37 protein-coding genes and 1 tRNA gene (1 of these 38 running past the window's edge) are annotated in these 57,671 nt (G+C 36.1%); 23 read left to right on the top strand and 15 right to left on the bottom strand.

What is annotated here, in order from left to right; translation table 11 throughout:
• The 9 genes from Q1A60_RS19680 to Q1A60_RS19640 form a co-directional block, all read left to right on the top strand.
• A protein-coding gene (locus tag Q1A60_RS19680; RefSeq protein WP_299768706.1) for a DUF5686 family protein crosses the window boundary here: on the top strand, positions 1–571 show its 3' portion. 1,547 nt of this gene lie to the left of the window's left edge; 571 of the gene's 2,118 nt are visible here — the last part of the coding sequence; its start codon lies beyond the left edge, outside the window; it ends in the stop codon at positions 569–571.
• Positions 572–636: 65 nt separating this feature from the next.
• Positions 637–3,063 (top strand): efflux RND transporter permease subunit, encoded by a 2,427-nt coding sequence (locus tag Q1A60_RS19675; protein ID WP_299768703.1) that lies wholly within the window; start codon positions 637–639, stop codon positions 3,061–3,063.
• Positions 3,064–3,305: 242 nt separating this feature from the next.
• A complete protein-coding gene (gene asnS / locus Q1A60_RS19670) occupies positions 3,306–4,748 on the top strand; it encodes an asparagine--tRNA ligase (RefSeq protein ID WP_299768700.1) in 1,443 nt (480 codons plus the stop codon).
• A gap of 217 nt (positions 4,749–4,965) precedes the next feature.
• Positions 4,966–5,631, top strand: coding sequence for a hypothetical protein (locus Q1A60_RS19665; protein ID WP_299768697.1), 666 nt, complete (start codon positions 4,966–4,968; stop codon positions 5,629–5,631).
• Between the two features lie 41 nt (positions 5,632–5,672).
• On the top strand, positions 5,673–6,338 hold the full coding sequence (locus Q1A60_RS19660; protein ID WP_299768694.1) for a hypothetical protein: 666 nt from the start codon (positions 5,673–5,675) through the stop codon (positions 6,336–6,338).
• Positions 6,339–6,375: 37 nt separating this feature from the next.
• Positions 6,376–7,170 carry an ATP-binding protein gene (locus Q1A60_RS19655; protein WP_299768691.1) on the top strand — a complete coding sequence of 265 codons (795 nt, stop codon included), beginning with the start codon at positions 6,376–6,378 and terminating at the stop codon, positions 7,168–7,170.
• Positions 7,167–7,796 (top strand): response regulator transcription factor, encoded by a 630-nt coding sequence (locus Q1A60_RS19650; protein ID WP_299768688.1) that lies wholly within the window; start codon positions 7,167–7,169, stop codon positions 7,794–7,796. Before Q1A60_RS19655 ends, Q1A60_RS19650 begins: the two co-directional genes overlap by 4 nt.
• A gap of 100 nt (positions 7,797–7,896) precedes the next feature.
• Positions 7,897–9,348: an RNA polymerase factor sigma-54 gene (gene rpoN / locus Q1A60_RS19645; RefSeq protein WP_299768685.1), complete on the top strand. Its 1,452-nt coding sequence runs from the start codon at positions 7,897–7,899 to the stop codon at positions 9,346–9,348.
• The gene (locus Q1A60_RS19640) at positions 9,348–9,953 is read left to right on the top strand and encodes a hypothetical protein (protein WP_299768682.1); all 606 of its coding nucleotides are present in this window, start codon (positions 9,348–9,350) and stop codon (positions 9,951–9,953) included. Before rpoN ends, Q1A60_RS19640 begins: the two co-directional genes overlap by 1 nt.
• 24 nt (positions 9,954–9,977) lie before the next feature.
• Here Q1A60_RS19640 and Q1A60_RS19635 read toward each other — a convergent pair whose 3' ends face one another.
• The 11 genes from Q1A60_RS19635 to Q1A60_RS19585 form a co-directional block, all read right to left on the bottom strand.
• Positions 9,978–10,685 carry a porin family protein gene (locus Q1A60_RS19635; RefSeq protein ID WP_299768679.1) on the bottom strand — a complete coding sequence of 236 codons (708 nt, stop codon included), beginning with the start codon at positions 10,683–10,685 and terminating at the stop codon, positions 9,978–9,980.
• Positions 10,686–10,790: 105 nt separating this feature from the next.
• A complete protein-coding gene (locus Q1A60_RS19630) occupies positions 10,791–11,258 on the bottom strand; it encodes a biopolymer transporter ExbD (protein ID WP_299768675.1) in 468 nt (155 codons plus the stop codon).
• A 4-nt stretch (positions 11,259–11,262) separates the two neighbouring features.
• Positions 11,263–11,880 (bottom strand): biopolymer transporter ExbD, encoded by a 618-nt coding sequence (locus Q1A60_RS19625; RefSeq protein ID WP_299768672.1) that lies wholly within the window; start codon positions 11,878–11,880, stop codon positions 11,263–11,265.
• A 6-nt stretch (positions 11,881–11,886) separates the two neighbouring features.
• Positions 11,887–12,363: a hypothetical protein gene (locus Q1A60_RS19620; RefSeq protein WP_299768669.1), complete on the bottom strand. Its 477-nt coding sequence runs from the start codon at positions 12,361–12,363 to the stop codon at positions 11,887–11,889.
• 30 nt (positions 12,364–12,393) lie between these two features.
• Positions 12,394–13,188, bottom strand: a complete 795-nt coding sequence (locus Q1A60_RS19615) for a MotA/TolQ/ExbB proton channel family protein (protein WP_299768666.1) — start codon at positions 13,186–13,188, stop codon at positions 12,394–12,396.
• Positions 13,189–13,404: 216 nt separating this feature from the next.
• Positions 13,405–13,492 (bottom strand) — tRNA-Ser (locus Q1A60_RS19610).
• Positions 13,493–13,615: 123 nt separating this feature from the next.
• The gene (locus Q1A60_RS19605; protein ID WP_299768663.1) at positions 13,616–14,641 is read right to left on the bottom strand and encodes an asparaginase; all 1,026 of its coding nucleotides are present in this window, start codon (positions 14,639–14,641) and stop codon (positions 13,616–13,618) included.
• Positions 14,638–15,759 carry a 1-acyl-sn-glycerol-3-phosphate acyltransferase gene (locus Q1A60_RS19600; protein ID WP_299768741.1) on the bottom strand — a complete coding sequence of 374 codons (1,122 nt, stop codon included), beginning with the start codon at positions 15,757–15,759 and terminating at the stop codon, positions 14,638–14,640. The genes Q1A60_RS19605 and Q1A60_RS19600 overlap by 4 nt, the downstream gene beginning before the upstream one ends.
• Positions 15,760–15,833: 74 nt before the next feature.
• A complete protein-coding gene (locus tag Q1A60_RS19595; RefSeq protein ID WP_299768660.1) occupies positions 15,834–16,613 on the bottom strand; it encodes a TatD family hydrolase in 780 nt (259 codons plus the stop codon).
• A gap of 39 nt (positions 16,614–16,652) precedes the next feature.
• The gene (locus Q1A60_RS19590) at positions 16,653–17,387 is read right to left on the bottom strand and encodes a tetratricopeptide repeat protein (RefSeq protein ID WP_299768657.1); all 735 of its coding nucleotides are present in this window, start codon (positions 17,385–17,387) and stop codon (positions 16,653–16,655) included.
• A gap of 2 nt (positions 17,388–17,389) precedes the next feature.
• Entirely contained in the window at positions 17,390–17,974 is a 585-nt protein-coding gene (locus Q1A60_RS19585; protein ID WP_299768654.1) for a sigma-70 family RNA polymerase sigma factor, read from the bottom strand.
• A gap of 117 nt (positions 17,975–18,091) precedes the next feature.
• On the opposite strand from Q1A60_RS19585, the gene Q1A60_RS19580 reads away from it, so the two are divergent.
• The 10 genes from Q1A60_RS19580 to Q1A60_RS19535 all read left to right on the top strand — a co-directional run bounded on the left by Q1A60_RS19580 (position 18,092) and on the right by Q1A60_RS19535 (position 48,178).
• The gene (locus tag Q1A60_RS19580) at positions 18,092–19,138 is read left to right on the top strand and encodes a hypothetical protein (RefSeq protein WP_299768651.1); all 1,047 of its coding nucleotides are present in this window, start codon (positions 18,092–18,094) and stop codon (positions 19,136–19,138) included.
• Positions 19,139–19,275: 137 nt separating this feature from the next.
• A complete protein-coding gene (locus tag Q1A60_RS19575; protein ID WP_299768648.1) occupies positions 19,276–20,262 on the top strand; it encodes a hypothetical protein in 987 nt (328 codons plus the stop codon).
• A gap of 3 nt (positions 20,263–20,265) precedes the next feature.
• Positions 20,266–22,269: a PKD domain-containing protein gene (locus Q1A60_RS19570; RefSeq protein ID WP_299768645.1), complete on the top strand. Its 2,004-nt coding sequence runs from the start codon at positions 20,266–20,268 to the stop codon at positions 22,267–22,269.
• Positions 22,270–22,272: 3 nt separating this feature from the next.
• On the top strand, positions 22,273–24,888 hold the full coding sequence (locus tag Q1A60_RS19565; protein WP_299768643.1) for a CHAT domain-containing protein: 2,616 nt from the start codon (positions 22,273–22,275) through the stop codon (positions 24,886–24,888).
• Entirely contained in the window at positions 24,875–25,315 is a 441-nt protein-coding gene (locus tag Q1A60_RS19560; protein ID WP_299768640.1) for a retropepsin-like aspartic protease, read from the top strand. The genes Q1A60_RS19565 and Q1A60_RS19560 overlap by 14 nt, the downstream gene beginning before the upstream one ends.
• 47 nt (positions 25,316–25,362) lie before the next feature.
• Positions 25,363–28,401 (top strand): ATP-binding protein, encoded by a 3,039-nt coding sequence (locus tag Q1A60_RS19555; protein WP_299768638.1) that lies wholly within the window; start codon positions 25,363–25,365, stop codon positions 28,399–28,401.
• Complete coding sequence (locus tag Q1A60_RS19550; protein ID WP_299768635.1) at positions 28,388–29,035, top strand: response regulator transcription factor; 648 nt, start codon at positions 28,388–28,390, stop codon at positions 29,033–29,035. Before Q1A60_RS19555 ends, Q1A60_RS19550 begins: the two co-directional genes overlap by 14 nt.
• Positions 29,036–29,709: 674 nt before the next feature.
• Positions 29,710–35,358 (top strand): FG-GAP-like repeat-containing protein, encoded by a 5,649-nt coding sequence (locus tag Q1A60_RS19545; protein WP_299768632.1) that lies wholly within the window; start codon positions 29,710–29,712, stop codon positions 35,356–35,358.
• 690 nt (positions 35,359–36,048) lie between these two features.
• On the top strand, positions 36,049–42,882 hold the full coding sequence (locus Q1A60_RS19540) for a BspA family leucine-rich repeat surface protein (RefSeq protein WP_299768629.1): 6,834 nt from the start codon (positions 36,049–36,051) through the stop codon (positions 42,880–42,882).
• A 361-nt stretch (positions 42,883–43,243) separates the two neighbouring features.
• Entirely contained in the window at positions 43,244–48,178 is a 4,935-nt protein-coding gene (locus Q1A60_RS19535) for a leucine-rich repeat domain-containing protein (RefSeq protein WP_299768626.1), read from the top strand.
• Between the two features lie 135 nt (positions 48,179–48,313).
• On the opposite strand, the gene Q1A60_RS19530 is transcribed toward Q1A60_RS19535, so the two are convergent.
• The 3 genes from Q1A60_RS19530 to Q1A60_RS19520 form a co-directional block, all read right to left on the bottom strand.
• Positions 48,314–48,808, bottom strand: a complete 495-nt coding sequence (locus Q1A60_RS19530; protein ID WP_299768622.1) for a DinB family protein — start codon at positions 48,806–48,808, stop codon at positions 48,314–48,316.
• Between the two features lie 214 nt (positions 48,809–49,022).
• On the bottom strand, positions 49,023–50,234 hold the full coding sequence (gene odhB, locus Q1A60_RS19525) for a 2-oxoglutarate dehydrogenase complex dihydrolipoyllysine-residue succinyltransferase (protein ID WP_299768619.1): 1,212 nt from the start codon (positions 50,232–50,234) through the stop codon (positions 49,023–49,025).
• Between the two features lie 147 nt (positions 50,235–50,381).
• A complete protein-coding gene (locus tag Q1A60_RS19520; protein ID WP_299768616.1) occupies positions 50,382–53,141 on the bottom strand; it encodes a 2-oxoglutarate dehydrogenase E1 component in 2,760 nt (919 codons plus the stop codon).
• 111 nt (positions 53,142–53,252) lie between these two features.
• On the opposite strand from Q1A60_RS19520, the gene Q1A60_RS19515 reads away from it, so the two are divergent.
• Positions 53,253–53,789, top strand: coding sequence for a hypothetical protein (locus Q1A60_RS19515; protein WP_299768613.1), 537 nt, complete (start codon positions 53,253–53,255; stop codon positions 53,787–53,789).
• On the opposite strand, the gene Q1A60_RS19510 is transcribed toward Q1A60_RS19515, so the two are convergent.
• Positions 53,786–54,760: a polyprenyl synthetase family protein gene (locus tag Q1A60_RS19510; RefSeq protein WP_299768611.1), complete on the bottom strand. Its 975-nt coding sequence runs from the start codon at positions 54,758–54,760 to the stop codon at positions 53,786–53,788. The two genes, Q1A60_RS19515 and Q1A60_RS19510, sit on opposite strands and share 4 nt — an antisense overlap.
• Before the next feature lie 127 nt (positions 54,761–54,887).
• Here Q1A60_RS19510 and Q1A60_RS19505 point away from each other — a divergent pair, with 127 nt between their 5' ends.
• The 3 genes from Q1A60_RS19505 (at position 54,888) to Q1A60_RS19495 (ending at position 57,588) form a co-directional block, all read left to right on the top strand.
• Positions 54,888–55,427 carry a hypothetical protein gene (locus tag Q1A60_RS19505; RefSeq protein WP_299768608.1) on the top strand — a complete coding sequence of 180 codons (540 nt, stop codon included), beginning with the start codon at positions 54,888–54,890 and terminating at the stop codon, positions 55,425–55,427.
• Positions 55,428–55,639: 212 nt separating this feature from the next.
• The gene (locus tag Q1A60_RS19500) at positions 55,640–56,245 is read left to right on the top strand and encodes a TetR/AcrR family transcriptional regulator (protein WP_299768606.1); all 606 of its coding nucleotides are present in this window, start codon (positions 55,640–55,642) and stop codon (positions 56,243–56,245) included.
• On the top strand, positions 56,245–57,588 hold the full coding sequence (locus tag Q1A60_RS19495; RefSeq protein ID WP_299768603.1) for a TolC family protein: 1,344 nt from the start codon (positions 56,245–56,247) through the stop codon (positions 57,586–57,588). Before Q1A60_RS19500 ends, Q1A60_RS19495 begins: the two co-directional genes overlap by 1 nt.
• Positions 57,589–57,671 lie beyond the last annotated feature (83 nt).

The following is a 57,671-nucleotide window of genomic DNA, read 5'->3' as shown; positions in this document are numbered from 1 at the left end:
TAAAGTCACTGCTCAAATCTCTCAAAGTATAGATGGTTTAGAAGGAGATTTTAATTTTACCAAAATAGGTGCTAAAGTATTTTACAGATTAGATAGGCTTAATAAATCTGCTACAGAATTGCTAGTGGAAGGAAATGTTGGATTTGGAGATCTACCTATAACGCACTTATTCCAAGCATATCCTAATGCACCAACTAAAGAAACGATTCTTCAACGTTTTTCAGTAGCTGGTGTTAATAGTTTTGAAACCATGTTTTTTAGTGAGTTCTTCTCAGATAGACTTATCACTGCTCAACTTAAGCATAGGCTTGCCCCTTTCAATTTTGGCAAGTATTTCAAACCTGAAATGGTTTTTATCACTCGATTTGCTATAGGAGACATTAGCAACCCTGAAGATCATTTAGACATTCAATTTGGATCTTTAAAAGAAGGCTATACAGAAACTGGCTTTGAAATCAACAAACTACTTTTTGGTTTTGGAACTAGCTTCACCTACAGATATGGCGCCTATCATTTGCCTAATTTTGAAGACAATATTGCTTTTAAATTCACTTTTAATTTACAACTTTAGAAAAGTATCTTACCTCTCGGATTTTCTTTAATAAAAGAATACCTTTGCGACTGTAAAGAAAGGTAATGGCAAAATTTTTAAGTTCGGGATTTTGGGAGAGCATTGCAGGAGTTATCCTGCGTAATAGGCCTCTTATTCTTATCCTCATTTTGTCTACTACCATTTTTTTAGGCCTTCAGTGGCAACACATGCGATTTACCTACACAGAAGCAAATCTCCTTCCAGATGACCATGAAGTTAACTTAGAATACAACAAGTTTCTTGATAAGTTTGGAGAAGAGGGCAATCTTATTGTCATCGGTATTAAAAACGATAGCCTATTTACACCAAATATTTTAAATGCTTGGAACGACTTATCACAAAAGATTGATCAATACTCCGAAGTTACGCTATCCATATCACTCAAAGATCTTAAGTTATTAGACAAACAAGAGAATCCAGCTAGATTTGATTTAAAATCATTTATTCCAGACAGCGTCACTTCATCAAAGCAAGCATCTGATTACAAAAAACAACTTTTTAATGACCTCCCTTTTTACGAGAATTTAATCTACAATAAGGAAACAGGGACTGTACGATCTGCTATTTATCTAGATAAGGAAATCGTAAATACCCCTGTAAGAAGAGATTTTATTGTCAATGATCTAAAACCACTTATTGAAAAATTTGAAGCAGATTCTGGTCTTAAAGTTCGCACCAGTGGAATGCCATATATACGTACACTCAATTCACAAAACATTATTGATGAGATAGGCTGGTTTGTGGGTGGTGCATTGGTTGTAACTTCATTATTATTCTTTTTCTTTTTTAGATCTTATCGAGCAACATTTATATCTATGATTACAGTAATCGTAGGAGTTATGTGGGCTTTTGGATTCTTGGGATTATTAAAATATGAAATTACTGTGCTTACCGCACTGATTCCTCCACTCATCATTGTGATAGGAATTCCTAATTGTATTTTTCTAATCAATAAATACCAACAAGAGTATAAAACACATGGTAATAAAGTAAAGGCACTCCAACGGGTGATTACTAAAGTAGGAAACGCCACGTTGATGACAAACATTACCACTGCATCCGGATTTGCTACATTTATTTTAACGGAGAGTTCGTTGCTTAAAGAATTTGGAGTCGTAGCCAGTATTAATATTATAGGGATATTTTTACTCTCTTTATTGATTATTCCTATCATCTATAGTTATATGCCACCGCCTAAGGAGAAGCATTTAAAACATTTGGGTAAAAACTGGATTGAAGGCTTTGTTGACTGGATGGAGCGCATGGTAAGAACACAACGTATTGCTATTTTTATAGTTAGTATTATCCTGCTAACCGCTAGTATGATTGGCATTAATCAGATACGTGTTTCTGGTAGTCTCATAGAAGATATGCCAAAAAACACTTCCTTTTTTAAAGACATTAAGTTTTTTGAACAGGAGTTTGATGGCATTATGCCTTTAGAAATCTTAATAGATACTAAGCGCAAAAAAGGGGTAATGAAACTTGCCACTTTAAAACGCATGGAAGAATTAAGCATTGTGATAGAAGAACAACCCGAGTTGTCAAAACCTGTTTCTATTGTAAACTTGGTCAAATACGCAAAACAAGCGTATTACAATGGTTCTCCAAAATATTACCAACTCCCTAGTAGTAATGAGCGTAATTTTATTCTGCCCTACACGAGTAGTTTTTCTGATCAAACCAATCTTATGGGTGCCTATGTAGATAGCACAGGACAATATGCCCGTATTACTACCTTTATGAAAGATATAGGCACCGACAAAATGGAGCGTGCCGAAGAAAATTTAAGAACCAAAATAAAAACGCTATTCCCAGAAGATCGATATGAGGTCACTCTTACTGGAAAAGCATTGGTTTTCCAAAAAGGAACCAATTACCTGGTAAACAATCTTATTATTAGCTTATCCCTAGCCATCCTGCTTATTGCTCTATTTATGGCTTGGATGTTTCGATCTTTTAAGATGATTTTAGTTTCGCTGATTCCTAATATATTACCACTATTGATAACAGCAGGGATGATGGGTTTCATAGGCATTCCTATTAAACCCTCCACCATATTGGTTTTTAGTATTGCTTTTGGGATTTCTGTAGATGATACAATTCATTTCTTAGCTAAATACAGACAAGAACTACGCGCTAGCAAATGGAGAATTAAAAAATCGGTATATGCTTCGCTACGTGAGACGGGTGTGAGTATGTTTTATACCTCTATTGTCCTTTTCTTTGGATTTTCAGTATTTATGATTAGTAGTTTTGGAGGAACCGTGGCACTAGGAGGTCTTGTAAGTGCAACATTATTATTTGCCATGCTCGCCAATTTATTATTACTTCCTTCTTTATTACTTTCGCTAGAACGCAGTATTGCCAACAAGAAAACACTTAAAGAACCTGCGCTTCAAATTATCGCAGAATTACCCGAAGATCAGCAAGCTGAAAAAGACAAAACCGAAGGAGATTCTAAAGACTAATCTATCACAAACACCCGTGAATACTAGAGGATTCTTTTCTATATGCTTTCGCGAAAGCGTATAACCAAAAATTGCCCTCCAAAAATACGCTGTCAATTTCAAAACATCATTTATATTTGCGGTTCTCAATCCACCATACCTTAAACGGGACATAAGAAGGTGATTGAGAAAACATCATTTAAGTTTCAACTGTAAACGTTGAAGGAATCAAAACCCATGACGGGTTTAAAAATAGTATGAACATGACCTATATCTCTGTAATTGATCTTTTAGCAAGTGATGCTATACATCAGGAGTTCACTGTAAAAGGATGGGTACGCTCGTTTAGAGCTAATCAATTTATTGCACTTAACGATGGATCTACCATCAAAAACATACAATGCGTCGTAGACTATGAAAATATGGACGACGCGCTTTTAAATCGTGTCAATACGGGTGCGGCTATTGTGGTCACTGGAATTCTTGAAGAAAGTCAAGGAGCTGGACAGCGTGTAGAGATCAAAGTGAAATCTATAGAAATAGAAGGAGATGCAGATCCAGAAGAGGTAAAACTTACCATCTTATCACCTAAACGTCATACACTAGAAAAGCTACGAGAGCAAGCACACTTACGTGTTCGCACCAATACCTTTGGCGCGATTATGAGAATGCGTTCTAAGCTTTCTTTTGCTGTGCATCAATATTTTAATGAGCATGGTTTTTACCAAGCACATACACCTATGATTACAGGTAGTGATGCAGAAGGTGCCGGAGAAATGTTTCAGATAACGGGATTAGATTTAGAAAATCTTCCTAAAAAAGAAGATGGAAGCATCGATTATAGTCAGGACTTCTTTGGAAAAGAAACCAACCTTACGGTTTCTGGACAATTGGAGGCAGAGACGTATGCCCTAGGATTAGGTAAAGTATATACATTTGGACCTACCTTCAGAGCAGAAAATAGTAACACATCACGTCACCTTGCAGAATTCTGGATGATTGAGCCTGAAGTGGCTTTTAATGACTTAGATGCCAACATGGATCTTGCAGAAGATTTTATAAAGTACGTGATAAGCTATGTGTTAGAGCATTGTCAAGATGACTTAGAATTTCTAGAAAAACGTCTTCTAGAGGAAGACAAGAAAAAACCACAAGCTGAACGTTCAACCATGTTACTACGTGAAAAATTGGAATTTGTTATCAATAACAATTTTAAGCGCGTAAGCTATACCGAAGCAATTGCGATATTACGTAATAGTAAGCCTAACAAGAAAAAGAAATTCCAGTATCTGATAGATGAATGGGGAGCAGATTTACAGAGTGAGCATGAACGTTATCTTGTAGAAAAGCATTTTGAATGCCCTGTAATTCTTTTTGATTATCCTGCAAACATCAAAGCATTTTATATGCGTTTAAATGAAGATGGAAAAACAGTACGCGCTATGGATATTTTATTCCCTGGCATTGGAGAAATTGTAGGTGGATCGCAACGAGAAGAGCGTTTGGATGTTTTGAAAGAAAAAATGGCGGCTTTAGATATTCCTGAAGAAGAGTTATGGTGGTATCTAGACACACGTAAATTTGGCACCTGTGTTCACAGTGGCTTTGGGCTTGGTTTTGAGCGCCTAGTACTTTTTGCAACCGGTATGACCAACATACGAGACGTGATTCCTTATCCTAGGTTTCCAGGACATGCTGAGTTTTAATCGCAAGGCGATAGCTAAGGAATTAATTCTCTAAAACTTGTTTCGAAGGTTATTTATAAAAAAATAAATATCGCATCCTTGGATTGAGAAGGTTATTTATTCTAGGCAGTATACAACATCAAAAAGGGGCTTTCGCCCCTTTTTTTTTGTGATTACTACCCGTATCATTGTACCTTACAAAAAATCACATTCATAACCACTAAAACCAAAAACAATTATGAAACTTTTAAATCTTATGATTCCACTCACAATGATGGCACTCGTGCTTGTTGATTGTAAGGGAGATCACACTAATAATGAAGACGATGGTAATAATGGTCCACCAACTGTTGTTGTAGTAGAAAGACCAGATATGGCTATTGAACTTGATGAAGCTATTGCTTTATATCAAAACTACGGAGCAAATAGAGTTAAACTTATTGAAGACCATGAAAACGAAGAAGTAGGAGAAGTTGATAATTTTCAAGCTACACGTTCCCTCACGTTTAACTACAAAGAGTTAAGACAATACTTAGATTATGTAGAACAAGAAGCTAAAAAAGCTGACACTGAGATATTAGGACTTCGTGTATACTTAGGACAATATGATATAGAAGGTCGTCATCCTAATTCTGGGACTGTATTTTTTAACCCTACGATGAAAAAGGGTGATAATGAAGTTGCCTTTGCTATTCAAAACCAAAATGGAAATCCTACAGCAGTTCCTGTAGGGCAATTACAGGAATATTATCTTAAAATTGGTAAAATCAAAACTCCTGGAAAAGCAAACTTAGTATTAGTTCAAGATGATGATGACATTACTAGTTTAGCTGCAAATCGTGGAGGAAAGAGACCACCTCCGTCTACAGATGATGACGATTATGATGATGGAAACAATAATTAAAAGATATAGTAATTATTAGCATATAGGAATAGAAAGTATCTATGGAGTTTTTAGACAACCTACAATTTACGTCTCTCTTTATTACAGCTATAATAGCTACTTTCTATTTCTATAAATATAAACACACAGAATTAAAATTATTCTTATTCTTATTCTGGTATATTGCCATTAATGAAATAATAGCTGTTAAATATTGGGAGCATTACAACACAACAAATAAGTTTTTTTACAACATACTTGATATTACTCAATTTTCTATAATTATCTGGGTTTTAATGAAAAGTATTAATGATCCTAAAGGTCTTCGACAGAAAATTTTAAAAATCTTATTATATAGCCTTTGGTTATTTTATGCTATTAATATCTTATTTGAGAATCCCATAAACACTTCATTAGACTATGCGTTTATTTATGGTGCTATTATAACTGTAATTTCTATTATGTATTATCTAATAGATCTTATAAAAAGTACTCGAATTTCAAAAATCAAAAAAGACTTATTATTATGGATTAATATCGGTTTTCTAATATTTAATATCTCATATCCAATTATAATTGCGACTCAAAAATTTTATGACCCATCAGATATCGATAATAGATTACATGAAATACAATTACCCGCTGTTTTATATACAATTATCATAATTTCTAACCTAGTAATCATTTTTGGATTTATATGGTCTGAAAAAAGGTCTCAACTTAATTAGTTATATTTAATATCATTAACCAATTTATTAAAGAAATTTGCCATATTATGTAATCAAACCAGACAATAACACGCTGATACTAGCATTAGTATCAATAACTATTTTATTATTGTTATTAATTGTAGTAGGGGTATTATTTTCTGTTTTTATCAGACGTAAAAATGAACTTTTGATAGAACAACAAGACTCTCAAAAACGTTTTGAACGAGAGATTGCTGAGTCCCAAATAGAAATTAGAGAAGAAACCTTACGAAATATTAGTTGGGAATTGCATGATAATATAGGCCAGTTATTAACTCTGGCTAAAATACAAACACAAAATGCTGGCAGTGATCAAGCACAACTAGACGAAGCAGCACAAACCATAGGAAAAGGACTTACAGAAATACGAGCCTTGTCTAAGCTTATTAATCCAGAAGCGCTCAAAAACATGACGCTTGTTGAAGCATTAGAACTAGAGTTAGATCGTTTTACGCGTATGGAATATCTAACCACGAGTTTAAAAGTAACTGGAGTTCCAATTGAAATAGATAAAAAAATAGGGTCTATTATTTTTAGAATATTTCAAGAGTTTTTCACCAATACGATTAAACATTCTAAAGCAAGTCATCTAGATGTTTGTATCACATATACCAAAGACAGTTTAGATATTAAGGCTAAAGACAACGGGATTGGGTTTGATATGGCTTTCGCGAAAGCGAAAAAAGGAATAGGACTTTCAAATATAGAGTCTAGAGGAAAATTGATTGGCGCTACGATTGAAGTCTCGTCAAAGGAGGGAGATGGTACTGAAATGCATCTTTCATACACATCAAAAAACGACATCACATGAACAAACTTGTAGTAGTAGACGACCATACATTGCTCTCACAAGCCATTAGTGGCCTTGTAAATTCTTTTGAAGATTTTGAAGTATTATACACTTGCAAAAACGGACAAGAACTTGTAGATCAGCTCGTTTTTGAAAATAAACGTCCAGACATCGTTCTCATGGATGTCAACATGCCTATTATGGACGGCATTGAAACCACCGCCTATCTTAAAGAGCATCATCCCAATATAAAAGTACTGGCCCTTTCTGTAGAAGAAGAAGAGCGTACCATCTTAAAAATGCTCCGTGCTGGTGCAAAAGGATATTTGCTAAAAGACACTGAAAAATCGGTCTTAGAAAGTGCCTTAAAAGAACTAATAAGTCAAGGGTTTTATCACACCAATACCGTCGCTCAAATCTTAGTGCGAAGTCTACATGAGGAGAGTTCGCTTACCCTTAAGGAACGAGAACTCGAATTTATAAAACATGCCTGTACAGAAATGACCTATAATGAGATAGCAGATCGTATGTTTTTAAGCCCAAAAACGGTGCAAGGCTATAGAGATAGTGTCTTTTCTAAATTGAATTTAAAAAACAGAACAGGTTTAGTTATTTATGCCATAAAGCATGGGTTGTTTAAGCCTTAACCAAGGATTATAGTTTATTTTTTTCAGTAGCTTCAGTAATTACTATTTCTATAACAAAATAGAACGCGTTGGTCTTCTCTCTTTTGCTTATTTTTGTTACATGCTGAAACAACAACTTAATTTTAAACTCTCTCAAAAGCTATCTCCTCAACAAATACAGTTGATGAAATTGATTCAATTGCCTACACAGGCTTTTGAACAAAAGATAAAACAAGAGCTTGAAGAAAACCCTGCGCTAGATAGTGGCAAGGAAGAAGTTAAGGATGAATTTGATGAGTTTAGTAATATTGAAGAAGATTTTGGAAATGATACTATAGAAACCGATATCAATGTAGACGAATACTTAAGCGATGATGAAATTCCTGACTATCGGTTAAGCGCTAATAATTATAGTATAGATGATGAAGATAAGCAAGTACCTTATGCTTCAGGAACTTCGTTTAATCAATACTTAAAGACACAACTCAATACCTTTCGTTTATCACAAGAAGAACGTGATATTGCTGAATTTATCATTGGAAGCCTTGATGAAAGCGGTTATTTAAGAAGGTCTCTTGAAGATTTAATGGATGATCTTGCATTTACTCAAAATGTATATACGACAGAAGAAAAAATAGAAGAGGTACTGTTTACAGTACAAGAACTGGATCCTTCTGGAGTTGCAGCTCGTAATCTAGAGGAGTGTTTGATTTTACAGCTTTCGCGAAAAACACCTACGAAGTCCGTAGAACTTGCGATAGCGATTCTTGAAAAGTCTTTTGATCACTTTAGCAAGAAGCATTACAAGAAATTAATGTCTAAGTTCTCTATTTCTGAAGAAGAACTTAAAAACGCCATACAAGAAATTGAGCATTTAAATCCAAAACCTGGAGGCTCCTACGCTAGTAATACAAAAATAGTAGAGCATGTAGTTCCTGATTTTACGATACGCATTGTAGAAGGGGAATTAGAACTTTCACTCAATGGTCGTAATGCACCTGAGTTAAGAGTTTCGAGAGACTACAGTAATATGCTTAAAGGATATAAAGCCTCTAAAGAAAAAACAAAAGCGCAAAAAGATGCGGTTATGTTTATAAAACAAAAACTAGATGCTGCTAAATGGTTTATAGAAGCCATTTTACAACGCCAGCAGACATTATTTGTAACCATGAGTGCTATTATGTACTATCAAAAAGAGTATTTCCTTACAGGTGATGAACGTAGTTTACGTCCCATGATATTGAAAGATATTGCCAATGAAATTGACATGGATGTATCAACCGTTTCTCGTGTAGCAAATAGTAAGTATGTAGATACACCTTACGGGACAAAACTTATTAAAGAGTTCTTCAGTGAGAGTATGACAAATGATCAAGGTGAAGAAGTATCTACACGTGAGATTAAGAAGATTTTAGAAACTGTTATTGAAGAAGAGGATAAGAAAAAACCACTGACTGACGATAAATTAGCAGGTATTTTAAAAGAGAAAGGATATCCTATAGCTAGACGTACTGTAGCAAAATACAGAGAACAATTAGATCTTCCTGTTGCAAGACTCCGCAAACAAATCTGATGAAGTATCTCTTACGAAGTCTATCCTATATTTTTCATCCACTATTGATGCCAATAGCGGGCGTACTACTCTATTTTAAAATTTCACCTAGGTTTTTTAATGCTTCGTTTCTTTTTTCTAAGCTTTTTGCTACGGCAATCATGACTGTTATCATACCTATTTTAAGCTATTATATGCTTAAAAACTTAAATTTGGTATCAGATATTCATCTTAAAAATGTAAAAGAGCGTCGTTATCCTTTATTAATGCAATTATTCTTTACGTTTTTATTGATTCAAATTGTTTTTAAAGGATATGAGATTCCAGAACTTCATTTTTTCTTTGTTGGCATTTTAGGATCAAGTCTAGCGGCTTTTATATTAGTACTCTTTAATTTTAAAACAAGCCTTCATATGATAGGTGTCGCTGGTTTGACTACATTTATTATTGGGCTTAGCATTCATTTCAATCAAAATCTACTTCTTCTCATCGGATTCTTGATTATAGGATGTGGTGGTACAGCAACTTCGAGATTAGATGCAAAAGCACATACATATCCAGAATTGATTATCGGTTCTTTTGTAGGAGCACTACCCCAACTTATGTCATTTAAATATTGGATATAAAAGGGAGCAGCAAGTAAAATACCATTACAAGAAATAAAACTGAAGTCCCAAACGAATTACTTGTAGGTTTACATTCTCTCTATTAATAACAGCATCGTCATTAAATAACGTATTTAAACCATAATACGTTTGAAAGTTGAAAGCACCATAACCAAAAGCAAATGTCAACCCATATTGCAATTTATTTAACTCTGGAAGATCTGTTTGATTTACTTCATTACCTTCTTGAATAAATGTAGATTTAAATCGAAAAATATACCCTAACTGTACACCTGCATGAATACGCCAAAAAGCATACTTTGTTGGAGTTGATGTTCTCCATCGGTATTGTATAGGCATTTCTAATGTATAAAAGGTAAACCTATTTTTATCTTCATTTATATCATCTGCAATTGTAGAAAATATAGTTGTATTACCATCTCCTTCTTCACCTATAAAAAGATCTTGATTAAATGTATCTATAGAAACACCTAAGCCAACTCCTATGGCCTTATTACGACGTTTGTTAAAAGGCATATCACGTATAAAACCCAACTGTAAACTACCACTAAGACCATTTTGTGATATTCCTTCGGGTTTATTAGACAATAAATTAAATGTAACTCCAATATAAACTTGATCTTCTCGATACAAAGAATCAACTACCGTATATTCTTCAATTTCTTCTTGACCTAAAACTGTGTGAATATTACATAACAAAAAGAGTAGTATATAAAAAGAAAGATATTTCACAAGATTGGATTTATAACAAAGATACAAGAAATGAACACTATGAATAAACATAAAAAAACGCCTTGAATGATCAAGGCGTTTTTTTACTAATATAAAATTTTGATTTTATTCGACTGCACTATTAGGCGTAGTAATAAAAATGATTTTAGGCAGATTTGCTTCACGCAATTCTTGCTTCACATCATATACTAATCCTGCTTCTGCATCTTGATCAATTTTCAAAGCAACAATTGCTGAACTCTGAAGTTCTTGTCGAAGTGTACTTACTTCTTGTAGGATAGCTGTTTTAACTTCACTAACATCTACAATACGATCACCAATTTGTACGATTGCCTCTTTAGATTTTCCTTTATAATTATCACTAGGTTTACCAATATAGATAAAAACTGTTCTTGATTTGTCAAGTTTTTCAATTTGATCTGCTGGAGGCAATTGATTTAAAACTTTAAGATCATTTTTTCTAAGTACAGTAGCTACCATAAAGAAAAACAGTAACATAAATACAATATCAGGTAATGAAGCTGTATTTACTGGAGGAAGTTCTCCTCCTTTTTTCTTTTTAAACTTTGACATAGTATTAATTACTTTTAGGTTCTGCTTCAGATAGTTTAAATGGGATTAGTGTTCTAACCTGCTTTAATTTTTCTTTAGCTTTTTCTTCATTTCCTTCATAGTTTCCAGCGTCTATTGCCGCCTTAACTTCTGTATATTTCCATCCAAAAAGTCTTTGTGACTCTCTATCTCTAAGTTCATTATAGGCTGCTCCTAATTCGTTTTGAACAGCTATATATGTAGTGTAATCTGTTTTTCTTGCACTACTCATAGAGATAATAGCCTTATCTGGATTATCTGATGAACTTGGACTACGACTTCCTTGACAGAAATCACAATATCCTTCTTGTCCAGCTGGAATTCCACCATTATCTAAGAAATCTATAGCCGCTTGACGTAAATCTTTTAACTCCATTGGCTCATCTTCTACTAGAAGATCATTATTACTGTTTACCAATACCACAAACAAATTCTTTTGCTTGATAATTGGAGGCACAATATTCTCATCCAGTGGAGGTGGCAATTGCCTTACTAATCCTTTATCTTTATCTATAGTTGTAGTAACTAGAAAGAAAATAAGAAGCAAGAACGCAATATCTGCCATAGATCCTGCATTAATTTCGGGTGCTGAGCGTTTTGCCATAATAAATTATTTTACGAGTTTCTTTGCTCCTGAGAACAACATTAATCCGATAGCAGTAGCAGCCAATATAAAGAATGAATTTATACCTGCACCTACCCATTTCATGATATTAGGCGTAAGCTCTATATCTTGTTTTGCAGCTGCTTTCATAATGTCTTCAGGTATCGCATCTGATGCCACGAAATATGAAATAGCTATTACAAGTAAGAAAATACCAACACCTATTAATACATTTTTAGCATTACCACTGAAAAGTCCTTTTATAACAAAGATTATAACTAGCACTAGAATCAAAGCTAATACGATATACCCAATAGTCATTAAATTACCAATACTAGAAGGTACGTCTACTGCATTTATTCCTAAAGCTTTCACCTCCTCTTGAAGTGGCTCACTATCTATTGTCCATACAATACCAGCAAATATCATAGCGATAACACCAATGACACCTACTACTATTTTTAATATTTTATGTAATCCCATAATTTTTTAAAGTTTTTAAGGTATTACTAATTATTTTTTATGCTTCACTAACATATCGATTAGAGTGATTGAAGAATCCTCCATATCATTTACAATACTATCAATTTTAGCAATAATGTAATTATAGAATATTTGAAGTATAATAGCTACGATTAATCCAAATACGGTTGTAAGAAGTGCTACTTTAATACCTCCTGCTACCAGTGCTGGATTCATATCTCCTGCTGCTTCAATTTTATCGAATGCTTGAATCATCCCGATTACCGTTCCCATGAAACCAAGCATTGGTGCTAATGCGATAAATAATGAGATCCAAGAAACATTCTTTTCTAATTGTCCCATTTGTACACCACCATAAGAAACTACAGCTTTTTCTGCTGCTTCAACTCCTTCACCTACACGATCAAGACCTTGATAGTATATGGAAGCAACTGGCCCTTTTGTGTTACGGCAAACTTCTTTTGCAGCTTCAACACCACCACTATTTAATGCATCTTCTACACTTTGAGATAGTTTTTTACTATTCGTAGAAGCTAAGTTTAAGTATATAATTCTTTCTATTGCGATAGCTAAACCTAAGATAAGACATAAAAGAACAATCCCCATAAACCCAGGTCCTCCTTCTATAAAACGTTTCTTTAAATCTTGTGTAAAAGATAGTTCTTCATCTGCTGTATCGTCTTGAAATGTTGCTCCTGAATCAACACTAGCAACTATTTGCTGTACTTGAACTGGAAGGGTTGTTTGCGCATTGCTGGCTTTAGTTGTAAAAGTCCCTAAAGCTACAACAGCTGCGATTGCCATAATAGAGAATAATTTTTTCATTGCTCTTGATCTTAAATTTAAATTAGTAAAGGGTTAAATATAGTAATTAATTAGATTAATTCTGAAAAAAATAGCAGATAGAAACTCATTATGCTTCATAGGAAGCATATCATATACCTCAGACTTGCTTAATTAGAGTGGAATAGCTTTTTTAAGTATAAAACGTTTCTATTTGTAAGAACTTATAATAAAGAGCATAAAGCACTCTTTATTAAGCAGAGAGGAAGGGATTCGAACCCTCGATACGCTTTTGACGTATACACGCTTTCCAGGCGTGCGCCTTCGACCGCTCGGCCACCTCTCTAAAAATTACATCATCTAATACCTTAACGTTAATTTAATATATTTAGACAATGCAGTTACCTTCATCAAAAGGAGTGCCAAATAACAAAAAAAAACTGACCTGCTAAAAAGATATATCTTAAATTTATGTAAGCTCTCCTCTTAAAGGGGTTTCATAAACTGATTTAAAGACTTTTGGACCTAATTCTTGTCCTAACAAATACATCATTTTTGTAATTGCTGCTTCTGTAGTAATATCTCTTCCACTAATCACACCTACTTTCTTAAGTGCTACACTTGTCTCATAACTACCCATTTGCACACTTCCTGCAGTACACTGCGTCACATTAACGACAGGAACACCTTTTTTAATACTTGCTTTTAGAGCATCGATAAACCATGTCTCTGTAGTTGTATTACCAGATCCATAGGTCTCTAACACAACTCCTTTAACATCTTCCATAGCAAGCATACCTAATACCAGACTCTTAGGAATACCAGGATACATTTTTAACAGTAACACATCTGTAACAAGGCCTTTATGTACTTTAAAAGGTTTCTTTCTTGGCTTAAAAAGCAATTCATGGCTTACAGAAAGATGAACTCCTGAAGTGATTAAAGGTGGGTAATTAGGTGAATCAAATGCTTCAAAATGCTCAGCACTTACTTTTGATGTACGATTTGCTCTGTATAATTTATATTCAAAATAGAGACATACTTCTTGTACAACAGGTTTATTTCTTTTTTGCAAAGCTGCAATTTGAATCGCTGTAATTAAATTTTCTTTCGCATCTGTCCTTAAATCTCCAATAGGCAATTGAGATCCTGTAAAAACAACAGGTTTATTCAAGTTTTCTAACATAAAACTGATCGCAGAGGCTGTATAGCTCATCGTATCACTTCCATGCAAAACCACAAAACCTTGAAATTTATCATAATTTGAGCTGATCAAATCACATAATTCATTCCAATATTCAGGATTCATATTTGACGAATCAATAGGAGTTTCAAAAGAAGACGTGCTAATATCACAATCTAACAGTTGAAGTTCAGGAATGTTCTGTAATAATTGATCAAAGTCAAAAGCTTTTAAAGCTCCTGTCTCATAATCTTTAATCATACCTATAGTACCTCCAGTGTATATTAAAAGTATACTAGGTTTTGTACTCATAACTTAGATGTATTAATCACAGGGTTTGCATACATTAATAAGAAACTATCAATCTCCAATTGATTTTCTTTATTCACTCTACGCTCTAAACGCCTTTCAAAATGGCGCAATTCTTTTTCATCGTAGTAAGATGCATACTCTGTCGTATTATGATATAAATCATATGCTATATAATTAGAAGGCCATAATTTATAATGACGATGTATGCTTTTATCTATTTCTGAAGCCAATCGTTTTAATTTTTCATTATCGCTTTGTGCCTCTTTCTCTATCTGATCATAAATAGATGCATCTAGAGGAGCTGCTTCTATATGAATACGTTTTTTAAACCCTAATGCACCCTTAAGAATACTATTAAAGTCTTCATTATTTGTTTTTATATAAGGTACGTTTTCTTGCTTAGCCACAATTTCAGGAACCTTTAGAATATCTGTAGGATCATACTCATATGAAATAGCAATTGGAACAATATCAAGCTCCTTTATATATTGTAACAAAGGCGTTTTTCCTCTGGCCATGGTAACCATCTTAAGTACGCCTTGTTGTGTAAGATCATTACCATCTTTTGTACGTCCTTCTCGTTGTGCCATCCATACAGATCGTCCTTCAGATAATAAGAACTGCATATATTCAGATAAAAGCTTCGAGCTTTTTAGTAATTCTCTAGGAGATTGATTACGGAGTACCAAAAAATTTCTATTAAGCTTAGATAATGCCATCAAGAATTCTTTTTGTACTAGGTTATCTCCTATTGCAGAGGCTGTCGTAATCAATCCATTATCTATTAAGCCTACATTAATCAATGATGTATCTAATACGATATCACGATGGTTTGATATATAAAAATAAGGTTTATTAGGTAGTAACGTATCAAAACCTGCTGTAGAGAAACCTTCGGAGCTTTTTGCTAATAGGTTCTGAACTGATTTGTAAATTACTTTGGTTTGAAAATCATGGATGGAATGACACTGTGATAGTATCTCCTGAATTTCGCTCATCGATGCGTTTGGAAATGTAAACTGCAATAGCACTTTAAACATAGGATGTCTAGAAGCTTGTTGTAAAGCCTTATTTACTTCGCTGTCGTGATACGGTCGTATGTGATCAAATATGGAGATAATACTACATTTAGGTTATTAGCCACAAAAGAAACAAAATTATTTCAGTTTACTCTATTATATATAGACTAAGTTTAGATTGCTTTTATATTCATAAAAACAGCATTTGCATTTTCTGAAGTGATTCTTGCAATTTCATCTAGCGGTTTTTGATAAATAGTCGCCATTTTTTCAGCAACTAACGTTACATAGCTACTTTCATTACGCTTTCCTCTGTACGGCACAGGACTTAAATAAGGAGCATCGGTTTCCAAAACAATATGCTCTATTGGAATTTCAGCTAAAAACTGATCAATTTTCCCATTCTTAAATGTTACAACGCCTCCTATTCCTAACTTCAAATTATAGCCTATTGCCTGTAACGCTTGTTCTTTTGTTCCTGTAAAGCAATGGAAAATACCAAAAAGATCATCTCCTTTCTCACTTTCGAGTACTTCAAACACCTCATCAAATGCCTCCCTACAATGTATCACTATAGGTAATTTATATTTTTTTGCTAACTGTATCTGTCGTTTAAATGCATCTATCTGTATACCTAATGTACTTTTATCCCAATACAAATCAATTCCTATCTCCCCTACTGCATAAAAGGATCGTTTTTCAAACTGAGCCTCAACATGTGCCAATTCTTCTTCATAATTTTCTTTTACATGTGTAGGATGTAATCCCATCATTAAAAACATATGGTCTGGATAAGCAGTCTCTAAATCATACATACGTTGTGTGTATTCAGAGTCTATGGCAGGAATAAAAAAGCGTGTAACGCCAGCATCAATTGCTCGTTGAATCATCAAATCTTGATCTTCATCAAATGCTTCACTATATAAATGGGTATGGGTATCTGTAAATTGCATGGGTCAAAAATAGAAATAGCCTACAACCTAACCTAACACTTATAGTTTTTTAAGAAGTTCTTGTGCTTCTTTATAGTTTTCCGCCTCCTGAGGCAAACGTTCTAGGATTTGCTTACATCGATCTGTATCCCCTTGTTTTAAATAACTCAACGCATGATACCATTGTGCTTTGTATTTAAAAATAGAAGTCCCATTACTTAAATTTTCAAAAATCGATGTTGCTTTAGCATAGTCTTCTGTTTCGACAGAAGCAATTCCTTTGTAAAATAGTACTTGTGTATTCTCAGGATCGTCAGCTAGAATCGTATCAAATTGAGCAATAGCTTCATTATACTCCCCATTGTTAAATGCTTTTTCCGCTTTCGCGAAAGCGGACACATCACCACCCCTTTCTACCAAGTCTATAGTTCCTTTAAAAGAATAATCGTCATAGCTTACCGCCTGCATCTGAATCCAAAATGTAATACCGAATAATACGATCACACAGGCTGCAACGAGATATCGCAATGGTTTAAAGGAAATAACCTTCACTTCTTTTTTAGGGGTCATCGTTGTTTTTAAATGCTGATCTGCTAGTGTTTCCAACGTATCTTTAAATGCTACGCGTTCTTCAGATAGCTGATGACTTAAGTGTCCGTTTACCTCTTTAAAAATGGTAAATGCATCTTTAAGTGCTGGTTCTGTTTTTAATCTTGACTCTAAGGCGTTTTTTGCTTCGGGAGAAAGCGCTCCTTGTAGATAATCGTCAAAAAGTAGTATGGTTTTCTCGTCCATGACTATAGATTTTTAAGGGTTTGGTACTGAGCAGATCCTTGCACCATCTTCGTAAGCTTGCCTACACAAAGTGATTTTTTCTTCCGAGCATATGCATAAGAAACATCTAGTTTTTTCGCTACTTCCTCCATAGATTTAATAGAAAAACTAAGTTTTAAAAGTTTCTTACAGGCATCACCCATCTGTTCGAGCATTTGATTAAATAAGCTTGCTCTGTCTTCATACAAGGCCGTTTGATCTGCTTGCTGTTGTACATGTATATCTATAGATGTAACCTCATCATTAATTGTTACCCCTTCCGGTTTATTTTTTTTTAGAACGTTGAGCCACTTCCGTTTACATATTAGGAAAAAGTAAGCATCAAAAGGACAGGTAAGTGTGAGTCCTTTAGTTTTTGCTTGATCATATATCGTGATGAGTGCTTCTTGAATAATATCTCTAGCAGCAGATTCATCGCCACTATTCTTTTGAATATACCCAACCACTTTAGGAGCAAAACGAGTATATATTTCAGCAATGAGTTTATTGTCACTTACAAGTAATGCCTGTACATATTTCTGATCTGCATGTACTTTGTGATCTCCCATTTTTGCTGGATTTATGAGTAAATATAAAAAAAAGTTCTAGAAAAGGGGTAACAATAGAAAGAGCATACTGATATAAGGGTGTAAAACAGAAAAACAAAACATCAAATTAATATCATTATGAAAACAACAAACATGAAGTACACAGATCAGAACAATAGTATGAATATGTACAGAGTAACTAAATCAATTATCGTATGTCTATTATCATTTATGCTGATGACAAGTTGCGAGACAAATGATGACGCTGACATCATTGATCAACTACCTGATGACATTGTCCAAATATTTGGAGGATTAGAATACGCAGCTAGTATCTTAGAGGCACGTGAAAATGCTATTCAAAGCTTTACAATTGATGCTTCTACAGGGGGTACTATTATAGGAAACAATGGAACACAACTGTATTTCCCCCCTAACGGACTTACACATTTGGGAGGAGAAACTGTATCTGGAGATGTTACTATAGTACTTATTGAAGTGTATAGCAGAGCAGATATGCTAACCCTAAACTTACCTACAAATGGAAAAAGAGATAATGGTGACATTGTATCTATTATTTCTGGCGGCGAATTTTATATCAATGCTACTCAAGATGGAAATCAACTTGTTGCTGATGTTCCATTTGGCTTAACCGCTCCTACAGCCGATTTTGATCCTGAAATGACTGTTTTCTTACCAGAAGATTGTGATCGATTAGATTGTGATGTTGTATGGGAAGAAGATGAAAATGCTAACATACAAGGAGGTGAAATTCAAAATGCAGATGGAACTTGGACTTCGGCATATTTTGCACCACTTACCAACTTTGGCTGGACAAATTTAGATAAATGGTGGTCTTACGACGGTCCTAAAACATTAGTATACGTAGACGTTCCTGAAGGATTTAACGAAACGAATAGTGCTGTATATGTTTCGTATGATGGAGAACCGAATGCATTAGCCTTTTTTGATACGTACGATACCGATTTAGATATGTTCACAGAGCATTACGGGCAAATGCCTATAGGGTTAGAAGTTCATTTCATATTTGTATCTGTACAAGAAGGTAGTTATGTATATGCGATACAAGGCGCTACTATTGGAGCAGATCATATTGAAACTATTACGACCACACAAACGACAACAGAAGCAGGTTTAACGGCATTAATCAATGCATTACCATAGTAATTTTTTATTAAGTTAGAGAAATCTCAAAGTGACAGTATTGCTTTGAGATTTCTTACTTCTTAGTCGCTTTCATTGTTTTTACCTATATTTAAAATGCATTACCCCCCTTTTGCAGCTAACTAACAATCCATAGTATGAAATATATTCAATTCCTATGTGCGCTCGTTTTGGCGGGATGCCTCGCTATAAGCTGTTCTGAAGATCACGATTGTGAAGAAGGGGTTATTGAAACTCCAAATGCCGTCGCTCCTATAAATGGAGCTGATTATACTACAAGTCTTTTAGATTGTCGATTGCCTAAAGTACAAACATTTACGATACAAGGATTTGAAGGAGGTCTACTCTTCGGCACACAAGGAGGTGTTATTAATATTCCAGGACAAACCTTATTTAATGAAGATGGAACCCCTATAGATGGCGAAGTAGAAGTAAGTCTATTAGAAATGTTCACTTCAGGAGATATCGTAGCTTGTCAATTATCTACAAATACACGTAATGCTGCTGGAACGATAGAACCTACTTTAAGTGAAGGTTTATTGTTTTTTGATATTCGTTTTAATGGTAATCCTGTAGTGATCCAAGGAGAAATACAAATTTTTATTCCAGAAGAAAACAACGCACAAGAACAACTACTTTTTAATTCTCCTTCCTGTTCTGATATAGATTGCATGGTCACTTGGGAAAATACAGGCATTGCATTTCCTACTGAAATCATAGATCCAAATGGCAATAATAGTAATGGATATAGTGGCATTACCTCTCAAACAGGATGGTATCATATAGGCCAATTTAATCCTAATCAGAATGAAAGAACGATCGTTTACAATGTACCTCCTCCTGGATTTAATGACACCAATAGCAATGTATTCTTCCGTTATAACAATGACAAGATTGCTGTAAGCTTATTTGAACAATATGATATAGGTTTAGGTGTCTTTAGTGAAGTATATAGCGAAATACCTATAGAAACTCAGGGACAGTTAATTTTTGTTTCAAGACAAGATGGAATATACATGGTAGATACTTCTGAGATACGCGTAACACAAAACAATATTGGAGCTACAACAACGACCATTGATGCTACCGAAGAAGAACTCATCACAGTTATTAATTCCCTGTAAGAAATGAGCAAAAGAATTTTCATAACCGTTCTCTTCGCAAGTATATTGAGTTACAGTAGTTACTCACAAACTACTATACAAGATACACTTACTAGAAGTGCTCCTATATTTTACGATGTATTAGGTAATAAAGTGACCTACGGCGCAACAATGCCTCAACTTAATCAAATAGCAGGAGCCCCAAAAGCCTATTACACCTATTATTGGGAATTTGGCGATGGGAATTATAGCAACGAAGAAAAACCAAAACACACCTATAAGAAACAAGGTAATTATGAAGTACGCTTATGGAGCACCAACAACTACGCAAATGGCAAACCTCCTGCGAGTAGACCCAAAAGCGTTACAATTGCTGATGATCAAGATGACCAATCGAGTCTAGATGCAGATCCTTCTGTAAACAAATCTCCTTTTCAACTTGACGAAAATTTAATCATAAAGACCAATCGTGATCCTGTACCTGAGCAAGAACTTGTGGTGATTACCAGTTATAAAAACACCAAAGACTACACCACAAGCGGAAAGTTATATCTCTTTTACAATGACGAAGCTTTTAAAAATGACAATTTCACACTTAAAGACACCCGTCTTCATCATAATGAATCGGTTGTAGAAGAACAGTTAATTACCTCCAATACGGGCATTGATTTTTCGTCAGAATATCTCACATCAACAGATGGCTCTCCAATTGAAAGACCAAAGCTATCTTTTCGCGACAGCGTAAAAAAAACAAACCTTTTAAATACGATAGATGAATCAAAAGCATTGTATCGTAACAGTCAGGTGATTGAGTTTAAAGACATGCAACCTGGAGAAGAACGCAATATTTTCCGCACGCTGGAAACCACTCCAGAAATGATTAAAGACACCAGTGCTATTGTTACGTTACGAAGTGTATATGTTCCTGATGAGAATTATGAAAATCATACCGTAAAAGACACTGAAATGGAAATTGTCACTTCACATGATCCTAACAAAATGTCATCCAATGGTACGCTGATGAATTATCGCCTTGTTCGATTTAAACGACTTAAGTTTAAAGTACGTTTCCAAAATGATGGAGAAGGTCCCGCAAATACAATCAGACTAGAAGTAGATACTCCAGAAATGTTTGACAAAACAACCTTGAAAGTAGAAGACATGTATCCTCTATGCCGTATTTGTCCTAAAGGTCGTGAAGTTGATTATTCGTGTCTCGATACTATTTTCAAAAAAGACAAAATCATCTTTACTTTTAAAAGAATATATCTTCCAGGTACTGCCCAGAAAAACGTAACAGATCGAGATTCTACCAAAGGATTTGTCAAGTATTCTATGAAGTTTGGCAACGATTTTCACAAGAAGAAAACGCGAAGTCGTACGGCCATTTACTTTGACAAAAACGAACCTATTTATACGAATTATAGCACTACTCGATTTACACCTGGCATTTCTATAGGCGCAAAAGCAGGAACCATTTTTACACCAGACCGTGAGAATAGTCAGGAGTATTTTGCAGGCGTGACGATTTCACCATTTAAATCATACAAATGGTATTTACAATCTGAGTTGTTCTTTTCAGCAGGCTCTTTTGAGACCTTACGGAACTTTGAAACAAGTGAAATAAACGATATTGGCATTGAGAGTATCACCCGATTTACCGAACAAGCTGAAGAAAATAATATTTCTACTTACCTCGTCCCGATCTCTTTTAGGTACAATCTAAATAACTTTATGGCGATAGGCACAGGACCTCAACTTCGCGTTGATTTACAAAGCAATTGTGAGCAACAAACACTTGGAGAATTTTCATTACTCATTCCGGGAGAGGGTGAAATACGAGACGAGACACAAGACACCTTTCAAGAAACCAAATGCGATAAAGGCTTTGGGAATTTTCAAGCAGGTTGGTTTGTAGGTGCTAATTTTGGAGGTGTTCGCATTGGCCCCAGTGGAGGCATACGATATGTGTATAATTTCAACGAACCCCAATCGCAAATACAATTGTATGGTATTTGGAAATTTTAGCCTATGTCCAGAAAAGTATTCTTAGGTATTTTTTTTCTCATCTTCTTTGGCAGAGTACATGGGCAAGAAGCTGCTTTTTACAAAGTGTTAGATCAATTTTTAGAAACCCCAACCCAAGATAATTTTCAGCTATTAATTACCTCATCAGACAGCCTACAAACACCAGACTTAAAAAGCCATCTCGCTAAAGTAGTCGTAGATTGTAATATTGGATATTATCAAGAGCGTCAAGGGAATCTTCAAAAAGCAATCGCTCGTTATGAGAATGCGATAGACCGTTATAGTAGGCATCACTTAGAAGGCTATGATATCGTTACTTCTGCCATGATTCCGCTTGGAAATTTATACACAAAGACCAATGCATATATTGAAGCAGAAAACTTGATAAAGGGGTATATTACGCTTTCGCGAAATCGAACTCGCGAGATTCACGACCATCGGGAGAGCGAAGCGGTAAAGCAAAACAATGCTCAAAACCTCCTTTCTGGCCTTATTAATCTTTCAGTACCGCTTCAAAATCAAGGAAAGTATGCACAAGCGATTCGTATTCTAGAGGAAGCGTATGCACTAGCACCTGAAAATAAAGATATTCAGATGAATCTGGCGACCAATTATCTAAGCGTTGGAGATTATCAAAAAGCTGAAGACAGAGCAAAACAACTCATAAAAAAGGACCCGAATCAAGTAAATGCTTATAAACTAGTATCACAAGTAGCCCTTCAAAAAGGAGATACAAAAAAAGCCGTTCAATTTCTTGAAACGTCTATTGACATACAATCTAAACTACCGAATCAAACCTTAAGAGATCTTTCAAAAACAAAGCTTGCACTTGCGCAAGTGTATCATATTCGAGAAGAGTATGAGTTAGCTACCGCACAATTAGAACAGATATACACTACATGGTTTCCAGACTATGTTTCTGGAAACTTGCCCGAAGTAAAACGTCTAGTTGCAGATAATACTTTGATGGATGTTTTAGATCTTCATGCAGAAATCTATACCCAAAAAGATCAAAAAGAAAACGCACTTCAAGCATATGCACTTGCTGCTGAGGTATCTGATGCATTGAATGTACCGCAACTTTCACAACCGTCTAGACTTGTTCTAGAAGCTTCTGATAAAAAAAGAAGCGAAGAACGACTCACCTTGTTATATGAAGCATACAAAGATCAAAAAGATAGTACTCTACTGGAAAAAGCAGTACAAATAAGCGACCGATCCAAGGCTAACTTAGTGAGTGAAGCGATGAATGATAAGGCTAAACTCTCGCAATATGCGCAAGACAGTTTAGTCATTGAATATGAACAGCGTACTCAAAAATTAGCACAACTGGAAGTGCAGTTATTTCAAAAAAGACAAACCTCAGACATCAAAGGCTTAGAAGAGTTACAAAGCGCATATTCCAGTGAATTCTTATTACAAAAGAAACTGCGTGAGGCCATTTCTAAAAAATATCCAGATTTAAGATCATCCAAGGCTACTTTCACACTTAAAGATCTCCAAGAAAAAACAACGCAATCTCAACAAACTATTGTAAGCTACTTTTTCGGATTTGAAACCGTCTTTCAATTTGTGATAAGTCCTGATGAAATACGTTTCCACCAGATTGCTAAAGACAGAAAAGCACGAGATCAATTATTTAATAACTGCGTAGCTTATAATCGGTATTTTGAAAATGCAAGCGCGATACTCAATGATCCGTCTGGTTTTAGCTCCCAATCTTTCAAACTGTTTAAGACACTGCAGTTAACGCCATCACAGCAAATGGTGATCATTCCAGATGGCATACTTGCCTTTGTCCCTTTTAATACCCTACTCACCTCAGCAAGTACTCAGCGTACTTTTAGTGAAATGCCTTTCCTATTAAAGGAAACGCAGGTTACATCTCAACTCTCATACACCGAATATCTGAAGCCAAATCTTGGCTTGCGAGATATTTCAACCGTATTAGGCATATTTCCTGTTTTTGAAAACACGCCGTTAGCTTTAGAGCATTCCAAAGAGGAAGCAAAAGCAATAAGCGAGACATTTAACACAACTACACTTATGGGAGATACTGCATCTATCAATAACGCATTTACAAAAGCGTCGCAACATACCATACTCCATTTTTCTACGCATGCTTCAGGTGGCAGTTTTACAGAACCTGCTAGTATCGCATTTATCGACAGATCATTATACCTTAACGAATTGTATAGCAAAAACCTAAACCCAGATCTGGTTGTATTAAGTGCCTGTGAGACTGGTATTGGACGCATTGCTTCTGGTGAAGGACCGCTTAGTCTTGCTAGAGGGTTTCAATATGCGGGTGCAAAAAGTGTCCTTTTCTCACTATGGAAAGTAAATGATCAATCTACCGCAAACCTAATGAGTCGGTATTACAAATCACTCAAAAAAACAGCGTCAAGAAGTAGTAGTTTACATAAGGTTCAACGTATCTATCTTCAAGATGAAAACATATCTAATATTAAAAAATCACCCTATTATTGGGGTGCCTTTGTATACTATGGTCCTACAGATATTCCGAGCCAACAAAATCATATCCTATGGTGGTGGATACTGGGTATTTTTGGAGTACTTTTGAGTATTGTTTTGATTAGAAAATATGGCAAGTCTTAGAGAATTTTTACTAGAAAAAGGATATACACGCATTCGGTTATTCCCTACCCTCACACAACATTTAGAAATTACAGCCAAAATCAATGGCGTTAAAGGCTCTTTTATTCTCGATACAGGTGCCTCAAATTCTTGTGTGGATTTTAATTTTGCACCCCATTTTAAACTTACTAGTGAAGAAAGCGAGGTGCTGGCTGCTGGTGCTGGTGCCACTGATATGCGTACTGAAATCTCAAAAGATAATACTATCAAAATAGGCACTTGGAAACGAGAAGACATCAACCTTGTCCTTTTTGATCTCTCTCATGTAAATACTGCTTTAGAAAATCACAACACCCCTCCTGTACATGGCATTTTAGGAGCAGACATCCTCAACCTCGGAAAAGGAATCATTGATTATCAGTACACTTGCTTATATCTTAAAAAGTAAAATATAGCTTATCTTGTAAAAGAGGATTTTATTGTAACATCTCCCCCATGAGAATCTTAATCGTACTTTTTTTTAGTTGTTTTTGGTATGTATCTCATGCGCAAAACAATGAAGTATATCTAAAACAATTCACCCAACAAGACGGACTAGAGATAGATAAGGTAAACGCACTTGCATTTGATCAAAATGGATTTCTTTGGTTAGGCGGTGGTGTTAATCCAGCACGCTCTAAACTTATAGCAAACACAAATCCAACTATTTTACAACGCTTTAACGGAAATTCTTTTCATACCATCCCGACACCTGACAATAGTAACATTTTTGACATCTACAAAAGGAAGGATGGGCAATTTTACATCGTCACAGATAGTTCACTGTATCTTTTTGATCCTATTACAACCAAATTTATAGAAATACACACCTCTACACACAAAGGAACATCTTCTGTTTTTGAGTATCAAGACAAAAACTATGTCATTACTCAAAATAACCTTGAAGTAATTGTCAATACCATACATCCTGATTTAAAATTAGAAGAAATATTTCGATTTACCACAAAGGTCAATCGTATTAAGATAGATAAAAAAACACAGTTTATTCCTTTTGAAGATGTCGTTGTTATTAGTGATGATAACTTCCCTATCACCTTTGTTACTTGGGAAGGAGACGTTGTAAAAACCATTGACCCAAAAGGGTTTGAAAACGAACGAGAACTCGCTTTGCGTAAAAAATGGATTGATGGACATTTCCAAATGAATGGACAGCACTATGTACTTTTATATAATTACCATCAAGTATATCGCATAGACCCTGACGTAATGGAGCTAATCCCTGTAATGGCTACAGAAAATCAAATTCTTAGCACCATTTTAAAAACGTACAATGATCCAAAAGGAGGACATTCTATTATTTCTTCCTATAAAGACCAATTATCAATACAAACATTACATAAAACGAAAGGGCTAACCACTGTATACGAAGACAAAAAATTTGGCGCTGCTAGTAGTTTTGAAATCGTATCTAAAGACATACAACGTGATGCCTGGTTTACAACTAACAATACATTACACTACATAAAATTCCCATCAGATATTGTAACGACATTACTCCCTGATAAAGAGATAAGAGCCATAACGCCTCTCTCAGAAAAAAAACACCTAATTGCTACAGAAAAGGATGGATGGCAGCTTTTTAATAGTAGCAACAATACCATAAAACCCTATACCACTCTTGAACAAGGAGACGTTTTAAAACCATCCTCCTCTCGTAATTTTTTTATAGAAGGCAGTACGATATGGAGTAATGATACTGCTGGAGGAATTATTGAGGTAGACACCTTAACACGAGAAATACAGTATTATAGACATTACCCTGTAATATGTATGGTACGCCCTACAGATTCTACCATTGTATATGGAACCAAGGGGTACAACCTTATGGAGTTTAACACACATAAGAAAACCCACACACCTCTGGTAGCTACAGATTCCTTAGAGATTTATGATCTCGAATGGCGTAAAGCAGATAATCACATCGTAGCAAGTACAAGTAAAGGAGTACTCACCTATGATCTTAGCTCAAAAGAGCATGCATTATATAATGATCCAGCACAACTCCCCGATCCCTTTCTTCTTATGGGAGAATATCACCCTGAGTATGGATATATTCAAGGGTCACGTTCTGGCATCATCACCACGTTTGATCTTGCAACTAAAGAATTCAAGACCCTATATCAAGATGAACTACAAGCTGGTATTGCGACCATTCTTTTTGATGATCAAGACAACTGGTGGATCAATACCTTTAACGGCATCGTATCCTTTAATCCAGCATCAAAACAAACACATCGCTTTTCTGTAAAAAACGGATTTACAAATAACGAAGCCAATAGATATAGTGCTTTAAAGACAGAAGACGGATTTTTGGTAGGCACCATACAAGGGTTAAACTTTTTTGACCCAGAAAAACTTCAACCAGAAGTAAATACGGCACAAATCGTCCCTTTACGTATCAGCACCTATAATACACAAGATAAAAAATATAGCGTATCACATAATCAGTTCGCTTTCGCGAAATCGAGCTTGCGAGATTCACGACTATCGAGAGAGCGAAGCGGTAAAGCAAAAACCATCACACTCCCATCAGAAAATCGTGCCTTAGAGATTGGTTTTGCCTTGACACAACCTGATGTAACCCGAAACGAACGTTATCGCTACCGCCTTGATGATAAAGAATGGGTATCTATAGGAAATACACAATCCATACGCTTTCCAAATCTTGCTGCGGGACGATACATGCTAGAAGTTGAAGCACTAGACTTTTCAGGTAAGAAAATTGGAGACTCCCTCCTACTTCCCATACATTCAAAAGATTTCTTTTATAAGACCTGGTGGTTTTTCCTAATAATAACTGTAATCATATCTAGTATCCTTTTCTGGATGCTCAGACAACAACAACTTCGCAAACGCCTACAAGAAGGCTTTTCACAAGACTTAATGCAATCGCAAGAAGAAGAACGCGCTCGTATTGCTAAAGATTTACATGATAGTGTTGGTCAACAACTCACTTTGATCAAACAAAAACTCCAAGAACAAGGAAAAACAACTATAAGTGAGCTTACCCACAAAGCCCTAGAAGAAATACGTCATATCTCTCGCGGATTGTATCCTACCATTATCAAACAACTAGGACTAAGCGGTAGTATTGAGCAGTTACTCTATGACGTAGATGAGCAAACCGACCTTTTTGTCTCAGCAGATATTGATGATATTGACGACCTTTTTGACGAAAATGAAGCGCTACACATTTACCGGTTTGTTCAAGAAAATGTATCTAATATTATAAAACACGCTTTCGCGAAAGCATTCTCAGTAACAATCCAAAAAGAAAAAAATACAATACAAATCACCATAAAAGACAACGGAAAAGGTTTTGAGGTATCAGAAAAACAAAAGAACCATAGTTTAGGATTAAAAACCATGGAAGAACGTATTCGTATATTAGCAGGAATAGTAACTATAGAAAGTAGTCTAACATCAGGAACAGTAACCACGGCACAAATCCCCCATAGTTATGCAAAAAAATGACATACACCTACTCATAGCAGATGATCACCCATTACTATTGGAAGGGCTTAAAAACGCGCTACACACCCACGGATATTCCCATATAGTAGCCGTAGAAAATGGCGCGCTCGCATTAGATTATGTAAAAGAAGAACAACCCCATGTCGCATTACTCGATATTGAGATGCCCTTATTAACAGGGTTTGAAGTCATTAAAAAATGCCAAGCATTAAGCGTTACTACACGTTTTATTATTTTAACCTCCCACAAAGAAAAAGGCTTTGTTTTAAAAGCTAAAAAATTAAACATTGCTGGATACATCATAAAAGACGAACCTTTTATGGAGATAGACAAATGCATTCAAGAAGTAGCAGCAGGAAACACCTATTTCAGTGCGACATTTGATGCTGTTTTCGAAGGAGAAATCAGTCCTCAACTACAAAAAGTTAAACTTCTATCTCCCTCAGAACGTACCATCTTACGACTCATTGCTCAAAATAAAAACTCTAAAGAAATTGCAGAATTACTTAGCATTTCTGTACGTACGGTACAAAAACATCGTGCTAATATCATTGCAAAACTAGAGTTACCTACAGGCTTAGACTCTCTTTCTATCTGGACCCAAGAACATCAAGAATTGATACTCTCCATTTAATTCATTCCCACAAAGGCGGGAATCTCATCGTGATACTCATCATATACAGAGAAAACCTCATCTCATAGAAGGAAATTTCATCATTTATAAAGGAAATCTAACTCTATCAACTCAAGCTGTCACCTCGAGCGCAGTCGAGAGCTCGCACAACCATACACTAAAAACTTCTCAATTAAATTTGTCACCCTGAGCTTATCGAAGGGGCAGTCGAAAAATTTCATACACCCCTAAACAACGCCTTTTCATAAAACCACAAATAGAGTAACACGCTAACAATAGAGTATTACTCTATTTTACTTTTTTTTATAGGGAATAACTATTCAACGATCATCTAAAAAATCACACCTCTCTAGCTCTTATATCAACAAACTCAGCACAACGCATTCTTAGGAGGGAATTTTTGTCAAACTGAACTTGTTTCAGTTTCTCATTAGTGTGATGAGATTCTGAAATGAATTCAGAATGACCTATTAAGTTGCTTTTAGATAGCTTTTTTAAATCTATTTTCTTTATTCTCTTCTCTTTTTTCATTCTCCTTCATAATTCTGAATTCGTCGTTCTACATTCATCATTCCTCACTACGTACGCCCTACGTAGTTTTTGCAAGAGGTACGTATTTATTGATGAATCAATTTTATTGTATTTTTACAATCAAACTGATAATTCCCTAAATCATGAAACAGTTACTCTTATTTATAATTGTTATAGTTTCAATTACTCCTATACTTACTGCACAACAAACTTTTACAGCATCTGTTGAAGGTGGTTTTTGGTCACAGGGTTCTTCTTGGGAAGGAGGTGTTTCTCCTGGGTTCAATGTAAATAGTAATGCAACTGTTATTATTCCTGCAGGTCGTAGTGTATCTCTAATAACTTCTAATTTCACTAATAATGGAACCATACAACTTGAAGGTGTTTTAAATATATCAGGATCAGGAAATCCTGATGTAATTACTATTATCAATAATGGAAACATAACCATAAATTCTGGAGGCTTTCTGGTTTATGTAAATCAGGACACCTCTGTATTTAACAAAGATGTCATTACTAATAATGGAACTTTTATAAATAGTGGCTTAATAGATGCTCCAATAATAACAGCGAGACAAAGAGAATTTAATAATACTTTAACAGGTGTTTTTAGAAATCTCAACGGTACTTTGAGACGTAGACTAAATATAGACATCACCAATGAAGGAACTATAGAAAATACTGGCATAATAGAAGGTCTTCACTCACTTACCAACAACGGATCAATAACCAATGGGGCTGGTAATCTAACGATAAACCCTGCATTGATAGATGCAAATAGGCCTAATGATGGGATTGGGAATCTTGACAATTTAGCTGGAGGTACCATAGTAAATGCAGGTACTATTACTATTAGAAGTGAATTTAATAGTTCTGAAGATTTTACGGCAGCTACTAATCTTGGAACAATTACGAATCAGTCAGGAGGAACTATCTCGATACAACGTTTTTTAAACGCCCTAGTTTCTTTTACAAATGATGCTACACTTAATAATAATGGCACCCTAACTATTAACAATGCATCGCTAACAAACAATAGTCAATTAAATTCTACTTTTAGCATTATCAATAATGGAACACTCAATAATAATGCTACAATACAAAATACAGGAGGAAGTATACAAAATAGTGGTGCATTTACAAACAGTGGCTTCGGCACATTAAATAATGATATTACTTCCTCAATTGTTAACACAGGAACATTCGTGAATAATGGGCAACTTATTAATGCTGGTGGTGGGATTACAAATAATGCTGGAACATTTACTAATGTAAATAGTCCAGCTACACCTGCTATCTCTGCTACTATAAATACGACAGGCACTATTACCAATAATGCCACATTTACAAATTCATTTTTCTTTATCAATAGTGGAACGATTACGAATACAGCAAATATGAGTAGCCAATTTATGAACAATAATGGCACATTTAATAATGAAGGCACATTTACAGTGTTAACCAATGGCATAGTAAGCAGGGTCACAGGTACATCATTAATAAATAATACAGGATCACTTACGGTTCAATCTGGAGCAGCATTATCGCTTCCCACTGCTACCTTATCCAATACAGGTACAGTTTCTATAGAAGGCTCGTTAAATGTCTCCGATGTTGCATCTGTTTTTAATAATAATCCTGGGGGTCAAGTAACTATTACAGGATCTGCCAATGTAAATTTTGGACTATTAATAAATGATGGCGCATTTACTAATAATGCGGGAAGTACATTAACTATTGATAATGGAGAGTTTAGAAATAAAGGTGATGGTCATTATCAATTAAATGGCATATTGACGCTCAACAATAGTGGAGAATTCGATAATAGAGGGGACGCGTTTAATAACAATATGGCTACGGTTACAAACAATGGTTCTATATTAATTAATGGCAGCAATTCAATTATAAATAACTCTGGCTCTTTTATGAATCTGGGAGCTATTGAATTTGCAATTAATAATGGGTCTGGAGGTATACTTAGCAATCTTCCTGAAGGAAATCTCACTAATCAAGGAATGATTGATTTAGGTTTTGGAGGAGAATTAAGTAATTTTTCAGGTGGTAATGTGATTAATCAAGCTATGATCAACATAAGCTCTGGAGGAGAATTAAGTAATTTTTCAACGATCACCAACCAAGCTTCAATTATTATTACAGGTAGTGGAGAATTGATCACAAGAACAAATAGTAGCGTAACAAATACAACTACAGGTATACTATCGAACGGAAATAATTTTATCGCGCAAGATAACGGCATGCTTATTAACAATGGGACACTTACGGGTACAAATGCATCGCATGAAGGCAACTTTGTTAATGCGAGCACTTTATCTCCGGGTAATTCTCCAGGTATTTATTCTTTCACAAATGCGTATACGCACCAAAATACGGCAAATCTAAATATTGAAATTCAAGGTGCTTCTATACCAGGAACAGATTATGATCAAATACTTGTTGCAGAGTCTGTCTTACTGGCAGGGACACTTACTGTAAGTTTACCTACTGGATATGAACCGCAGGTAGGCGAAACCTTTACCATAATAACTGGAAATGCAGTCTCTGGAACTTTTGATGATGCATTATTTCCTGATTTAATTAATGAAGATTGGCAAATTAACTACACTCCTACCAGTGTCATATTAGAAATAATACCCGCATTAAGATTAGCTACCTCATTACCAGACATTAACGCGCTTAATGTAAATAATAGTACAGATATTGCTCTTACATTTAATCAAAATATTGATCCTACTTCAATAACTAATTCTTCTATAAAAATTTCAGGAAATTATGGAGTGCCGCTTACTTTTTCTAATCCTATAGTTACCGGAGCCGGAGCAAACATAGACCCAAATCGCGATTTCTTTCCTGGCGAGACGATCACAACTACTTTAACTACTGGTATTTTAAATACTGTACAAGAATCACTTAGAAAACCTTTTACCTATCAATATACAGCCGCTGCAAACCCAAATAGCCCAGGTACTTTTCCTATAATTGGTCATAATTTGATAGTAACAGATGCACTTGCAACTGTAAGAATTAATATCGCAGATATAGATAACGATGGCGATTTGGACGTTGTTTCTTGTTCTTCTGATAGCCGTCTTTTCTGGCACAAAAATGATGGTACAGGAAATTTTACACAACAACCAAATATTAGTTCGAACGCACAATTCATTTCTGAAGTTACATTTGGGGATCTTGATGGAGATGCCAATTTAGATATCTTAGTAAACTCAATATCAGACAGTCGTATTATCTGGTTTAAAAATGATGGTGTTGGAAATTTTACACAACAACCAAATATTAACTCTGATATAAGTTTTGCTGATAATATTTTAACCGCAGACCTTGATGGCGATGGAGATATAGATGTCATAACAACGTCATCATCATTTCAAAGCAGCCGTATTACTTGGTTTAAAAATGGTGGTTCAGGAAATTTCACATCACAACCAGACATTAGTTCAAATGCAACTGGTTTTTCTGATCTTACTATTGGAGACCTTGATGGCGATGGAGATATCGATGTACTTGCAGCTTTGGCTACAGAAGGTAAGGTTAATTGGTATGAAAATGATGGCATTGGAAATTTTGGTGCTTCACAAAATATTACAACTTCTACAATAAATACGGTTACTGTAAATACAGCAGATCTTGATAATGATGGAGATTTAGATGTGTTTTCTAGCAATTCTTTTGCCAATGGCGAGCTAATTTGGTATAAAAATGATGGATCTGGCACGTTTACTCAACAATCTAATAATACCTCGACTCCTGATGATATTACTGATACCGCTACCGCAGATCTTGATGGCGATGGGTATCTGGATATAATATCACGATCACTTTCAACTTTTGAGAGCAGTATTGCCTGGCATAAAAATAATGGTGCTGGAATTTTTACTCGACAACCCAACATTGTAACAGCCGGTTTACCTAGTTCGTTTAATAACTCATTTACTACTGGAGATCTCGATGGTGATGGGGATATAGATGTAATCGATCAACACATAATTTGGTATAAAAATGTACTACCCCTTTGTGCAGGGGGTACCACCACCTATACTGCCATGGGATGGAACAATGGTATTCCTGATGCAACCATGACTGCCATTATTGCCAATGATTATAACACGTCAACCATAGGTCTTGGAGACATCACCGCCTGTGAACTAATCATTAATGCTGGAGCTACGCTTATCATTACTGATGGCAATTCTGTAAGCGTAGAAAATAACATTACCATAAACGGAACACTTGATGTTTCTAATGAGGGAAGTATTGTTCAAGTTCAAGAAGATGCTATGACTATTAATAATGGATCTATCGCTGTCGCGAAAACAACCCCAACCCTAGATGATCGTAATTTTGTAACCATGAGTAGTCCAGTGACTGCTGAAGCTAGAGATCGAGTCTATGGAAATTCGAGAGCGGTTTTTAGCATCATCCCAAGTAACTTTGTGCCTTTTGTAATTGACTTTATGGTGTTTCCAGAGTTTGAGTTTGCAGAAAATTTCCTCGATGATAATAATGATTATCTATTACCTGTCACTGGAAGCACTGCAACACCCGCAGCAGGTATCGGACAACTCATATTCCCACAACCAGAGCCGAATGTAGGAGATGGCGCGTATACCCTTACCTACATACAAAATCCTTCCAATCCTGGAACCTTAAACTCAGGAACCATATCGGTGCCGATTAATTACAATGGCCCTGCAACAACAAACAACTATAATCTATTAGGAAATCCATATGCTTCGGCGATAGATGTCACAGCATTTATCAATGCCAATGATGCTGTAAATGAAGTGTATTATTGGGATCATATTACCAATCCTACATCAGATCTTCCTGGTTTTGGAACCAGTAACTTCTCTATGAATGATATTTCTATACGTAATGCCATGATGGGAATTGCCGCCGTGAATGGTGGAACACCTCCTGGACAGTTTATGGCCTCTGGACAAGGATTTGGCATCAAAGCAGATCAAGCAGAAATGGTCGCTGGAACACCTGTCGTATTTACCAATAGCATCCGTGTGACTGGAAATAATGATGGCTTTAGAAATTCTGAAACCCAAACAGGAGTCGATAAATTATGGCTAAATCTGACCTCTACGGCTTTTGACGAAGCCATTGCACAAACAGGTATTGGCTTTACACCTAATGCCACTCCCGCGATTGACAAAGGGTATGATAGTCCGCGAGTGGGAACCTTCTTATCGTTATTTACAACACTAGCTTCTGGGGAATTTTTAGGCATTCAAGCAAGAGAAGCTTTTGATCCTGAAATGGAAATTGCCCTTGGTTTTTCCACCTCTATTGAAGAAGTAACGCCATACACAATAAGCATTGGAAACCTTGAAGGAATCGCTATAGAAAATGCAACCGTTTTTATTATTGATCATCTGTTAAATACGATTGTTAACCTAAGCGAACAATCCTATACGTTTACAGCTCAGAAAGGCCTACATACAGACAGATTTACGATTGTATTCCAAGATCGTGACGTATTGAATACAGACGAAGAAAGCTTTCGCGAAAGCGTAATTACCCTCTACCCGAATCCATCGCAGGGTCAGGTTACACTCGCATATACTGGAACCTCAACTCTTGAAAACGTCCTGATTACAGACATCAACGGAAAAATCATCAAACGCATTGATCTAACGAATTTTAATCAATCACAAACCATGGATGTAAGTGATCTTGCCAAAGGCATGTATTTTATGCAGATCACATCACAAGGAAATACGGTTACTAAAAAATTGATTTTACGATAATGATATACTCCTAAAGTATTAAGGAAGCTTAGAATAAAATGGAATATGGATTGGGTATCGCTATACCATTTTACCAAAAAGGCTGAACGCAAGTTCGGTCTTTTTTGATTTTATATTCTCTTCGTTCCTACGAACCTGCCTGTCTGCAGATAGGGGAGGGAATCTCATCTTGTCACCTCGAGCGCAGTCGAGAGCTCGCAAAAATACATACCTAAAACTTCTCGACTAAGCCTGTCTACCGACAAAGGCAGGCTCGAAGAAACAAACATAATGTGATCCTTTTTCGCAAAACCATAAATAGAGTAACACTCTAAAAATAGAATAATACTCTATTTTGTGTTGTCATTTTGTAATGTAGAATTAGAGGTTAATTAATACGTCATATTGAACTTGCCTGTACTGCACTTGTTTCAGCATTTCAAGATCACATAAATTTGACAACTAGTATGATGAGATTCTGAAATGAATTCAGAATGACGTATTAAATACTTTTAGATAGCTTTTTAAAATCTATATTCTATGCTCTCTTCATTTCCGTGAAGGCGGAAATCTCATATTTTCATCTTCAATTTCGATTTCAAATTCAATTTCAAAGACTACGTACCCCTACGTAATTTTTGCAGGAGGTACGTATAGGTAAAGAAAACGCTTACGCCTACTTTTACATCCTAAACTAACATCCCTATTGTTATGAAAAGAATACTACTTGTTTTTATTTGTATCATCAGTATTACAAATACGCTACAGGCACAAACTATATACACCTACACAGGAACAGGTGACTGGACAGATACTGCAAATTGGAGTCCTTCGTATCCTGGACTGTTTATACCTAATGGTGACACCGCCATTATTTCGGAAGGTTCTCAAGCTACAGTGCCTAATGGTAGCGGTGGTATTAGTATTGAAGGAAGAATAGATATTGATGGGACACTTATTATTAATACCACCTCTTCTTTTTCAACTATAAGCCCTTTATTTAATATTCGTATTAATTCAACAGGAACCCTCCAGAACAATTCTACCATTTTTAATGACGGCAATTTTATAAATTCTGGTATGCTCATCAATAATGGTTTTATAAATAACGATCGTTTATTCTCAAGTGGTGGTAGTGGTGATTTTAACAATCAAAATGTTATTCGCAACAGAACTGGAGGTGAAATGAATTTGTCTAGTAGTTCTCCATTTGTGAATATGAATTCCGGTATCTTTAATGATTTTGGCGGGCAATTAACCCTATTAGGATTTAACTTAACAGGAAACTTTAGCAATTCTGGCTCCATTACATTTTTTAATGCAGGTCTTTTAGGTACGTTAACCAATACCGATACTGGAACGATAGCTAACCCTGATAGCAATTTTACTATTCTTTCTGGCGGAACGATTATCAATGATGGCACCATAAATAGTATTAGAAATTTTTCGATATCAAATGGAGGAACATTAACTAATAGTGGTTTCCTTAATATTAACAACTTCACCTTTGCAATAAACAGTGGTGGGATACTTACAAACTCCTCAACAGGCACTATTACCAATAATGCAACTTTCATTAACAACAGTGATCTTACGAACAATGGCTCTCTAATTAATAATAATGTTTATACCAATAATGGATTCCTACGCGGCACCAATATAGCACATACTAGTGATTTTGTTAATGCAGCTATAGGAGATGTAAGCCCTGGAGGTATACTTCCAGAAAATCTAATAGGCACCTATACGTTTAATGATAACTTTATCCTACAGTCTAGTGAATTTTTCCCTACTCTTTTTATTGATATTAATGGCAATACTCAAGCGGGTATTGACTATGACCGAGTAAATGTGACTGGAGATATTACATTAGCAGGTAGGCTTCTTGTTCAATTACCATTTGGTTATACTCCTCAGATCGGCGATGAGTACACCATACTCACTGGGGCTAATTTATCAGGAACTTTCGATCAAACGTCTTTACCTTCATTAGCTATAGGATTGATATGGGAAGTAAATTATAATCCTACTAATGTTGTCCTAACGGTACTAGCTGGTTGTGAAGTTCCAGTAACATTTACTGCACCCGCAGCTATTTGCTTAAATGCAGGTGTACAAACTAATCTAAGCGGTGGATTATCAGAAGGCGGAGCATACTCAGGTCCTGGAGTTACTGATGACGGTAATGGAATGACCTATAGTTTTGATCCCCAAACAGCAGGTGTTGGAATACATGTCATAACCTACACTTTTATAGATGGAGTTGGGTGCTCTGATAGCGCTAGTGACACTATAGAAGTATTTGATTTACCTATGATAACATTTGTTTCGCCAGCGCCTATATGTATAGATGCCGGGGTACAAACTGGTTTAGGTGGTGCTACTCCATCTGGCGGAGTGTACTCAGGACCAGGAGTAACAGATGATGGTAACGGGATGACCTATAGTTTTGATCCCCAAACAGCAGGTGTTGGAATACATGTCATAACCTACACTTTTATAGATGGAGTTGGGTGCTCTGATAGCGCTAGTGACACTATAGAAGTATTTGATTTACCTATGATAACATTTGTTTCGCCAGCGCCTATATGTATAGATGCCGGGGTACAAACTGGTTTAGGTGGCGCTACTCCATCTGGCGGAGTGTACTCAGGACCAGGAGTAACAGATGATGGTAACGGGATGACCTATAGTTTTGACCCAGCAGCAACTGGATTAGGAACATATACAATAACCTATGAAGTGACAGATACTAATGGATGTACTAACAACGCAGCAGAGAGTATAGAAGTCGTTCCTTTACCTGCAGTAAGCTTTACAGCACCACCAAATCTAGCCGTAGATGCAGGGATACAAATGGGGCTTAGCGGCGGTACACCAACGGTAAGTATTGCATCAACTACAGTTACCCTAAATGTTAGCTATGATGTTGCTGGATTTTCAGGTTTTATTGGAGGAAATATCATATTTGATGGCTCTGGAGCTATGCTATCCACAGACGTTACTGCAAACAATGAAGCTAGTGGTAGTACAGTAAATTTAGTAAATGCAGCCGCTTTAGGCGACACTATAACACTAACATTTGATAATGGTCAAACACCAAATATCGTTGCAGATACTGCAATTATAGGTGCTTCAGGAACTATAAATTTCATCTCTGGTACTGACTTTACTGTTGGTGGAGATCTTCTAGACTTCTTATCAGGTACAGGAACTGCAACTACAGATTTTGTTGGCTCTCGCCTATATACTGGCTCAGGTGTTACCATGGATGCCAATGGAACTACCTATAGCTTTGATCCAGCAGTTGCAGGCTTAGGTACGCATACAATTGCCTTTACATTTACAGATGATAACGGTTGTGCTGCTACTGCCAGTGATACCATAGAAGTGTTTACTGAAATGTCAGAATTTATAACCACTTGGAAAACTGATAACCCAGGTACTTCTAATGACAACCAGATTACCATACCTGCTATTGGAGGCAACTATACCGTAGATTGGGGAGATATGTCTACGCCTGACACCAATGTAAGTGGAGCGATTACTCATACATACCCCACAACAGGAACCTATACAGTAACGATTTCTGGAACATTCCCAACGATATTTTTTAATAATGGAGGAGACCGCGAGAAAATCCTTACTGTAGAAAATTGGGGAAATCCAGTATGGAATTCGATGGCAAGGGCTTTTCATGGATGTACCAATTTGGTTATAAACGCACCCGACTCCCCAGATTTATCTCAAGTTACTAGCATGGCTGGAATGTTTGATGGAGCTACTGCTATAAATCAGGATATTGGAGACTGGGATGTGAGCAATGTACAGAATCTAAATGGGATGTTTAGAAACACCTCCTTTAATCAAGATATAAGTAATTGGGATGTGAGCAATGTAAGCGTTTTTGCTTTTATGTTTGATGGCGCCACTGCGTTTAATCAAGATTTAAGTGCTTGGGGAACTCGTTTAGGAAGTGCAGATGATATGGCATCTATGTTTAGAGGCGCTACTGCTTTTAATGGCGCTATAGAAAACTGGGATGTAACCACAGTGACCAATATGGTAGGGGTATTTGAAGGCACCGCTTTTAATAGAGATATCAATACTTGGAATGTAAGTAATGTAAGCAATATGGCTTTTATGTTTTCTGATGCGACTGCATTTAATCAACCTCTGGATCAATGGGCAACACGCTTAGGAAATGTGACGGATATGACTAACATGTTTGAAGGAGCTACCGCATTTAATCAAGATATAAGTGGATGGAATGTAAGCAATGTACAATTAATGGCTGGTATGTTCTCTGGTGCAACCTCTTTTAATATGCCTATTGGAGGCTGGGGAGCAACTACAGCGAGTGTTGTGAATATGGAATTTATGTTCAATGAGGCAACAAGCTTTGATCAAAATATAAGCAGTTGGAATGTAGAAAGTGTAAGCAATATGACGGCTATGTTTTTTGGCGTTACACTTTCTAGTGATAATTATGACAGTCTACTCACAGGTTGGAGCACACAAACACTTCAAAATGATGTAGAATTTGATGCAGGAAATAGCGGATACTGTACTGCAGAAGCTGCTAGACAATCTATCATAGATAATTTTAATTGGGATATCATAGATATAGGTACTGAAAACATACCGCCTGTAATTTCAGATTGCCCTACAGACATCATGGTTCCTGAACCAACAAACCCAACAGATTGTGGAGCTATAGCAACTTTCACAACCCCTACCGCAACAGATAATTGTTCAACAGCTACTGTTACTCAAGTAGCAGGCCTTGCTTCTGGCGAATTTTTTCCATCAGGAACTACTGTAGTTACTTTTGAAGCAGTAGATGCTGCTGGAAATGTGGCAACATGCTCTTTTAATGTTATTGTTGCTAATAGCACACCACCTGTTGCAGTGTGTCAACCTTTTACCTTACAACTGGATGCAAATGGTATGGCTACCCTTAATCCTGAGGATATAAATGGGGGTAGTACAGATGATTGTAATAGTATAAATCTTAGTGTAAGTCGTACTACTTTTGGTTGTGCAGATGTAGGAACCCCACAAATGGTCACACTCACTGTAGATGACGGTAGTGGTAATATAGATACCTGTACTGCGATGGTTACGGTAGAAGACAACATTGCTCCTACGATTAATTGTCAGGATCTCACCGTAGATCTCGACATGAGTGGTACAATTACCTTAGATCCAGCAACTGTTTTAGCTGACTTAGCAACTTTTGAAGTAGTCCTTGTAAGTGGAAATAATGATTCAAATTTACCAGGAAGTTCTGATATTACAGTGCCTATCACCGAAGATGTTACCATCACTTTTGATTGGACATACGCAACCGATGATGGCGCAGAGTTTGACCCTTTTGGATATCTCCTCAATGGTGTTTTTACAGAACTAACGGATATCGCTGGTGATGAATTCAATCAATCGGGTACAGAAGCCGTAATGTTAAGTAATGGTGACACTTTTGGATTTAGGGCCTTTACGCTAGATAACACCTTTGGTCCTGCGACGACCACCATTACTAACTTTCAACCAAGCTTTCAAGGGCAATTTGCCACTGCAAACTGGACCGAAACCCTTACCGAATCAGATGGTTCTGCGGTAATCAACGAAAATTTAGCTGTTTTTGATGCCTGCGGAATTGCCTCTATTACCATGGATCAAACCACATTTACCACAGCAGATATAGGATCAAACCCAGTAATGTATACCGTAACCGACATACATGGAAATGTAAATACGTGCAATGCGTTTGTGAATGTATTTTCTGCAGGGACTAGTTGTCCTACCACGACCACCTATACAACAGCAGGAGGTTGGGACAATGGAACCCCAAATGCAACCACAAGAGCTATTATTGCCGAAGATTACAATACGTCAACTGTAGGGCTTGGTGATATCACAGCTTGCGAACTTATTATTAATAGCGGTGCAACGCTTACCGTGGCAGATGGTAACTCTGTAAGCGTAGAGAATAATATTATTATAAACGGAACACTAGATGTAGCTAACACAGGAAGTGTGGTACAAATAGATGAGAATGCTGTCACCATAAATAATGGAAGTATAGCTGTCGCGAAAACAACCCCAACCTTAGATGATCGTAATTTTGTAGCCATGAGTAGTCCAGTGACTGCTGAAGCTAGAGATCGAGTCTATGGAAATTCTAGAGCGGTTTTTAGCATCATCCCAAGTAACTTTGTACCATTTGATATTGACTTTGTGGAGTTCCCAGAGTTTGAGTTCGCAGAAAATTTCCTAGATGATAATAATGATTATCTATTGCCTGTTACTGGAAGTACTACAACACCAGCAGCAGGTATCGGACAACTCATATTTCCACAACCAGAACCGAATGTAGGAGATGGTTCCTATACCCTTACCTACACACAAAGTCCTATGAATCCAGGAACCTTAAACTCAGGAACCATATCGGTACCGATCAACTATAATGGTCCTGCAACCACCAATAACTATAATCTATTAGGAAACCCATATGCTTCGGCAATAGATGTGACTGCCTTTATTAATGCCAATGATGCGGTAAATGAAGTATACTATTGGGATCATATCTCGATGCCATCATCTGATCTTCCTGGTTTTGGAACCAGTAACTTCTCCATGAATGATATTTCTATCCGTAATGCCATGATGGGAATTGCCGCCGTGAATGGTGGAACACCTCCTGGACAGTTTATGGCCTCTGGACAAGGGTTTGGCATCAAAGCAGATCAAGCAGAAATGGTTGCTGGAACACCTATCGTATTTACCAATAGCATCCGTGTGACTGGAAATAATGATGGGTTTAGAAACGCTGAAACCAGTACCGATATTGATAAGCTATGGCTCAATTTGACCACAACGGCTTTTGACGAAGCGATTGCACAAACAGGCATTGGTTTTACCTCTGATGCCACACCAAGTATTGACAAAGGATATGATAGTCCGCGAGTGGGGACCTTCCTGTCCCTATTTACAAGCCTAGCTTCTGGGGAACTTTTAGGCATTCAGTCAAGAGAAGCTTTTGATACTGAAATGGAAATTGCCCTTGGTTTTTCAACATCTATCGAAGAAATAACTCCGTACACTATAAGCATTGGCAATCTTGAAGGAATCGCTATAGGAAACGCATCTGTTTTTATCATTGATCATCTGTTAAATACGATTGTTAACCTAAACGAGCAATCCTATACGTTTACGGCTCAGAAAGGAATATATGCAGATAGATTCACGATGGTTTTCCAAGATCGCGAGGTATTGAGTGCAGACGGAGATAGCTTTCGCGAAAGCGTAATTACCCTCTACCCTAACCCGTCACAGGGTCAGGTAACACTGGCATATAGCGGAACTTCAACACTTGAAAACGCCGTGATTACAGACATCAACGGAAAAATCATCAAACGTATTGATCTAACGAATTTTAATCAAACACAAACTATGGATCTAGGCGATCTTGCGAGAGGCATGTATTTTATGCAGATCATATCACAAGGAAATACGGTTACTAAAAAATTAATTTTACGATAATTGTATATTTCTAAAATAAGAATAGGCTAAAATGGAATATGGATTGGGGGATCACTAAACCATTTTAAAAAAGAGGCTGAACATAGGTTCGGTCTTTTTTAGTTTGACAACTAGTGTGATGAGATTCTGAAATGAATTCAGAATGACGTATTAAGTTGCTTTTAGATAGCTTTTTAAAATCTATATTCTATCCTCTCTTCATTTCCGTGAAGGCGGAAATCTCATATTTTCATCTTCAATTTCGACTTCATTTTTCAACTTCAAAGACTACGTACCCCTACGTAATTTTTGCAGGAGGTACGTATAGGTAAAGAAAACGCTTACACCTACTTTTACATCCTAAACTAACATCCCTATTGTTATGAAAAGAATACTACTTATTATTATTTGCATTACTAGTATCACAAATGCTTTACAAGCACAAGACACCTTTACTAGAGACGATTTAAATTACGAAGTAACATCGACTGTTTTTCCATTTACAGTAAAAGTCACTGGTCGAGCAACTAGTACAAGTAACATTATTATTCCTCCTACTGTAATATATGATGGGACTAATTATACAGTAACTACTATAGGAGAAGCAGCCTTTGACCAAATCCAATTAAATAGTGTTAGTATTCCAAATACGGTAACGACTATTGAAAATATAGCTTTTCGAGAGAGTCTATTAACAAGTATTACGATTCCGGATAGTGTAATTAGTATTGGAGTTGGTGCTTTTACTGCTCATAATTTAATGGGCACTATTATAATTCCTAATAGCGTAGAGACTATAGGTGATGGGGCTTTTTCTGGTATCAGAAATATGAATACCGTTATAATAGGGAATGGTGTGACGAGTATGGGAGCCGGTGCTTTTGCTGGAATTCGTGATAGTAATTTATTTCCTTTAGGGGTAGGTGCAGTCATTTTTGAAAGCCCTAGTAGTTTAACGAGTATAGGACAAAGAGTTTTTGTAAATAATACCTTGACAAGTCTTACCATTCCAAGTAGTGTTGTTAATATAGGTGAAGAAGCTTTTGAAATTGGTGATTTAACAGAGCTTATTATTCCCGATAACGTAAGTAGCATAGGAGCGCGCGCTTTTGCAGGCCACGAATTAATAAATATCAACATCCTTACCAGTTCAGCTAGCATTGGCATAGGAGCTTTTGGTAACAATTCAGCTCTTGTCACAATAAGATCAAATATTGCATCAAATATCCCTATGTACAATTTTTATGTTGATTTTCCAGGAAATGTTACTTTAATAGTACCTAACGGAACTATAAATGCGTACGAAAATGCTGGTTGGGATGCCTTTACTATTCTAGAACAAACATTTACTATTGATGATATAACCTACACCCCAACTTCTCCAACTACAGCAAGTGCTATTGCACATAATAATAATGGTAGCCAAGGAAGTATCACTATTCCATCAAGCGTAACGAATAATGGTACCAGTTTGATGGTAACTAGTATTGGAGAAGCTGCTTTTTTTAATAGTGCTATAATAGAAGGGGTTGTAATACCAAATACTGTAACAAGTATAGGTGCTAGTGCTTTTGAAGGTAATTTTATTAATAGTATTACCCTGCCTAATAGCCTTACGAGTATTGGAGAAAGAGCTTTTTTTCTTAATTCAATAACAAGCGTTATCATTCCAAACAGTATTACAAGTATAGAAGCTAGTACTTTTGGTAACAATTCATCCTTAGAAACTGTTAGTATTCCAAATACGATAACTACTATAGGAGCTAGCGCATTTGTAAATAATGATTTACTAGAAGTTGTGATCCCTGATAGTGTAGAGACTATAGGTGATGGAGCTTTTTTTGGTAATTCACTAGAAGATATCACTCTTGGAAATAGTGTAACCAGTATTGGTTCAAGGGCTTTTGAAGATAATAGAATATTTTTTCTTACAATACCTGATAGTGTAATGAGTATAGGCGAAGATGCCTTTTTAAATAATTCATTAAGAGAAATTAGTTTAGGAAATAGTCTTACCAATATTGGAAATCGTGCTTTTGCAGATAATCCGCTTGTTGATACATTAACTTTACATGTTGAAGAAAATATCCCTACTTATAACACTACTATTTTTTCGGATGAAGCAGGTGGAGACATACGACAAAATATTACCGTAGAAGTGCCTGTTGGAACAAGAGAAGCTTATTTAAATGCAGGTTGGACAGGGTTTAAAACACTTGGAGGAAGATTTACAATAAACAATATAACCTACGAAACAACCAGTCCCTCTACGGTAAAAGTATTTGATTACAATGATGCAGGAGGGACTGTTGTTACGATTCCTGCTACTGTAGCAAATAATGGAGTTAATTATAATGTAACAAGCATAGGTACAGAAGCTTTTTTCCTTAACGGCCTAACAGAGGTAACGATTCCTGATGGTGTAATTAGTATTGAGCAAGCAGCTTTTTTTGATAATAACTTAACAGAAATTACGATTCCGAGAAGTGTAACGAGTATTGGAGGATTTGCTTTTGCTAATAACCCTAATTTAACTTCGGTAAACTCATTTATACCAGACAACATACCTACATATGATAATTACTTTACCTTATCAGCAACAATTATTGAAATAACAGTCCCAATAGGCACAACAGAGGCCTACGAAAGCGCAGGCTGGGACTTAGGGAGTTTTACTTTAATTAGAGAAAGAGAAGCAACTATGTTTACGGTTGATTTTATAACCTATATAGAAACCACACCATCTACAGTAAGTGCTATAGATTATAATGTGGCAGGAGGTACTGTAGTGAACATTCCATCAACAGTAACAAACAATGCTATTGACTATAGTGTAACCAGTATAGGTGCTATTGGAGGAGATGATTTTACCTTTTTTGGTAAAGGTCTAACAGAGGTTACCATTCCTAATAGCATAACGACTATAGGGGATCGTGTTTTTCAAACTAATTCATTAACAGAAGTTACCATTCCAGATAGTGTTACTAGCATAGGAAACGCTGCTTTTGAACGTAATTTACTCGAGAGTATTGATATACCTAACAGTGTAACTGTTTTAGCACGTAATGCTTTTCGATTTAATAGATTAAGCAGTGTTCACTTTGAAGAACCCAGCCAGATTACTAGTATAGAACGAGAAACTTTTGAGGGGCAAGGAGCTGCTCAAGGCGAAGCTTTATTAACAGCAGTTACCATTCCTAGCAGTGTAGAAACTATAGGAATAGCAGCTTTTGGTAGTTGTGGCTTAACTGCGGTAACCATTCCTAATAATGTAACAACTCTAAGCGAGCGAGCTTTTGGTTTTAATCAATTAACAAGTGTTACTATTGGAAATAATGTAACAAGTATAGGTGCTAGTGCTTTTGGATTTGCAGCACCCTCTTCTCCTGGTACGGGTGAGCATAGTGTGACCTTTTTAGGTGCTACTCCTCCTACAATAGAGTCTAATAGTTTTGCACAATTCACCACTCCTAATCGCTCAGATCTTACGCTCACAGTCCCTTGTGATGCATTAGATACTTATACCAATAGTGCTAATTATAACGATTTTCATGCCATTATTTGTCCTAGTATTATGACGACATGGGACGGTTCTATGTGGTCTCCAAATGTACCCGGACAAAATGATATGGCCATCATTGCCGGCGATTATAACACCGCCACAAATGGAAATCTTGATGTAAACACCCTAGAAGTACAAGGTGATACTGCGCTTGCTACGCTTACAATAGCAGACAACACGTATGTGCAAACCCAAGGAGATATCACTGTTAATACTAACGGTGCCATAAATGTAGCTAACGCAGGAAGCATCGTACAGGTAGAAGAAGATGCTGTGACTATCAATAATGGATCTATAGCTGTCGCGAAAACAACCCCAATCATAGACGATCGTAATTTTGTAGCCATGAGTAGTCCCGTTACTGCCGAAGCTAGAGATCGAGTCTATGGAAATTCTAGAGCCGTTTTTAGTATCATACCAAGTAACTTTGTACCTTTTACAATTGACTTTGTGGAGTTCCCAGAATTTGAGTTTTCAGAAAACTTCCTTGATGATAACAATGATTATTTATTACCTGTCACTGGAAGTACTGCTTTACCAAGTGCAGGTATCGGACAACTCATATTCCCACAACCAGAACCCAATGTAGGAGATGGTGCCTATACCCTTACCTATACACAAGATGTCATGAATCCGGGAACCTTAAACTCAGGAACGATTACCGTGCCGATTAATTACAATGGCCCAGCGACTACCAACAACTATAATCTATTAGGAAATCCATATGCTTCGGCGATAGATGTCACTGCTTTTATCAATGCTAATGATGCGATAAACGAAGTGTACTATTGGGATCATATCACCAATCCTACGTCAGACTTACCCGGTTTTGGAACGAGTAACTTCTCTATGAATGATATTTCTATTCGTAATGCCATGATGGGAATTGCTGCCGTAAATGGAGGAACATCTCCTAGTCAGTTTATGGCCTCTGGACAAGGATTTGGCATCAAAGCAGATCAAGCCGAAATGGTTGCTGGAACACCTGTTGTATTTACCAATAGCATCCGTGTTACTGGAAATAATGATGGCTTTAGAAACGCTGAAACCAGTACCGATATTGATAAACTATGGCTCAATTTGACTACAACAGCTTTTGACGAAGCGATTGCACAAACAGGTATTGGCTTTACAACTAATGCCACTCCCGCAATTGACAAAGGGTATGATAGTCCGCGAGTGGGGACCTTCTTGTCCTTATTTACAACCCTAGATTCTGGGGAACTTTTAGGCATTCAGGCAAGAGAAGCTTTTGATCCTGAAATGGAAATTGCGCTTGGTTTTTCAACGTCTATCGAAGAAGCAACACCATACACCATAAGCATTGGCAATCTTGAAGGAATCGCTATAGGAAACGCATCTGTTTTTATCATTGATCATCTGTCAAATACGATTGTTAACCTAAACGAGCAATCCTATACGTTTACGGCTCAGAAAGGGGTATATACAGATAGATTCACGATTGTGTTCCAAGATCGTGACGTATTGAATGCAGGCGAAGAAAGCTTTCGCGAAAGCGTAATTACCCTGTATCCAAATCCATCACAGGGTCAGGTGACACTCGCATATACTGGAACCTCAACTCTTGAAAATGCGGTAATTACTGATGTGAATGGAAAAATCATCAAGCGTATCGATCTAACGAATTTTAATCAAACACAAACCATGGATGTAAGTGAACTTGCCAGAGGGATGTATTTTATGCAGATCACCTCACAAGAAAATACAATTATTAAAAAATTAATCTTACGATAACAGGAAGGGTCTACAACTATGTTGAACACTCATCCTCAAAATGGCTTATTGATTGGGGGATCTTTAAGTCATTTACAAAAAAGACCGAACGTAATTGTTCGGTCTTTTATTGATATAGATGTATACTAAGTTATGTTATATAAGGCTCTCATCTGCAGACGCCACATAACATGCTGGTACTTTTAGATTATTCATGCGTAAGTATACACCTAATTGTGCTCTGTGATGTATCGTGTGGCTAATTATTAAATTACGTATTACATCTTGTTTAGGAGCATTATTTATATAAGTAGTCTCGCCATTTTTTAATGACCAAGGAGCTGTAAGTTGTGCTTCTGGCAATTGACTCAACGCTTCTTTTGCTTGTGTTACATTCGTTTCAAAAAGTTCAATAATTGCTTCTTTTGTTTTGGCAGGCTCAGAAGGTGGTACTTGACTAAAATCAAGACTTGACGCACCCGAAATTGCTGGAACAATAGCTGGAATATTAGCTATATGATTCATGAGTTTTGTTGCATCCATTGATTTCTCGTGAGGTTGGTACGCAAAAAATTCATCCGATATCACGTCAAAAAAACGACGTGTCGTATTCATTTCCTGTTCAAAATTTGCAATAATTGATTCTTTCATATTCTTTATTTTTAGTTGTAGTTTTATATCATCTAAAGATATTGGGTATTTACATTTTTGCAATCTCTTTTATCTTTTTTTACTAGTCAATACACCTTATACTGCTATTAAATTCATACCAATTTCACACATTACTATCTTCTTAAGATAAAATTATTCAACATAAAAAAACCGAGCTAAAAGCTCGGTTTTAAAATAGTATTGTATATAAAGATTACATTTCTAATGCTTTCTTAATATCTCCACCCATTAATATATTAATTGGGTCTTCTAATGCTTCTTTAACAGCTACTAAGAATCCTACAGATTCTTTTCCATCAATGATACGGTGATCATAAGACAATGCTACAAACATAATAGGTGCCACAATGATTTGCCCATCTTTTACAATAGGACGTTCTACGATATTGTGCATTCCTAAAATACCTGATTGCGGTGGGTTAATAATAGGTGTAGATAACATCGATCCAAATACACCTCCATTAGAGATCGTAAAGGTACCCCCTGTCATTTCATCTACGGTAATCTGTCCATCACGCGCACGTATTGCTAAGCGTTTTACTTCACTCTCCACACCTCTAAACGAAAGGTTTTCTGCATTACGAATCACAGGTACCATGAGTCCTTTAGGTCCAGAAACAGCTATAGAAATATCCTTATAATCAAACGTAAGCATCTCCTTACCATCAATCATACTGTTTACCGCAGGATACATTTCTAAGGCTCTTACAACAGCCAATGTAAAGAAAGACATAAATCCTAAACTTACACCATGCTTTGTTTTAAAAGCTTCTTTATATTCTTTACGAAGATCAAAAATAGGTTGCATGTTTACCTCGTTAAACGTGGTAAGCATCGCCGTTGTATTCTTAGCTTCTACAAGACGTTCTGCAACTTTACGACGTAACATCGATAGTTTAGTACGGCTTTCTCCTCTAGCACCAGGACCAGGTGTTCCCATAGAAGGTGCTGCTTTTACGGCATCTTCTTTTGTGATACGGCCATCACGACCAGATCCAGACACTTGACTAGCGTCCATTCCTTTTTCGTCAAGAATCTTTTTTGCTGCTGGACTTGGAGATCCAGACGCATATGTTTTAGTTGCTGGTGCCTCTACTTTAGGAGCGGGAGCTGCTTCTACTTTCTTTTCTGCAGGTGCTTCTTTTTTAGCATCTCCAACTGGTGCTTCGGCAGCAGTGTCTATCAGACAAACTACAGCACCTACAGCGACCTCATCACCTTCTTCAGCTTTTAGTGTAATCACACCACTTACCTCAGCAGGAAGTTCTAGTGTTGCTTTATCACTATCTACCTCGGCAATAGCCTGATCTTTTTCTACATAATCGCCGTCTTCAACGAGCCATTGTGCGATTTCTACTTCGGTGATCGATTCTCCCGGTGAAGGGACTTTCATTTCTAAAACCATAGTTGTTCTAATTACGCTTTCGCGAAAGCGGACTTATTAATTAAACTTCCTCAAAGGAGGAAGTCTCATCCTCTCTTCAAAATTAATGTTTCTTGTTATGAGATCCTTACTAAATTAGAAATCTCATCTATTTATTTACTATTCTTCTTATTGTGCTTGAAAAACACTTTCAATTACTTTTCTATGTCTTGCTTTTGATCGTGTACTACTTCCCGCTGCAGGCGAACTATACACACGACGTGAAGCAACACGTAATTTTACTTGATCAAAATTCATAAGCATATATCCCCAAGCTCCCATGTTTCTAGGCTCTTCTTGTGCCCATACATAATCTGTTACATTAGGATATCCAGCTATAATTTCTTTAATCATATCTTGTGGCAATGGGAACAACTGTTCTATTCGAACAAGTGCAACATCCGTACGACCATTTCCTTCCTTTTTATCATCTCCATCTCTTTCTTTCAAAAGGTCATAATAAAATTTTCCTGTACAAAACACAAGAGAGGTTACTTTCTTCTTATCTACCTGTGCATCATCTATAACCGCCTGAAAACTACCTGTCGCTAACTCTTCTTTTGTACTAACAGCTAATTTATCTCTAAGTAATGACTTAGGGGTAAACACCACCAATGGTTTTCTAAAATTCCATTTCATCTGACGACGCAGTAAATGGAAAAAGTTAGCAGGTGTTGTAATATCTGCCATGATCATATTATCATGAGAGCATAATTGTAAATACCGTTCCATACGTGCACTTGAATGCTCAGACCCTTGTCCTTCATATCCATGCGGTAATAACATTACCAATCCGTTTTGTGTCTTCCACTTTGACTCTGCGGCAGAGATATATTGATCTAACATGATCTGTGCTCCATTTGAAAAATCTCCAAATTGAGCTTCCCAAATCGTTAATGTTTTTGGAGCTGCCATAGCATATCCATAATCAAATCCTACGACGCCATATTCAGAGAGCAGCGAATTGTAGATATCCATATGCCCTTTTACACCTAGTGTGTTGTGAAGATTAACTTCTTCACTACCATCTTCTGTTTTTATAATGGCATGACGATGTGAGAACGTACCACGCTCTACATCTTGTCCTGAGATACGTACATTAAATCCTTCTTCCATTAAACTAGCATAGGCAAGTAACTCACCCATTCCCCAGTCTAATTTATTTACATCTGTATATTGTTTATGACGATCTGCTACAATACGCTCTATCTTACGAATAAACTTCTTGTCTTCTGGCAATTTAGTAATCCCATTTGCTAGTACATCTAATTTCTTTAGATCATAACTAGTATCTATTGGAGTAAGAATATCTTCTAGCGTCCCTAATTCATAATCATTCCAATCATCTGCAAGAATCTCAGTAATAACTGTTTTATCTTTTTTACGAGAAGCTTCTAAATCTTCTTCGAGATCACTTTTATATGTTTTTTCAAGCTCTTTTACATGTCCATCAGCAATCACGCCTTCACTTAATAAACGAGCTGCATAAATATCTCTTGGGCTTTTATGCTTTGAAATTGCTTTGTATAATTTAGGTTGTGTAAAACGAGGTTCATCTCCTTCATTATGACCATATTTACGATATCCTAAAATATCTATAAACACATCACGCCCAAATTCCATTCTAAAATCCAATGCAAATGCAAATGCATGACATACAGCTTCTACATCATCTCCATTTACGTGAAGCACTGGAGATAACGTTACTTTTCCTATATCTGTACTGTAGGTAGATGATCTTGCATCTAAATAGTTTGTTGTAAATCCTACTTGGTTATTTGCAACCACATGAATGGTTCCTCCTGTACGATATCCGTCCAATTGTGACATCTGTACAATCTCATAAACAATTCCTTGACCAGCAACAGCGGCATCACCATGAATGGCTATGGGAAGAATTGCTTTTTCGTTTCCGTTTAATTTTGTGTCAATTTTTGCTCTTGACATTCCTTCTATAACAGCACCTACAGTTTCTAGATGCGAAGGATTTGGAGCAAGATCCATACGAATGTTATGTCCTTTATCGCTTTCGCGAAAGCTTGTCCACCCCATATGGTATTTTACATCTCCATCAAATAATTCATCTTCGTCATATTCTTTTCCGTCAAACTCAGAAAAAATAGCCTCTGGTGATTTTCCAAAGATATTTGCCAGTACATTTAAACGACCACGGTGTGCCATTCCTAATACAAATTGCTGAATTCCTTTTTCAGATCCACGTTCAATCAATGTATCTAATCCTGGAATCATTGCATCCAATCCTTCTACAGAAAAACGTTTTTGTCCTACATATTTAGAATGTAAGAACGTTTCAAAAGATACGGCTTGGTTTAATTTATGAAGAATATGTTTTTTTTCATCTGGGTTAAAAGAAGGATGATTATCATTGGTGTTTAACCAATTTTGAATCCATTGTCTTTCTTCTGGCTTACGTATATACATGTACTCTACCCCAATCGCATCACAATAAATTGCTTCTAGGTGTCGGCGTATTTCGCGTAAGCTAGTTTTTCCTAATCCTAAAATAGAGCCTGCTTCAAATTGTTGATCTAGATCACTATCTGATAATTTAAAATTCTCTAAAGCTAGTGTAGGCTCATATTTACGACGATCTCTTACAGGGTTTGTTTTTGTAAACAAATGTCCACGTGTTCGATATCCGTCTATTAAATTGACTACTCGAAACTCTTTTTTTACATTTTCAGGAATCGTAATTTGAGTACTTCCTACTTCTTCAGAAACAGCTTCACTGCTTTCCATACCAAAGTCAAAACCTTGAAAAAAGGCACGCCAACTAGGTTCAATACTGTCTGGGTTTTGTAAATACTGATCATAAAGCTCTGAAAAATAGGCTGTATGGGCTGCGTTTAGAAAAGAAAATCTATCCATTGTTAGTTATAAGCTATATCTTAATGATATATAGACGTACAAAAATACAATATTTAACATTTTAGGGTATATAATTCCTATATTTATGAGATTATTTTAACAAACAGCCTCATGAAATTTAAAAGTTACCTTTCAATATGCATCGTTTTTGTTCTTTTTTTTAGTTTTCAAAATGATGTACTAGCACAAGAAGACCCATTACCTAAACAAAAAAGTGAGTTTTGGAAAAAAGTTCGCTTTGGCGGTGGTTTAGGATTATCGTTTGGTACAAATAACACACAAGTTACTGTTGCTCCAAGTGCTATTTATCAATATAATCCATATATCGCTTTTGGACCTGGATTAAATTTTAATTATCAAAAGTTTGGTGATTTTTCATCGACCCTTTATGGTGTAAGTGGTATCTTTTTAGCCAATCCAATTCCTGAAATTCAGCTTTCTGCAGAATTAGAACAGCTATTCGGAACACAACGCTTCGAAGATATTCAAGGTGATATTACCAATGATGTAAACAATACAGCCTTCTTTCTTGGTGCAGGTTATCGAATTCAAGGGGTCACAATAGGTGCACGATATAATGTCCTATTTGATAATAATGACGGGATTTATGCCGAAGCTTGGCAGCCTTTTGTGAGGGTTTATTTCTAAACCGTTCTTTTCATAAGGTTATTTCCAAACGCGCGCAATAATTCTTTTTTATCTTCAGATATCTTTACAGTTTCTAAGGATTCAAAAGCTTGTTGTGTATATTTTTCCATTTCGGCTTTTGTCGCTGCTGCGGCACCACTATCTATAAATTGTTGTTTTACTGTTTCTATTTTTTCTGTAGGATCTACAGGTGTTATAGAAAATAAATGTTCTAATTGTTTTGCTTCATCTTTTTCAGATTTCTGCAAAGCAGTGAGGTATAAAAATGTTTTCTTATTTTCAATGATATCGCCACCTACTTGCTTTCCGAATGTTTCTGGATCGCCAAATGCATCTAGGTAATCATCTTGTAATTGAAAAGCAATTCCTAAATCTCTACCATAATTATAAATAGACTCCTGACATTCTGATGACGCACCGGCAACAATAGCTCCCATTTTAAGAGCTGCACCTACAAGAACTGCTGTCTTATATTCAATCATTGTGAGATATTCAGGAATGGTTACATCATCTCTTGTTTCAAAATCTACATCATACTGTTGTCCCTCGCATACTTCTATGGCAGTTTTTGAAAATAATTTTGCCAATTCCTTAAAAATATCACCTTCATAATTCTCAAATAATTGATACGCAAGAATTAACATTGCATCACCAGAGAGTATTCCAGTATTTATATCCCATTTCTCATGAACGGTTTGTTGTCCTCTTCGTAAAGGAGCATCATCCATAATATCATCATGCACTAATGAAAAGTTATGAAAAATCTCTATAGCCAATGCGGCATCTAGCGCTTTTTGATACGGTTGATCAAATAACTCAGTTGCCATGAGTGTCAACACTGGGCGTAATCTTTTCCCACCTAAATCTAAAATATAATTGATAGGGGTATATAAATTTTTAGGTTCCTTATCTAAGGAACGTTTACTGAGATAATCTATAAATATAGATGAGTATTCTAATACAGAAAGCATGCTACAAAAAATTTAAATGCAAAAATAAGACTTGTATCTTTAAAAAACGGTGATTCCTTTTCTATATCTTAGCAACAGTAAATATGAATTTTATAATAAAAACTTTAACGAATCTAAAGCCTGTATAATGACACAAAAACGAGTACACTGTATCTCCCTGTTTTTTATCTTACCACTATTTGTGTCATGTTGGTATGGAAGAAGTGATGATGACAGTTTTCGATGTCTTGATGAATCCTTAAACGGATCTACAAATCAACCGCAACTTTTCTTTATAGAGCCCGAACGGAATATTCATTTTAGTTTTATAACACTTACGGCTAGCATTTCAGTACCAAATACAACTACCTATTTTGGAGATGAAATAAATTTATTACAAGCATCCTCTATCTCTGAAGTTGTTCTTGAAGGTTTTAATCATAAAGATATTACGCTAGGTAATGAAATTAATGTACTAAAAGGCAGACTTGAAGAAGACGGAGCTGCTGTTTTAATATATTCTGAAGCATCAGATAGTTATGAATTACGTTTTGAAATCCTTTTAGAACGATTAGGAGAATATTTCATCTTTAATAATGACGATCTTTCCTTAACCTTCGATACTTTAGAAAATTGTTCTTTTCATATCAATACTTCCTCGCAACGTCGGTTTTTTGTAGAGCAATAAACTGCCATATTCTCACTCATTTTATGTTTATATACTAGTTGAAATTCCTCACTAAGTATACCATCATTTTTATATACTACCGATAGTTCTAGACCCTTGTAATTTTTCTTTTTACGCTTTCGCGAAAGCGTACTCAAATGTTAAAAAATCGTAAAAACTTTGGAAACTTTAATAGTTTTTAAAGTTTCCATTGTACATTTGCATCGCAATATATGAAAGAAAAAATATTACATACAGCCACTGAATTGTTTTTAAATCAAGGATTTAAAAGCATCACAATGGATGATATCGCTAGAGAAATGGCGATATCTAAAAAGACAATTTATAGTCATTTCAGCAATAAAGAAGCTATCATAGAAGCATCTACCGCTGGAATTTTTAATATGATATGCAGTGGTATTGATCTTATCACCGAACATAAAAAAAATCCTATAGAAGAGCTTTATGACATTAAACGTTTTGTTCTAGAACATTTAAAAGGAGAGCGCACTTCTCCTATGTATCAACTTCAAAAATACTACCCAAAAATTCATAGAACCTTGCGCAAAAAGCAATATGACTTTATGCAAGATTGCATGGTAGAAAATATAAACAGAGGGATTGAAGATGGTCTTTTTAGAGAAAATATCAATGTGCAATTTGTGTCTCGTATTTACTTTACAGGAATGACAGGAATAAAAGACGGTGATATATTTCCAGCTTCTGATTTTCCTCCAAATGTCTTATACGATATGTATTTAGAATATCATTTACGTGGTGTTGTAACGCCTAAAGGTCGAAAACTATTAAATAAACTCATACAATCAAATCAAGAATAATGACAAGAATCCTAATCATCTTATTGTTGTTAACTGGGGTCACTATCCAGGCGCAAGACAAAAAAAGCTTTTCTTTAGAAGAAGCTATTGCTTTTGCATTAGACAATAATAAAACCGCAATTAATGCGCGTAGAGATATCGCAAAAGCGATTAAACAAAAATGGGAAACTACCGCCTCGGGACTTCCTCAAATTAATGGAGTCATCGACTACCAAAATCAATTAAAACAGCCCACTGCGTTTATTCCAGCAGAATTTTTTGGAGGAGAACCTGGCACATTTGCACCTGTAGTTTTCGGGACACAACAAAATGCTTCTGCAACAGCAACACTTACACAATTAATTTTTGATGGTTCCTACTTAGTAGGACTACAAGCTGCAAAAGCGTTTCTAAACTTTTCTGAAAACTCAAATGAAAAAACACAATTGGAAGTTCGAAAAGGCGTCATTAACGCTTATGGAAGTGTGCTTATCACTAGAGAGAATATTGCAATTCTCAATAGCAATATCGCTACAGTTAAAAAGAATCTAGATGAAACTCGGATTATTTTTGAAAACGGACTTGCCGAAGAAGAAGATGTAGAACAATTACAAATTACCTATAGCCAATTACTCAATCAAAAAGTAAATGCAGAACGCCTTGAAGGTATTGCTATTCAAATGCTCAACTTAGCAATAGGTGTTGATATCGCTACAGACACACAACTTACAGACACACTCACATCACTTGCAAAACCAGGACTAGGGCTTTTTCAGGACAATCCTGAAATAGAAAAAAATGTAGACTATAAGATTGCTTATAATCTTACAGAGCAACGTTCTTTAGAATTAAAACTAGAACGCAGTAAAGCATTACCTAGTTTAAGAGGTTTTATAAATGTAGGTACTGCAGCAGGGCGTGACATCTTCGACTTCTTTGACAGCGATCAGCGGTATTTTGCATCTTCTATTTTTGGATTGACACTAGATGTCCCTTTATTTAGTTCGGGGGCAAGAAGTGCTCGCACACAAAGAGCAAAAATAGCACTAGATCAAGCAGAAACAGATTTTGAATTTGCACAAGAACAAATCAGACTTGCATATGAACAAGCAAAAAGTCAACATCAACTCGCTATAGACAACTTAGAAGTTTTTAAAAACAACTTAAGCTTAGCAGAACGCATAGAACAAAAAAATCAAATTAAGTTCAAGGAGGGAATTGCTTCAAGTTTTGAATTACGACAAGCGCAAACGCAATTATATGCAGCTCAAAACTCTGTACTAGAGGCTATGCTAAATATGATTAATTCTAAAGCCGAACTAGAGACAGTATTAAACACACCAGATTACAGAAACAAAAAGTAGTTGAGGAGTTGAGGAGTTGAGGAGTTGAGGAGTTGAGGAGTTGAGGAGTTGAGGAGTTGAGGAGTTGAGGAGTTGAGGAGTTG

Origin of the sequence: uncultured Dokdonia sp. (assembly GCF_947492535.1) — a bacterium.
In the GTDB taxonomy this organism is placed as follows: domain Bacteria; phylum Bacteroidota; class Bacteroidia; order Flavobacteriales; family Flavobacteriaceae; genus Dokdonia.
The sequence above is the reverse complement of the archived record's forward strand: the minus strand, read 5'-3'. Positions and strand labels throughout refer to the sequence as shown.

Excerpts from the sequence above, each read along its gene's own strand:
- Q1A60_RS19675 (WP_299768703.1), top strand. The coding sequence starts at position 637 with ATGGCAAAATTTTTAAGTTCGGGATTTTGGGAGAGCATTGCAGGAGTT.
- asnS (WP_299768700.1), top strand. The coding sequence starts at position 3,306 with ATGACCTATATCTCTGTAATTGATCTTTTAGCAAGTGATGCTATACAT.
- Q1A60_RS19665 (WP_299768697.1), top strand. The coding sequence starts at position 4,966 with ATGAAACTTTTAAATCTTATGATTCCACTCACAATGATGGCACTCGTG.
- Q1A60_RS19660 (WP_299768694.1), top strand. The coding sequence starts at position 5,673 with ATGGAGTTTTTAGACAACCTACAATTTACGTCTCTCTTTATTACAGCT.
- Q1A60_RS19650 (WP_299768688.1), top strand. The coding sequence starts at position 7,167 with ATGAACAAACTTGTAGTAGTAGACGACCATACATTGCTCTCACAAGCC.
- rpoN (WP_299768685.1), top strand. The coding sequence starts at position 7,897 with ATGCTGAAACAACAACTTAATTTTAAACTCTCTCAAAAGCTATCTCCT.
- Q1A60_RS19640 (WP_299768682.1), top strand. The coding sequence starts at position 9,348 with ATGAAGTATCTCTTACGAAGTCTATCCTATATTTTTCATCCACTATTG.
- Q1A60_RS19630 (WP_299768675.1), bottom strand. The coding sequence starts at position 11,258 with ATGTCAAAGTTTAAAAAGAAAAAAGGAGGAGAACTTCCTCCAGTAAAT.
- Q1A60_RS19625 (WP_299768672.1), bottom strand. The coding sequence starts at position 11,880 with ATGGCAAAACGCTCAGCACCCGAAATTAATGCAGGATCTATGGCAGAT.
- Q1A60_RS19620 (WP_299768669.1), bottom strand. The coding sequence starts at position 12,363 with ATGGGATTACATAAAATATTAAAAATAGTAGTAGGTGTCATTGGTGTT.
- Q1A60_RS19615 (WP_299768666.1), bottom strand. The coding sequence starts at position 13,188 with ATGAAAAAATTATTCTCTATTATGGCAATCGCAGCTGTTGTAGCTTTA.
- Q1A60_RS19605 (WP_299768663.1), bottom strand. The coding sequence starts at position 14,641 with ATGAGTACAAAACCTAGTATACTTTTAATATACACTGGAGGTACTATA.
- Q1A60_RS19595 (WP_299768660.1), bottom strand. The coding sequence starts at position 16,613 with ATGCAATTTACAGATACCCATACCCATTTATATAGTGAAGCATTTGAT.
- Q1A60_RS19590 (WP_299768657.1), bottom strand. The coding sequence starts at position 17,387 with ATGGACGAGAAAACCATACTACTTTTTGACGATTATCTACAAGGAGCG.
- Q1A60_RS19585 (WP_299768654.1), bottom strand. The coding sequence starts at position 17,974 with ATGGGAGATCACAAAGTACATGCAGATCAGAAATATGTACAGGCATTA.
- Q1A60_RS19580 (WP_299768651.1), top strand. The coding sequence starts at position 18,092 with ATGAAAACAACAAACATGAAGTACACAGATCAGAACAATAGTATGAAT.
- Q1A60_RS19575 (WP_299768648.1), top strand. The coding sequence starts at position 19,276 with ATGAAATATATTCAATTCCTATGTGCGCTCGTTTTGGCGGGATGCCTC.
- Q1A60_RS19570 (WP_299768645.1), top strand. The coding sequence starts at position 20,266 with ATGAGCAAAAGAATTTTCATAACCGTTCTCTTCGCAAGTATATTGAGT.
- Q1A60_RS19565 (WP_299768643.1), top strand. The coding sequence starts at position 22,273 with ATGTCCAGAAAAGTATTCTTAGGTATTTTTTTTCTCATCTTCTTTGGC.
- Q1A60_RS19560 (WP_299768640.1), top strand. The coding sequence starts at position 24,875 with ATGGCAAGTCTTAGAGAATTTTTACTAGAAAAAGGATATACACGCATT.
- Q1A60_RS19555 (WP_299768638.1), top strand. The coding sequence starts at position 25,363 with ATGAGAATCTTAATCGTACTTTTTTTTAGTTGTTTTTGGTATGTATCT.
- Q1A60_RS19550 (WP_299768635.1), top strand. The coding sequence starts at position 28,388 with ATGCAAAAAAATGACATACACCTACTCATAGCAGATGATCACCCATTA.
- Q1A60_RS19545 (WP_299768632.1), top strand. The coding sequence starts at position 29,710 with ATGAAACAGTTACTCTTATTTATAATTGTTATAGTTTCAATTACTCCT.
- Q1A60_RS19540 (WP_299768629.1), top strand. The coding sequence starts at position 36,049 with ATGAAAAGAATACTACTTGTTTTTATTTGTATCATCAGTATTACAAAT.
- Q1A60_RS19535 (WP_299768626.1), top strand. The coding sequence starts at position 43,244 with ATGAAAAGAATACTACTTATTATTATTTGCATTACTAGTATCACAAAT.
- Q1A60_RS19530 (WP_299768622.1), bottom strand. The coding sequence starts at position 48,808 with ATGAAAGAATCAATTATTGCAAATTTTGAACAGGAAATGAATACGACA.
- odhB (WP_299768619.1), bottom strand. The coding sequence starts at position 50,234 with ATGGTTTTAGAAATGAAAGTCCCTTCACCGGGAGAATCGATCACCGAA.
- Q1A60_RS19520 (WP_299768616.1), bottom strand. The coding sequence starts at position 53,141 with ATGGATAGATTTTCTTTTCTAAACGCAGCCCATACAGCCTATTTTTCA.
- Q1A60_RS19515 (WP_299768613.1), top strand. The coding sequence starts at position 53,253 with ATGAAATTTAAAAGTTACCTTTCAATATGCATCGTTTTTGTTCTTTTT.
- Q1A60_RS19510 (WP_299768611.1), bottom strand. The coding sequence starts at position 54,760 with ATGCTTTCTGTATTAGAATACTCATCTATATTTATAGATTATCTCAGT.
- Q1A60_RS19505 (WP_299768608.1), top strand. The coding sequence starts at position 54,888 with ATGACACAAAAACGAGTACACTGTATCTCCCTGTTTTTTATCTTACCA.
- Q1A60_RS19500 (WP_299768606.1), top strand. The coding sequence starts at position 55,640 with ATGAAAGAAAAAATATTACATACAGCCACTGAATTGTTTTTAAATCAA.
- Q1A60_RS19495 (WP_299768603.1), top strand. The coding sequence starts at position 56,245 with ATGACAAGAATCCTAATCATCTTATTGTTGTTAACTGGGGTCACTATC.